51 protein-coding genes, 1 tRNA gene and 1 pseudogene (1 of these 53 cut by a window edge) are annotated in these 57,671 nt (G+C 70.6%); 32 read left to right on the plus strand and 21 right to left on the minus strand.

Annotated features, from left to right (window positions below; translation table 11 throughout):
* Positions 1–920: 920 nt before the first annotated feature.
* Positions 921–1,280: pseudogene (locus ACYVLT_RS19020) on the minus strand (SUMF1/EgtB/PvdO family nonheme iron enzyme); the annotation flags it as partial.
* 360 nt (positions 1,281–1,640) lie between these two features.
* Between ACYVLT_RS19020 and ACYVLT_RS19025 the strand changes: the two are divergent.
* Positions 1,641–1,961, plus strand: a complete 321-nt coding sequence (locus ACYVLT_RS19025; RefSeq protein ID WP_461121528.1) for a hypothetical protein — start codon at positions 1,641–1,643, stop codon at positions 1,959–1,961.
* Positions 1,962–2,090: 129 nt separating this feature from the next.
* Here the strand turns inward: ACYVLT_RS19025 and ACYVLT_RS19030 are convergent.
* Positions 2,091–2,162: transfer RNA gene (locus ACYVLT_RS19030), tRNA-Arg, on the minus strand.
* A gap of 26 nt (positions 2,163–2,188) precedes the next feature.
* Between ACYVLT_RS19030 and ACYVLT_RS19035 the strand changes: the two genes are divergently transcribed.
* Positions 2,189–3,817 (plus strand): SDR family oxidoreductase, encoded by a 1,629-nt coding sequence (locus ACYVLT_RS19035; protein ID WP_461121529.1) that lies wholly within the window; start codon positions 2,189–2,191, stop codon positions 3,815–3,817.
* A 43-nt stretch (positions 3,818–3,860) separates the two neighbouring features.
* The gene (locus ACYVLT_RS19040; protein ID WP_461121530.1) at positions 3,861–4,775 is read left to right on the plus strand and encodes a cation diffusion facilitator family transporter; all 915 of its coding nucleotides are present in this window, start codon (positions 3,861–3,863) and stop codon (positions 4,773–4,775) included.
* A 10-nt stretch (positions 4,776–4,785) separates the two neighbouring features.
* On the opposite strand, the gene ACYVLT_RS19045 is transcribed toward ACYVLT_RS19040, so the two are convergent.
* Entirely contained in the window at positions 4,786–9,051 is a 4,266-nt protein-coding gene (locus ACYVLT_RS19045; RefSeq protein ID WP_461121531.1) for a GH92 family glycosyl hydrolase, read from the minus strand.
* Between the two features lie 177 nt (positions 9,052–9,228).
* On the opposite strand from ACYVLT_RS19045, the gene ACYVLT_RS19050 reads away from it, so the two are divergent.
* Complete coding sequence (locus ACYVLT_RS19050; protein ID WP_461122249.1) at positions 9,229–10,374, plus strand: ROK family transcriptional regulator; 1,146 nt, start codon at positions 9,229–9,231, stop codon at positions 10,372–10,374.
* 286 nt (positions 10,375–10,660) lie between these two features.
* On the opposite strand, the gene ACYVLT_RS19055 is transcribed toward ACYVLT_RS19050, so the two are convergent.
* From ACYVLT_RS19055 to ACYVLT_RS19070, 4 genes are all read right to left on the minus strand, one after another.
* Positions 10,661–12,550, minus strand: coding sequence for an acyl-CoA dehydrogenase family protein (locus tag ACYVLT_RS19055; protein ID WP_461121532.1), 1,890 nt, complete (start codon positions 12,548–12,550; stop codon positions 10,661–10,663).
* A 183-nt stretch (positions 12,551–12,733) separates the two neighbouring features.
* Positions 12,734–14,665 carry a hypothetical protein gene (locus ACYVLT_RS19060; protein ID WP_461121533.1) on the minus strand — a complete coding sequence of 644 codons (1,932 nt, stop codon included), beginning with the start codon at positions 14,663–14,665 and terminating at the stop codon, positions 12,734–12,736.
* 134 nt (positions 14,666–14,799) lie between these two features.
* Entirely contained in the window at positions 14,800–15,489 is a 690-nt protein-coding gene (locus ACYVLT_RS19065) for a DUF305 domain-containing protein (RefSeq protein WP_461121534.1), read from the minus strand.
* Positions 15,490–15,492: 3 nt separating this feature from the next.
* Entirely contained in the window at positions 15,493–16,311 is an 819-nt protein-coding gene (locus ACYVLT_RS19070; RefSeq protein ID WP_461121535.1) for a DUF3105 domain-containing protein, read from the minus strand.
* Positions 16,312–16,481: 170 nt separating this feature from the next.
* On the opposite strand from ACYVLT_RS19070, the gene argS reads away from it, so the two are divergent.
* From argS to rho, 6 genes are all read left to right on the plus strand, one after another.
* The gene (gene argS, locus ACYVLT_RS19075) at positions 16,482–18,125 is read left to right on the plus strand and encodes an arginine--tRNA ligase (RefSeq protein WP_461121536.1); all 1,644 of its coding nucleotides are present in this window, start codon (positions 16,482–16,484) and stop codon (positions 18,123–18,125) included.
* Entirely contained in the window at positions 18,125–19,549 is a 1,425-nt protein-coding gene (gene lysA / locus ACYVLT_RS19080; protein ID WP_461121537.1) for a diaminopimelate decarboxylase, read from the plus strand. Before argS ends, lysA begins: the two co-directional genes overlap by 1 nt.
* Before the next feature lie 3 nt (positions 19,550–19,552).
* Positions 19,553–20,857, plus strand: a complete 1,305-nt coding sequence (locus ACYVLT_RS19085; RefSeq protein WP_461121538.1) for a homoserine dehydrogenase — start codon at positions 19,553–19,555, stop codon at positions 20,855–20,857.
* Positions 20,858–20,952: 95 nt separating this feature from the next.
* Complete coding sequence (thrC, locus tag ACYVLT_RS19090; protein WP_461121539.1) at positions 20,953–22,011, plus strand: threonine synthase; 1,059 nt, start codon at positions 20,953–20,955, stop codon at positions 22,009–22,011.
* The gene (gene thrB, locus ACYVLT_RS19095) at positions 22,008–22,898 is read left to right on the plus strand and encodes a homoserine kinase (RefSeq protein WP_461121540.1); all 891 of its coding nucleotides are present in this window, start codon (positions 22,008–22,010) and stop codon (positions 22,896–22,898) included. Before thrC ends, thrB begins: the two co-directional genes overlap by 4 nt.
* 344 nt (positions 22,899–23,242) lie before the next feature.
* A complete protein-coding gene (gene rho, locus ACYVLT_RS19100) occupies positions 23,243–25,351 on the plus strand; it encodes a transcription termination factor Rho (RefSeq protein ID WP_461121541.1) in 2,109 nt (702 codons plus the stop codon).
* Between the two features lie 113 nt (positions 25,352–25,464).
* On the opposite strand, the gene ACYVLT_RS19105 is transcribed toward rho, so the two are convergent.
* Entirely contained in the window at positions 25,465–25,872 is a 408-nt protein-coding gene (locus ACYVLT_RS19105) for a hypothetical protein (protein ID WP_461121542.1), read from the minus strand.
* Between the two features lie 248 nt (positions 25,873–26,120).
* Here ACYVLT_RS19105 and rpmE point away from each other — a divergent pair, with 248 nt between their 5' ends.
* From rpmE to prmC, 5 genes are all read left to right on the plus strand, one after another.
* Complete coding sequence (gene rpmE / locus ACYVLT_RS19110) at positions 26,121–26,333, plus strand: 50S ribosomal protein L31 (protein WP_360446753.1); 213 nt, start codon at positions 26,121–26,123, stop codon at positions 26,331–26,333.
* A 97-nt stretch (positions 26,334–26,430) separates the two neighbouring features.
* Entirely contained in the window at positions 26,431–27,486 is a 1,056-nt protein-coding gene (gene prfA / locus ACYVLT_RS19115; RefSeq protein WP_461121543.1) for a peptide chain release factor 1, read from the plus strand.
* Between the two features lie 42 nt (positions 27,487–27,528).
* Positions 27,529–28,716: an acyl-CoA thioesterase/bile acid-CoA:amino acid N-acyltransferase family protein gene (locus ACYVLT_RS19120; protein WP_461121544.1), complete on the plus strand. Its 1,188-nt coding sequence runs from the start codon at positions 27,529–27,531 to the stop codon at positions 28,714–28,716.
* A gap of 10 nt (positions 28,717–28,726) precedes the next feature.
* Positions 28,727–30,112, plus strand: a complete 1,386-nt coding sequence (gene lpdA, locus ACYVLT_RS19125) for a dihydrolipoyl dehydrogenase (protein ID WP_461121545.1) — start codon at positions 28,727–28,729, stop codon at positions 30,110–30,112.
* Positions 30,113–30,131: 19 nt separating this feature from the next.
* Complete coding sequence (gene prmC / locus ACYVLT_RS19130; RefSeq protein WP_461121546.1) at positions 30,132–31,037, plus strand: peptide chain release factor N(5)-glutamine methyltransferase; 906 nt, start codon at positions 30,132–30,134, stop codon at positions 31,035–31,037.
* Between the two features lie 23 nt (positions 31,038–31,060).
* On the opposite strand, the gene ACYVLT_RS19135 is transcribed toward prmC, so the two are convergent.
* A complete protein-coding gene (locus ACYVLT_RS19135) occupies positions 31,061–31,738 on the minus strand; it encodes a hypothetical protein (protein WP_461121547.1) in 678 nt (225 codons plus the stop codon).
* A gap of 65 nt (positions 31,739–31,803) precedes the next feature.
* On the opposite strand from ACYVLT_RS19135, the gene ACYVLT_RS19140 reads away from it, so the two are divergent.
* The 11 genes from ACYVLT_RS19140 (at position 31,804) to atpD (ending at position 41,852) form a co-directional block, all read left to right on the plus strand.
* Positions 31,804–32,448, plus strand: a complete 645-nt coding sequence (locus ACYVLT_RS19140) for a hypothetical protein (protein WP_461121548.1) — start codon at positions 31,804–31,806, stop codon at positions 32,446–32,448.
* A gap of 254 nt (positions 32,449–32,702) precedes the next feature.
* Positions 32,703–33,353, plus strand: a complete 651-nt coding sequence (locus ACYVLT_RS19145; RefSeq protein ID WP_360446768.1) for an L-threonylcarbamoyladenylate synthase — start codon at positions 32,703–32,705, stop codon at positions 33,351–33,353.
* A gap of 71 nt (positions 33,354–33,424) precedes the next feature.
* Entirely contained in the window at positions 33,425–34,585 is a 1,161-nt protein-coding gene (locus tag ACYVLT_RS19150; protein ID WP_360446770.1) for a glycosyltransferase family 4 protein, read from the plus strand.
* A 66-nt stretch (positions 34,586–34,651) separates the two neighbouring features.
* Positions 34,652–35,101 (plus strand): hypothetical protein, encoded by a 450-nt coding sequence (locus ACYVLT_RS19155; RefSeq protein ID WP_366203079.1) that lies wholly within the window; start codon positions 34,652–34,654, stop codon positions 35,099–35,101.
* Positions 35,102–35,253: 152 nt separating this feature from the next.
* Positions 35,254–36,033 carry a F0F1 ATP synthase subunit A gene (gene atpB / locus ACYVLT_RS19160; RefSeq protein ID WP_461121549.1) on the plus strand — a complete coding sequence of 260 codons (780 nt, stop codon included), beginning with the start codon at positions 35,254–35,256 and terminating at the stop codon, positions 36,031–36,033.
* Between the two features lie 61 nt (positions 36,034–36,094).
* Positions 36,095–36,349, plus strand: coding sequence for an ATP synthase subunit c family protein (locus ACYVLT_RS19165; RefSeq protein WP_123745749.1), 255 nt, complete (start codon positions 36,095–36,097; stop codon positions 36,347–36,349).
* 31 nt (positions 36,350–36,380) lie between these two features.
* The gene (locus ACYVLT_RS19170) at positions 36,381–36,929 is read left to right on the plus strand and encodes a F0F1 ATP synthase subunit B (RefSeq protein ID WP_461121550.1); all 549 of its coding nucleotides are present in this window, start codon (positions 36,381–36,383) and stop codon (positions 36,927–36,929) included.
* A gap of 10 nt (positions 36,930–36,939) precedes the next feature.
* On the plus strand, positions 36,940–37,776 hold the full coding sequence (locus ACYVLT_RS19175) for a F0F1 ATP synthase subunit delta (RefSeq protein WP_461121551.1): 837 nt from the start codon (positions 36,940–36,942) through the stop codon (positions 37,774–37,776).
* Positions 37,777–37,836: 60 nt separating this feature from the next.
* The gene (gene atpA, locus ACYVLT_RS19180) at positions 37,837–39,480 is read left to right on the plus strand and encodes a F0F1 ATP synthase subunit alpha (protein WP_461121552.1); all 1,644 of its coding nucleotides are present in this window, start codon (positions 37,837–37,839) and stop codon (positions 39,478–39,480) included.
* Positions 39,481–39,487: 7 nt separating this feature from the next.
* Positions 39,488–40,423 carry a F0F1 ATP synthase subunit gamma gene (locus ACYVLT_RS19185; protein ID WP_461121553.1) on the plus strand — a complete coding sequence of 312 codons (936 nt, stop codon included), beginning with the start codon at positions 39,488–39,490 and terminating at the stop codon, positions 40,421–40,423.
* Entirely contained in the window at positions 40,416–41,852 is a 1,437-nt protein-coding gene (gene atpD, locus ACYVLT_RS19190) for a F0F1 ATP synthase subunit beta (RefSeq protein ID WP_461121554.1), read from the plus strand. The genes ACYVLT_RS19185 and atpD overlap by 8 nt, the downstream gene beginning before the upstream one ends.
* 51 nt (positions 41,853–41,903) lie before the next feature.
* Here atpD and ACYVLT_RS19195 read toward each other — a convergent pair whose 3' ends face one another.
* Positions 41,904–42,650, minus strand: coding sequence for an IclR family transcriptional regulator (locus ACYVLT_RS19195; RefSeq protein ID WP_461121555.1), 747 nt, complete (start codon positions 42,648–42,650; stop codon positions 41,904–41,906).
* 226 nt (positions 42,651–42,876) lie between these two features.
* Between ACYVLT_RS19195 and ACYVLT_RS19200 the strand changes: the two genes are divergently transcribed.
* Both ACYVLT_RS19200 and ACYVLT_RS19205 read left to right on the plus strand, forming a co-directional pair.
* Positions 42,877–43,242: a F0F1 ATP synthase subunit epsilon gene (locus ACYVLT_RS19200; protein WP_461121556.1), complete on the plus strand. Its 366-nt coding sequence runs from the start codon at positions 42,877–42,879 to the stop codon at positions 43,240–43,242.
* Positions 43,243–43,264: 22 nt separating this feature from the next.
* Positions 43,265–43,696, plus strand: coding sequence for a DUF2550 domain-containing protein (locus tag ACYVLT_RS19205; protein WP_461121557.1), 432 nt, complete (start codon positions 43,265–43,267; stop codon positions 43,694–43,696).
* A gap of 4 nt (positions 43,697–43,700) precedes the next feature.
* Here ACYVLT_RS19205 and ACYVLT_RS19210 read toward each other — a convergent pair whose 3' ends face one another.
* The gene (locus ACYVLT_RS19210) at positions 43,701–45,134 is read right to left on the minus strand and encodes a PKD domain-containing protein (RefSeq protein WP_461121558.1); all 1,434 of its coding nucleotides are present in this window, start codon (positions 45,132–45,134) and stop codon (positions 43,701–43,703) included.
* A 166-nt stretch (positions 45,135–45,300) separates the two neighbouring features.
* Positions 45,301–46,167 (minus strand): NAD(P)-dependent oxidoreductase, encoded by an 867-nt coding sequence (locus ACYVLT_RS19215; RefSeq protein ID WP_461121559.1) that lies wholly within the window; start codon positions 46,165–46,167, stop codon positions 45,301–45,303.
* A 91-nt stretch (positions 46,168–46,258) separates the two neighbouring features.
* Between ACYVLT_RS19215 and ACYVLT_RS19220 the strand changes: the two genes are divergently transcribed.
* A complete protein-coding gene (locus tag ACYVLT_RS19220; protein WP_461121560.1) occupies positions 46,259–46,615 on the plus strand; it encodes a winged helix-turn-helix transcriptional regulator in 357 nt (118 codons plus the stop codon).
* On the opposite strand, the gene ACYVLT_RS19225 is transcribed toward ACYVLT_RS19220, so the two are convergent.
* The 3 genes from ACYVLT_RS19225 to ACYVLT_RS19235 all read right to left on the minus strand — a co-directional run bounded on the left by ACYVLT_RS19225 (position 46,603) and on the right by ACYVLT_RS19235 (position 48,624).
* The gene (locus ACYVLT_RS19225; protein ID WP_461121561.1) at positions 46,603–47,286 is read right to left on the minus strand and encodes a winged helix-turn-helix transcriptional regulator; all 684 of its coding nucleotides are present in this window, start codon (positions 47,284–47,286) and stop codon (positions 46,603–46,605) included. The genes ACYVLT_RS19220 and ACYVLT_RS19225 overlap by 13 nt on opposite strands.
* A 9-nt stretch (positions 47,287–47,295) precedes the next feature.
* Positions 47,296–47,976, minus strand: coding sequence for an alpha/beta hydrolase (locus ACYVLT_RS19230; RefSeq protein WP_461121562.1), 681 nt, complete (start codon positions 47,974–47,976; stop codon positions 47,296–47,298).
* A gap of 75 nt (positions 47,977–48,051) precedes the next feature.
* Positions 48,052–48,624: a cob(I)yrinic acid a,c-diamide adenosyltransferase gene (locus tag ACYVLT_RS19235; RefSeq protein ID WP_461121563.1), complete on the minus strand. Its 573-nt coding sequence runs from the start codon at positions 48,622–48,624 to the stop codon at positions 48,052–48,054.
* A gap of 94 nt (positions 48,625–48,718) precedes the next feature.
* Here ACYVLT_RS19235 and murA point away from each other — a divergent pair, with 94 nt between their 5' ends.
* Positions 48,719–49,975 (plus strand): UDP-N-acetylglucosamine 1-carboxyvinyltransferase, encoded by a 1,257-nt coding sequence (gene murA, locus ACYVLT_RS19240; RefSeq protein ID WP_461121564.1) that lies wholly within the window; start codon positions 48,719–48,721, stop codon positions 49,973–49,975.
* 195 nt (positions 49,976–50,170) lie between these two features.
* Here the strand turns inward: murA and ACYVLT_RS19245 are convergent, their stop codons facing one another.
* Together ACYVLT_RS19245 and ACYVLT_RS19250 are read right to left on the minus strand one after the other, a co-directional pair.
* Positions 50,171–52,084, minus strand: a complete 1,914-nt coding sequence (locus ACYVLT_RS19245; protein WP_461121565.1) for a hypothetical protein — start codon at positions 52,082–52,084, stop codon at positions 50,171–50,173.
* An 85-nt stretch (positions 52,085–52,169) separates the two neighbouring features.
* Positions 52,170–52,466: a hypothetical protein gene (locus tag ACYVLT_RS19250; protein ID WP_461121566.1), complete on the minus strand. Its 297-nt coding sequence runs from the start codon at positions 52,464–52,466 to the stop codon at positions 52,170–52,172.
* 165 nt (positions 52,467–52,631) lie between these two features.
* Between ACYVLT_RS19250 and ACYVLT_RS19255 the strand changes: the two genes are divergently transcribed.
* Complete coding sequence (locus ACYVLT_RS19255) at positions 52,632–54,623, plus strand: protein meaA (RefSeq protein WP_461121567.1); 1,992 nt, start codon at positions 52,632–52,634, stop codon at positions 54,621–54,623.
* Here ACYVLT_RS19255 and ACYVLT_RS19260 read toward each other — a convergent pair.
* Positions 54,620–55,423 carry a hypothetical protein gene (locus tag ACYVLT_RS19260; protein WP_461121568.1) on the minus strand — a complete coding sequence of 268 codons (804 nt, stop codon included), beginning with the start codon at positions 55,421–55,423 and terminating at the stop codon, positions 54,620–54,622. The genes ACYVLT_RS19255 and ACYVLT_RS19260 overlap by 4 nt on opposite strands.
* A gap of 86 nt (positions 55,424–55,509) precedes the next feature.
* Between ACYVLT_RS19260 and ACYVLT_RS19265 the strand changes: the two genes are divergently transcribed.
* A complete protein-coding gene (locus ACYVLT_RS19265) occupies positions 55,510–56,283 on the plus strand; it encodes an enoyl-CoA hydratase-related protein (RefSeq protein WP_461121569.1) in 774 nt (257 codons plus the stop codon).
* Between the two features lie 37 nt (positions 56,284–56,320).
* On the opposite strand, the gene ACYVLT_RS19270 is transcribed toward ACYVLT_RS19265, so the two are convergent.
* The 3 genes from ACYVLT_RS19270 to ACYVLT_RS19280 all read right to left on the minus strand — a co-directional run.
* Positions 56,321–56,671: a DoxX family protein gene (locus tag ACYVLT_RS19270; protein ID WP_461121570.1), complete on the minus strand. Its 351-nt coding sequence runs from the start codon at positions 56,669–56,671 to the stop codon at positions 56,321–56,323.
* A gap of 84 nt (positions 56,672–56,755) precedes the next feature.
* Positions 56,756–57,292 (minus strand): NUDIX domain-containing protein, encoded by a 537-nt coding sequence (locus ACYVLT_RS19275; protein WP_461121571.1) that lies wholly within the window; start codon positions 57,290–57,292, stop codon positions 56,756–56,758.
* Between the two features lie 2 nt (positions 57,293–57,294).
* A protein-coding gene (locus ACYVLT_RS19280; RefSeq protein ID WP_461121572.1) for an amino acid permease crosses the window boundary here: on the minus strand, positions 57,295–57,671 show its 3' end. It continues 1,054 nt past the right edge of the window; only the last 377 of its 1,431 coding nucleotides appear in the window; its start codon lies beyond the right edge, outside the window; it ends in the stop codon at positions 57,295–57,297.

Genomic DNA, 57,671 nt, shown 5'->3' on the forward strand with positions numbered 1-57,671 from the left:
GCTCAGCTCCTGTAACAAGACTTACCGCCCTCGTTCTACTAGACGCCGTAGTTGAACGTGTCACGCATATGGCTGCCGTCAGCTTGCCGGATGTTGAGGTTAATGCACGCGGCGGATTTGAGGTGCTCGTCAGTAAGGTAAAACAAAATCTAGGCAGTTCATGGCGCAGTGATGCCGGGATCGATGTTCGTCAACTACACCGGGCACGTAATGCTGCGCAGCATGAAGGAATCGCGGCTGACCCGACCGCCGTGTCGGGATGGGTTGTTGCGACCGAACGCTATGCACGCTCTGTCGTAACGCGGTCTACCACGTAGACCTTGATCATGTTCTACTGTCTGATGTCGTGCAAGACGGTCAGATAAAGGTGTTGATGGCAGAAGCTGAAAGATGCCTAGCGGAGGGCAATGCCGGTGGGTGTAGCGTGAAGTAGATTCTCCGATGCGGCGAGAGGTCGAATTGGAGCAGCAAAAGCTGGCGGAGTGGCGCTCGGATTTCGAATCGGTGAAGCTGAAGGTAGATTTCGCTGTGGCCGCGCTGCGTAGCCGCTAAGGCGATGAGACGGCGGGGCTTCGGAACAGCGCCCGTTCGGAGGGCGGGTGTCGCGGTGGGGTGGGACAGGTGTCCTGCGGGTTGTCCCACCCTGGAATCGCTGGTCGGCGGCTATGGCGGGACAGGTGAGACAGCGTCTGTCTCCGGACACCGGACAGTTGCAACGCCGAGACGTCAGGGCCTGCTCTACACTTCGGTCAAGCGCATAGCCACGGGCACATGAGTGAGAGGTCACGATGGAGCCGGCACGGTGGGCTAACCAGAACCTCGTCCGGCAGTTGGCTGGTGCTTCCGGTGAGGGTGTCCTCTACCAGGCTGGCCGTGACTTGATTGTGCAAGTCTTTTTAAAAAACCCGGCCGTATTCCACTCAACTATGGAATGACGGGTTGGGGAGTGAGGAGTTGGGTAAGTGCAATAATGCCCACCTCGTGCGGGCGTGAGTCCCTCGGAAAGTTTGCGCATTCGGTCGAACAGGGCGGGTCGTCGGCGGCCAGGAAGACGGATATGCCGCTGTGTCCATCAACCGGGTAGCAACCTCTAGAGTCTCAGCCGCAGTAGCACCGCGGAATCCTGTATCGTCATCGCACATTGTTGCCGCTGCATCATTGAAGGACGACGGTGTAGCGCGATTGAAAGGGCTGGTCCAAGCGCCGCCCTTCAGTTCGCGCCGTCCCGGTCGAGTTTCGGTCGAGCACCATTCCCAGACATTGCCGCACATGTCGTAGACGCCGTACGGGCTGACGCTACTTTAGGGGCAGTCGCCGGGCGTGGTGCTGCCGAATCCATTCTCTCGAACGTTGCACTTAGCGGGCGCCGGCTGATCTCCCCACGGATAGACGGTTCCACGTGTGCCCGTGCCGTTACCATCGGTTGGGTGGTTGACTTGACTGGTGTCAATTGGTTCCGTAAGTACGTCCGCTTTGCTCTGCGGCACCAGGGAATCACCGGTGATGTAAGCGAAGCGCGCCTTCGCGTCGGGATCACTCCTGCTAAGACAGGTGTCGAGTGCGGCCTGGTTCACTGGACGTGGATTGATGTTCTTCCCGCCAGCTTTCCACTTCGAGATGATGCGCTCGCTTACTCCAAGGTGGGCGGTCGGCTGTTGACCGGCGAGCGCAACGGAAGCGAGCTGCCGAAGCTCACCATCGTCCGGGCCTGGCAGCGAGCCCGCGTCGACGTCTTCACGCCGGGGGTGGCCGCTACGCCGCTGGCAGGCACGCCCTACGACCTGCGGCACGCGGCGGTGTCGACCTGGCTCAACGGGGGAGTGCCCGCGGTGACGGTCGCCGAGTGGGCAGGGCACTCGGTGGAGGTGCTGCTCAAGATCTACGCCAAGTGCCTCGACGGGGAGGCGGCGGCGGTCCGGCAGCGCGTCGAGGCTGCTCTGGGGCACCGACCGAGCGGCTAGGACTTTGGCACGCATTTGGCACGGACAGCCGTAGACGGCCGGACTGCACTGGACACGGCCGGACACACGAGTAAGGCCCTTGACCGCGTTCGCGCTGGTCAAGGGCCTTTTCGTGCTGGTGGAACGATGTGCCCCCGGCAGGATTCGAACCTGCGCACCCGCCTCCGGAGGGCGGTGCTCTATCCCCTGAGCTACGGGGGCCGCAGCTACGGGTGGAAGCTTAGCGCATGTCCGCCAGGGGGTTTCACGGCCTACCCTCCTTGGTTGTGGACCTGGGGCGTGAGTGGGCGGTTCGAAGTGGTGACCTGCGGATTTCGGTTCGGGAGGAGGGGGTGGACGGTGGGGTTCCCGTGGTGCTGGTGCACGGGTTCCCGGACACGTCCGACGTGTGGAGCGGGGTCGTGGAGAGGTTGGGGAGGCGGTTCCGGGTCGTTCGGTACGACGTCCGCGGCAGTGGGCGGTCGGAGGCGGCGGTGGGGGTGGAGGGGTACCGGGTCGAGCGGTTGGTCGAGGACCTGGTGGCCGTGGTGGGGGAGGTCGGTGGGCCGGTGCACCTGGTGGGGCACGACTGGGGGTCCACGCAGGGGTGGGCGGCGGTCGCGGCTCGGCCCGAGCTGTTCCTGTCGTTCACCAGTATTTCCGGGCCGGATCTGGGGCATGTCAGTGATTGGGTGAAGCGCAATCGTTTGCGTCCGGCGCGGGTGTTCGGCGTCCTGCGTCGATCGTGGTACATCGCCTGTTTCCAGGTGCCCGGAGCCGCGGAGGTGGTGTGGCGGTTGCCCTGGGTGCGGAGGAGGTTGCACGCCAACCAGCGGGAGTTGGTCAACGGGTTGGGGTTGTACCGGGCGAACGTGGGACGGGGGCTGCCGCCGGCGGCGGTGTCGGTGCGGGTGCACCAGGTCGAGCTGACCAAGGATCCGTACGTGGTGCGGCAGCACCTGGAGGCCGCCGAGCCCTGGGCGGACCACCTGACCCGCAGTCGGCTGCACGCCGGCCACTGGGCGCCGCGGACGCACCCCGAGCAGGTGGCCCGCCACATCGAGGACGCGATCGACGGCACGCGACGACGGCGGTTGGTCGTCATCACGGGTGCGGGCAGCGGGATCGGGCGGGCCACGGCGCTGGCCTTCGCGCAACAGGGCGCCGAGGTGGTCGCGCTGGACGTGGACGAGGAGAGCGCCCGGGCGACGGCGCGGCAGGTCGGTGGGCACGCGTACCGGCTCGACGTGGCGGACGCGGCGGCGACCCACGAGGTGGCCGAACGGATCAAGGCGCGGCACGGGGTGCCCGACGTCGTGATGGCCAACGCGGGCATCGGGGTGGCCGGGCCGTTCCTCAAGACCTCCGAGCAGGACTGGCGGCGGGTCGTGGACGTCAACCTCTGGGGCGTCGTGCACACGTTGAGGGCCTTCGCGCCGCAGATGGTGGACCGCGCCGAAGGCGGCCACCTGGTCGTCACGGCGTCCGCCGCGGGCTACTTCCCGACCGCCGCCCTGTCCGCGTACTCGACGACGAAGGCCGCCGTGCTCATGCTCGCCCAGTGCCTGGACGCCGAACTGCGCGAGCACGGCATCAAGGTCAGCGCCATCTGCCCCGGCATCGTGCACACCGACATCACCAAGAGCTTCACGTTCGCCGGCACCACGGGCGCCGAGCAGGACGAGCAGCGGGAGAAGGCCACCAAGGCCTACCGGCTGCGCGGCTTCGGGCCGGAGAAGGTCGCGGCCGAGGTCCTCGAAGCGGTGAACAAGGGCAAGACCGTGGTACCCGTGACGGTGGAGGCGAAAGCGGCCCACCTGGGCAACCGGATCGCGCCGGGCCTGGTCCGCGCCGTGGGACGGTTGTGGCGCCTCTGACACTGGAGTTGCACTCATGCGCATGTGACTATATGTTCCGGCCATGGGTCACGGACACGGCCACGGCGTGCCGTCGGAGAGCGGCAGCGCCAAGCACCTGGGCCGGCTGTGGACAGCCTTCGCCATCGGCGCGGCGTTCATGGCGGCGGAGTTCGTCGTCGGCATCGCCACCGGTTCGCTGGCCCTGATCTCCGACGCCGCCCACATGCTCACCGACGTCCTCGGCGTCGGCATGGCGCTGGCCGCCATCATGCTGGCCCGCCGCGCGAGAACGGGCGGCAGCCGCACGTTCGGCCTCTACCGGGCCGAGGTGCTGGCCGCCCTGGCCAACGCCGTGCTGCTGTTCGGCGTCGCCGGTTACGTCGTCTACGAGGCCGTCGGCCGGTTCGGCAACCCGCCCGAGGTGGCCGGTCTGCCCGTCGTCCTGGTCGCCGCCGGCGGTCTGGCCGCGAACGTCGTCTCGTTCCTCATGCTCCGGGACGGCGCGAAGGAGAGCATCAACGTCCGCGGCGCGTACCTGGAGGTCCTCGCCGACCTCATCGGGTCGGTCGGCGTGCTCGTCAGCGGCGCCGTCACGTTGATCTTCGGGTGGCGTTACGCCGACCCCGTCATGGGTGTCGCGATCGGCCTGTTCGTCCTCCCGCGCACCTACAAGCTGGCCGCGAGCGCGCTGCGCATCCTCTTCCAGCACGCCCCGGAACGCCTCGACGTGGCCGAGGTGCAGGCCGACCTGAACCGCGTGCCGGGCGTGGCCGAGGCGCACGACCTGCACGTCTGGACGCTGACCTCCGGCATGGAGGTCGCCTCCGCGCACCTGACGACCTGCGACGACGCCGACCCGGCCGAGGTGCTGCGCGCGGCGCAGACGCTGCTGGCCCAGCGCTACCGCATCGAGCACGCCACGCTCCAGGTCGAACCAGGAGATTCCGCGCGGAGGTGCCGCGAAATCTCCTGGTGACCCGGGATGCCTACAGCTCGGCGCACTGACCGGTCTTGGGCCCGCTCACCGAGTTCGCCCAGCCGTTGTCCACCGGCGCCGGGTCGCTGCCCGTGCACGACAGCGGCCCGCCGACCGCGTTGCCGGCGACGAGCGTGCCGCCCTTGTTGTCCACCAGCCGCACGGGCCCGCCGGCGTTCACCCGCTCCAGTGACACCTCACCGGTGGTGCCGGTGACGTTCACCGGCCCGCCGACCGACGTCCCCACCAGCACGACCGCCGCCGCGCCGGTCGCGTTCACCGGGCCCTCCACCTTCCCGCCGAAGACGTACAGCGACGCGCCCGCGGCCACCGTCACCGGACCGGTCACCGTGGCCCCGTCCACGCACGTGACGCCCGACTGGACGCGCAACGGCCCGGCGTGCTCACCGGTCACCGTGGCCGAGCACGTCACGAACGGCTTGGCCAGCAGCTCGAACTCGGCCACCGTCACCGAACCGGGGAACTCCAGCCGGTAGTGCTGGTAGTGACCGGGTCGGGCGATCTTGAACGCCCGGGTCTGCTGCCGCCACGGGAACGCCTCGCCCGACCGCTCGTCCACGGTCGACCAGGCGACACCGTCGTACGAGCCCTTCAGCACCCACGCGGCCGGGTCGCCGCCCGCCTTGCCGGAGGTCAACGTGTAGTAGGTGGCGCTCTCCTTCTTCGTCGGCAGGTCCACCTGCAACCACGACAGCGCGCCGGACGTCTGCGAGGTGTTGTCCACCAGCGCCGCCGGAGCCCCGGCCACCGTCCCGAGCAACGTCACGTCCCGCAACGGCGCGGGCACCTCGGAACCCTTGGTCAACGACGGCGGCACGGCGTCCGGACCGGTGGCCCAGCGGGACGGCGCGGACCCCATCTCGAAGTCCAGCACGCCACCGGAGGCGATCTCCGCGTGCGGCAGGTAGGACTTGTCCCACTTCTTCCCGTTGACCTTCAACGACTGCACGTAGATGTTCTCCGCCGAGTTCGCGGGCGCGTTGACCACCAGCGAACGCCCGTTCTCCAGGTGCACGGTCATCTTCTTGAACAGCGGCGACCCGATCGCGTACGAGTCGTTGCCCATCTGCAGCGGGTAGAAGCCCATCGCGCTGAACAGCCACCACGCCGACTGCTCGCCGTTGTCCTCGTCACCGGGGTAGCCCTGGCCGATCTCGCTGCCCAGGTAGAGCCGGGACAGGATCTCGCGCACCTTCTCCTGCGTCTTCCACGGCTGACCGGCGTAGTCGTACATGTACGTGATGTGGTGCGACACCTGGTTGGAGTGCCCCAGCTGCCCCATCCGCACGTCGCGCGCCTCGGTCATCTCGTGGATCACGCCGCCGTACGAGCCGGGGAACTTCGCCGTCTCCGGCGTGGCGAAGAACTCGTCCAGCTTCTTCGCCAACCCGTCGCGACCGCCGTACAGGTTGGCCAGGCCCTGCCCGTCGTGCGGCACCGAGAACGCCATGTTCCAGCCGTCGGTCTCGGTGTAGTCGTGGCCCCACTCGCGCGGGTCGTACTCGTCGGTGGGCGCCCGCCAGGTGCCGTCGGGGTTGCGGCCCTGGAAGAAGCCCGTGGAGGGGTCGAACATGTGGATGTAGTTCTGCGCGCGGTTCGAGAAGTACTCGTGCGCCGCCTGGTACTGCGCGTCCCCGGTCCGCTCGTACAGCGCCCGCGCCATGTTCGCGATGCCGTAGTCGTTGACGTAGCCCTCGATCGCCCACGACATGCCCTCGCCGGTGGCGGTGGACGTGTAGCCGGTGAAGATCGAGGTGTCCAGGCCCTTGCGGCCGACGCCCGCGTTCGGCGGCGCGACCGTCGCGTTCTTCACCGCCGCGTCGTAGGCGGCCTTGGCGTCGGGCAGCGGCACGCCCTTCACGAACGCGTCCGCGAACGCCACGTCCGAGCTCGTGCCGGTCATGAGGTTCGCGTAACCGGGTGACGACCAGCGCGAGATCCACCCCCCGTCCCGGTACTGCTGCACGAAGCCGTCCGCCAGCTCGGCCGCGCGCTTGGGCGTGAACAGGCTGTAGGCGGGCCAGGTGGTCCGGTAGGTGTCCCAGAACCCGTTGTTGACGTAGATCCTGCCGTCCACGACCTTCGCGCCGGTCCGCGTCGGCGTGGACGGCCCGGCGGCCTGCACGGGGGACGCGTACTGGTGCTTCGGCGCGTCGGCGGTGCCGGTGTTCTCGAAGCCCGAGTTCGGGTAGAGGTAGAGCCGGTAGAGGTTGGAGTACAGGGTGGTCAGCTGGTCCTCCGACGCGCCCTCCACCTCCACCATGCCCAGGACCCGGTCCCAAGCCTGCTGCGCGCGGTCGCGCACCGACTCGAAGGTGTCCGAAGTGGACACCTCCAGCTCCAGGTTGCGCTTCGCCTGGTCGACGCCCAGCAACGACGTGGCGATCTTCATCGTCACCGTCTTGTCGCCGGAGGTGTCGAACTGGAAGAAGCCCGCGACGTCGTCGCGGCCCACGCCGGTCAGCCGACCGCTCGACCGCACCGGCTTGTCCACCACGCCGTACACGAACAGCCGGGTGGCGCCGGTCGACAGGCCGCTCTTGACGTCGGAGAAGCCCGTCACCACGCCCGTGGCCGGGTCGAGGGTCAGCCCGCCGCTGTTGTTGACGTTGTCGAACACCAGGTTGGACGTGTCGTCGACGAACGTGAAGCGGAACAGCGCGGCGTGGTCGGTCGGCGCGATCTCGGTGCGCATCCCGTTCTCGAACTTCACCCCGTAGTAGTGCGCCTGCGCGGTCTCGTTCTCGTGCCTGAACGGCAGCGCGCGCACCGCCCGGTCGGCGGTGGGCGTGCCGGCGGACGGCATCACCTGGAACGTCTGCCGGTCACCCATCCACGGGCTCGGCTCGTGGCTCGCGGTGAACGCCTGCAACGTCGGCAGGTTGTCCCGGTTGTTGTTCTTCGCGTACTCGTACAGCCAGCTGATCGAGCCCGCGTTGGTCATGGGCGACCAGAAGTTGAAGCCGTGCGGCACCGCCGTGGCCGGGAAGTTGTTGCCCCGCGAGAACGAGCCGCTGGAGTTCGTGCCCCGGTTGGTCAGCACCCAGTCCGACGGCCGCGGCCGCTCGACCACCGCGGGCGCGGACTTGACCGCGATGTCGTCGATCCAGCCGTTGAACCCGGCCGGCCCGTCGGGGTTGTCGTAGGCGACCAGGATCCGCTTGATCGTCTTGCCCGCCGCGACCGCGCCGACGACCGACGCGATCCGGTTCCACTGGTTGGTGTAGAGCGACTTCGCCGCGCCCTGGCCGCGCGGTGACAGCTCGAACCCGTGCTGGTCGCGCGCGCCGAGGTCGCTGAGGTACGTGCCGTCGGAGAACGCGAGGTCGAGCGACACGAACGTCGCGGGGTAGTTCAGGTCGTCGGTGATGAACGACGGGAAGATCAGGTAGGACAGCTCGGTGGTCGGCGTGACCGGGATGTCGACCTCGAAGACCTTGTTGTACGAGTAACCGCGCTCGGCGGCCACGTGCGTTCCCTGGTACCGCAACGCCTTCAGGCCGGTGAACCCCGCGCCCGCCTTGGCGTTGTACCCGCCGTTGGCGCCCTTGCCCACCGTGGTGCGCATGTTCTGCGCGGGCGGGGTGGTCGAGCCGTCGGAGAACTGGACCTCGGCGAGCTGGACGAGGTTCACGCCGCCCGCGTTCGCCGAGATGTCGAGCTGGTAGTGCTTGAACGCCTCGGTGTTGGCGGTGTCGTAGGTCTTGGTCTGGAACCGCTCGGTGAACGCCTCGCCGGTGCGCGCGTCGACCGGCGTCCACGTCGTGCCGTCGTGGGAACCGCGCAGCGTCCAGTCCTTCGGGTCGCGCTCGGGCGCGTCGTTGGCCGAGGACATCGCGTAGCGCCGGACCGCGACCGGCTCGGCGAAGGTGAACCGCACCCAGCCGGTCGACGTGAACGTGAGCCACTTGGACGACACGTTGCCGTCGACCAGGTTCTCCTTGACCTCGCCCGACCCGGAGTTCTCCGAGTTGGCCGCCACGTCGACCACGCGGTCGGTGACGTTGCCGGGGATGCCGGTGGAGTCCGAGCCGTTGACGCCGGACGTCTTCGGCGTGCCGTCCGGGCCCGTCTCCACCGTGCTGGACCAGGTCGGCTGCGGCTGCCCGTCCTCGAACGAGGTGGCGAAGAGCGTCTCGCTCACGGCTGGCTCCCCCGGTGCGGCGGTGGCGGAGGACCAGCCTCCCACGCCTCCCATCGCCAACGCGATGGTCGAGACGACCACCAGCGATCTCCTACCCCGCATGTGCCCCATTGCGCACGCCCTTCGCCGTACCGACCCGATCTTTAGCGAAGCAAAGGGGTACCTGACATCGTTGTCAAGTGGAGCCCGGCAACTTGTCCGCAAGCCTGTCCGGACGCTGCTCCGACCGATCTACACTCACTCGCTGTGACGGCCCGGAACCCGCCCCCGGTGGGCACCCCCGCGGGGATGCGCGTGCTCAACCAGCGCGCGGTGCTCGACCGGCTGCGGGCGGGCGGTCCGGCGACCAGGCCGCAGATCGCCAAGGACACCGGGTTGTCGAAACCGACCGTGGGCCAGGCGTTGCTCGACCTGGAGCAGCACGGCCTGGTGCGACCCAGCGGCCGCACGTCGGCGGGACCGGGCCGGTCGGCGGTGGTCTACGAGCCGAACCCGGCGGCGGGGCACGTGCTCGGCGTCGACATCGGCAGGCAGCGGATCCGGGTGGCGGTCGCCGACCTCGCCGGTTCGGTGATCGCCCGGGTGGACGAGCGCAACCGGTGCCGCTCGGCGACGGCGCTGGTCCGCACGGTGCGGGAGCTGGCGGAGCGGACGGTGTCCGACGCCGGCCTGTCGATGGCCGACCCGGTGGTGAAGGTGGTCGGCACGCCCGGCGTGCCCGACCCGCGTGACCGGACCCTGCACCACGCGCCCAACCTGCCCGGCTGGGAACGCCCCGGGCTGCTGGACGACCTGGAGGCCGAACTGGGCGCGGGCCTGGTGGTGGAGAACGACGCGAACCTGGCCGCCGTCGGCGAGCAGGCGTACGGGGTGGCGCGAGGCGTGGACGTGTTCGTGTGCGTGACCGTCGGCACCGGGATCGGCATGGGGATCGTGGTGGACGGCCGGTTGTTCCGCGGCGCGCACGGCGCGGCGGGCGAGGTCGGCTACCTGCCCTACACCGGTCAGTCCGAAGAGGACGGACGGCAGCGCGGCCAGGCCGAGGCCGCGACGGCGGCGGAGTCCGTGGTGGCGCTGGCGAAGCAGCGCGGTCTGGTGGCGCGGTCGGCGCGCGAGGTGTTCGCGGCGGCGAAGTCCGGTGACGAGCGCGCGTTGCTGGCGGTGCGCGACGAGGCGGAGCGGCTGGCGTTCGTGGTGGCGTCGGTGGTCGCGGTGATCGACCCCGAGCTGGTGGTGCTCGGCGGCGGCATCGGCAGCAACACCGACCTGCTCCAGGAGCCGATGGAGGCCGCGCTGCGGCGGATGACACCGCTCGTGCCGCGGCTCGTGGCGGGTGAGCTGGGTGACGGGGCGGTGCTCAGCGGCGCCATCGCGATCGGGTTGCGGTCGGCGCGCGAGCTGGTGTTCGACCGCCGAGGTGCTGTGACTCTCTGAGAGTAGTCGAGTGACTCTCGCCTGCCGATTCACTCGAAAGTTGTAGGTCTCAACTCGCCAGTAATGACGTAGCGTCACGGTCACCTCCTCCTGGAGGGTGTGTGTCCTTCCGTTGTATAGAAGGGGAGTCGAAAGGGGAGTACGGGGGACGTGGTCCCCTTTCGACCGTGCCACGGGGCAGGTGCCGCGCCCGCAAACACCTGCCCCGTGTACAACGGTGTCCGAGTGACTTCCGAGGTCCGGCCGCCGCGACGGTCCGATCGCACGGTCCGGTGACCCCCGCCCGCTACGGCGTCTTGCGGTGGACGTCGGTCGCGGTCGAGGCCCGGTGCGTCGAGTCGGCGATCCACGGTCCCGGGCTCGACGGGTCGAGCACCCCCTCCTCCAACCAGGTGAGCCGCCCGTCCAGCACGTGCCGGGCCAGCGTCAGGTCCGAGTCGTCGGAGTTGCGCCACAGCCGGTCGAACAGCTCCTCCACCCGCACCCGCGCCTGCGCGGCGAACGCGTCGGCCAACCCCAGCGCCCGGTCACCGTCCGACACCGCCCGCACGCACACCGCGCTGATCGCGAACAGCTCCGCGCCGATGTCCACCACCCGTGCCAGGAACCGCTGCTTGCGCTCCATCCGGCCCTGCCAGCGCGACATCGCGTAGAACGTCTGCCTGGCCAGCTTGCGGCTGGACCGCTCGACGAACCGCAGGTGCCCGGCCAGCGGCCCGAACTCCGCGTACGCGCGCGGCACCTGGCCCTTGCCGACCACCAGCGTCGGCAGCCACTTCGCGTAGAACCCGCCCGCCCTGGCCAACGCCCGCCCCTTGCGCTTGGCGTCGGCCTCCGGGTCGATGATGTCCCCGGCCACGGCGAGGTGCGCGTCCACCGCCTCCCGCGCGATCAGCAGGTGCATGATCTCGGTCGAACCCTCGAAGATCCGGTTGATCCGCAGGTCGCGCAGCACCTGCTCGGCGGGCACGCCGCGCTCGCCGCGGGCCGCCATGGACGCCGCCGTCTCGTAGCCGCGCCCGCCGCGCAGCTGCACCAGCTCGTCCGCGACCAGCCAGGCCATCTCCGAGCCGTAGAGCTTGGCCAGCGCGGCCTCGATGCGGATGTCGTGCCCACCCGCGTCGGCCAGCTCGCTGGACAGGTCGAGCACGGCCTCCAGCGCGTAGGCGGTGGCCGCGATGTAGGCGATCTTGCCCGCGATGGCCTCGTGCTCGCCGATCGGCAGGCCCCACTGCACGCGTGCGGCGGACCACTCGCGGGCGATCTTCAGGCACCACTTCGCCGCGCCCGCGCACAGGGCGGGCAACGACAGCCGACCGGTGTTCAGCGTGGTGAGCGCGATCTTGAGGCCCGCGCCCTCCTTGCCGATCAGGTTCGCCCGGGGCACGTGCACCTGGTGGAACCGGGTGACGCCGTTCTCCAGGCCGCGCAGGCCCATGAACTCGTTGCGGTTCTCCACCGTGATGCCGGGCGAGTCACCCTCGACCACGAACGCGCTGATGCCCTTGCCGGGCACCTGGGCCATCACCACCAGCAGGTCGGCCACCACGCCGTTGGTCGTCCACAGCTTCACGCCGTCGAGCACGTAGCCGTCGTCCGTGGGCGTGGCCGTGGTGCCGAGGCGCGCCGGGTCGCTGCCCACGTCCGGTTCGGTGAGCAGGAACGCGCTGATCGCGCCGGTCGCGCAGCGGGGCAGGTACTGCTGCTTCTGCTCGTCGGTGCCGAACAGCGCCAGCGGCTGCGGCACGCCGATGGACTGGTGCGCGGACAGCATCGCGGCCAGCGCGGGGCTGACCGACCCGACCATCATCAACGCCCGGTTGTAGTAGACCTGGGACAGGCCGAGCCCGCCGTACTCCGGCTTGATCTTCATGCCGAACGCGCCGAGCTGCTTGAGGCCCGTCAGCACGTGGTCGGGGATGAGGGCGTCACGCTCGATGACCGCGCCGTCCACGGTGCTCTCGCAGTACTCGCGGAGCGCGGAGAGGAACAACTCGCCGCGTTCGCGGTCCTCGGCGGAGCCCGCGGGGTGCGGGTGGATCAGGTCGAGGCGGAAGTGGCCGAGGAAGAGCTCCCGGCCGAAACTGGGGTGGCGCCAACGCGTCTCGCGGGCCTGCTCGGCGACCTTGCGTGCGGTGCGCTCGTCGACGTGCCGGTCGGGATCCACTGCGGTCATCGCTGACCTCCGGGTCGGGTTGCCGCTGCTCCGGAGGCGGCGGCTGGGCCGACGCGACCTCGCGGGCGGGTGTTCCACGTTACTACCGGCGGGTAGCCCCAACCGGGTGACGTGAAACCGCAGGTGGGCCGCCCGACGCCGGACGGCCCACCCCTCAGCGGAACCTCTGGTGGTGCTCCCTGGTCAACGGCGTCGCGTCGGGACCTGCCACTCCGGCACCTGGCCCCGACCGACGTGGGTCGGTGCGAAACGGAACCGGTGGTCGGTGTGCGTCGACGGCACGCCCGCGGCGGTGCGGCTGAGCACCCGGAGGTGCTGGTCGCCGCTGTGCGCCGGGGTCCAGCGGATGGTCGCGGTGCCGTCCGGGCCGACGGGGACGGTGGTCGTCACACCGTCGACGGTGTACTCGAACGCCGTCGCGCCGGCCTGGTTGGTGGTGAACGTGAAGGACCCCTCCCGCTCCGGGCCGCTCGACCCGGCGGGGAATTCCGGCGACACGACGGTCGGGTTGTCGCTCACCGACCAGTCGGCGCTGCCCTGGGCCGACCACGTGCCGTCGGCGGTGCGGACGCGGGCACGCAGCACCAGCGCGCCGAGGCGGTCGGCGGTGTGCCGGACGGTGGTCGTGCCGTCCGGGTCGGCGGGCGCGGTGTGCTTCACCGAGGGCTCGTGGTCGAACCAGTACTCGTACTCGACCGGCGCGACCATCGTGGTGGTGAAGGTGAACGTGGCCGGCCGGTTCGGCGACGCACCGGCGATGGCGATGGACGGCGCGGCACCGTCCACCCACAGGCTGACGCCCCCCGTCACCGACACCCGGCCCGACCCGTCGGTGCTGCGCACCCGCAGCGACCGCCGGTCCAGGTCGGTGGCCAGTGGCGCCCACGTGAAGCGGGCGGTGCCGTCCGCCGCCGCGGGCACCGTCCCCTGGGCGGCGGCCGTGCCGTCGGGGCGCACGAACCAGTAGGTGTAGGACACCGCGCCGGCCTGGCGGGGCTGGAGCGCGAACTCCACCGACGACCCGACGATCGTGCTGCCCCGCTGGGTGACGACCGGCGCGTCGTTCAGCACGAACCGGTACAGGCGCTCGGGCGACGACACGCCGGTCGACGACGTGCTGCGGACCCGGAGCTCGTTGAGCCCGGTGTGGGTCGGCGCGTACATGACGCTCGCCTTGCGCTCCGCGTCGGCGGCCGCCGTCGTCTCCGGGCCGTCGTCGACGCGGAAGGTGTAGCTCACCACGTCGGTCACCCACGAGGAGAAGTCGAACCGACCGGGCACGCCGACTCCCCCGGTGGGGCTGCCCTGGACGTTGTACCGGTCGGACCACACGAACGGGCGGTCCTCCAGGACCTCGAACGAGTACCACATGTCCGCCGAGCGGTTGTCCGCACGATCGACCGTCCGCACCGCGACACCGGTGTGAGTCGGGATCGGGGGCGTGTAGGTGATCGTCACCGGCCCGGCGGGTGCGGCCGGGGCGACCCTCGACCAGTTCTCCTGGCCGAAGAACCGGTACTCGTACGCGACGACGTCGTCCGAGGTCGTGCTGAAGGTGAAGTCACCGGGCACGCCGTAGCCGCCGCCCTTCTTCCCGCTCGGGTAGACCTCGGAGTGGACGGTCGGGGACGAGGGGGCGGTCCGGTCGATGGTGAAGTAGCAGGGCGCGGTCTCCGGTGACGCCGACGTGGCGTCCAGCGCGCGGACCGTCCAGGCGTGCGTGCCGTCCTGCGGGAACAGCCAGTCGTCGGCCTGGGCGACCACCCGGCCGTTCGCGTCGGCCGGCCACCGCAGCGTCTCGCGGGCGGGAGGGTCGGCGACGGGCCAGTGCGCGAACTCGGCCGTCAGCGCGTCACCGGCGAGCGTCGCGGTGAACACCAGCCGTTGGGCGTCGTTGAGCAGCGCCGGGTTGAGGTGGGTGCCGGGCGCGGTCGGCGCGCAGCCGCGGTCCGGCCACACCTGGTGGCCGGTCGGCGTCGCGGGCGCGCGGTCCTGACCGGCGCTGTGCCCATCGGCACCGACGGGTGCGTCGCCGTGCGGGTCCTGGTAGGCCGAGGCCGGCGCCGCGGTGGTGAGGGCAATGCCCAGCAGCGCGATCGCCGCCGCCGCGCGCACGGATCTTCGCCGTGGTGTCAATGGTCTGTCCCCCTGGGAGCTCGGCACGTCCGCGTGGATCATGCCAGGTGAAACGCCAGGTGGGAGCACTGTTACCGGCGGTGCCCGGCCGGTCACGCGGCGGGCGGGGCGGGTCAGCTCGGCAGGGGGGCGGCGGCCCGTTCGGTGAGGAGTTGGCCCATGTAGGTGCCCTCGCTCGTCTGGGACTTGAGCATGTTGTCCGCGAGCGTCCGCACGACCGGCTGACCGGCGTGGGTGGTGGCGTACTCGGCCATCGGGGCGCCGCCCCGGTGGTGCCGCAGCATGAGTTGCAGGAAGTACACGTCGAAGTCGACACCGGTCAGCGAGCGCAGCTTCGCGATCTCCTCCGCGCTCGCCATGCCGGGCATCTTCCCGTCACCGTCCGCGTCGGACCCGGAGTGGCCGTGGGTGGCCGACGTCATCCACCACATGTGCCTGCCGTCGACCGACTGCTCCGGGTGACCCCAGAGGAACAGCCAGCCCTTCATCCGGCCGACCTGCTCCAGCTGCGTGGAGGCGATGTCGAACGCGAGCTGCTCGATGGCGGGGTCGGCCGTGTTGTCCCGCGCGATGTTGGCCATCTGCACACCCTGGAGGTGGTGCGCCGACATGTCCTGGCTGAACCCGACGTCGACCGAGTCGCGCGCGGGGGTGGAACTGGTGTCCGAGCCGGGGAGCTTGATCAGCAGGCCGACGGCCGCGCCGAGCAGGAGGACGGCCACGACCGCGACCGACACGACGACCGTCCTGGTCGCGGTCACCCCGCGGGCGGGGGCGGTGCCCTCCTGCTCGACGTCGGCCACAGGTCAGCTGCCCGACGTGGTGGTGGCCGCGGGCGCGTCGGTGGCCTGCGGGGCGCCGGTCTCGGCGGCGTCCGTCGTGCCGCCGTCCATCGGCACGGCGTCCGCGCCGGGGGCCTCCGCCACGAACGGCGGCGGGTTGGCCACGTCGAAGGTCGGGGACTCGCAGGACGCGCCGACCTCGGGGTAGGTGAACTGGTTGCGCCGCAGCGACTGGATGAACTGGTCGATGCGCTCGTCGTCGGCGCTCTCCAGCTTCAGCTGGTGGCCCCACGACTGCAGCGAGATCGGCTTGTCCAGGCCCGGGTACGGCGACAGCATGGTGAACGGCTGGCCCTCGGCGCGCGCCTTCAGCTTGTCCAGCGCCTCACCGGTGATCTGGTCCGGGTTGTACGCGATCCACACGGCGCCGTGCTCCAGCGGGTGGACCATGTTCTCGTTGCGGACCGCGCTCGCGTAGACCGTGCCGGTGCAGTCGGCCCACACGTTGTCGTGCGGACCGCCGAACGGCGGCGAGTGGTCGTAGGCGACCCGCTGGGTGGCGGTGACGTGCTTGCTCGGCTCGTACTCGACCTTCACCACGCCCTGGATCTGGTCCGAGGGGTCCTTGTTCTCCTCGGACGGGTTCCACTTGGCGAGCGCCGCTTCCTTCGCGTCCCGGTCGGCGATCTGCTGGTACGCGTAGCCGAACACGGTGCCGGCCAAAGCCAGTACGGCCACCACCGCGAGGATGGTCCCCCACGGCTTCGGCTTCTTCGCCACCACCGAGGAGCGCGCCGCCGCTACGCTGGAGCGCGCGGCCTTCGTCTTCTTGCCGCTGGTCATGTCCGCCTCAGTCTCGTCATACGCCCATGCCGCGGGCCAGTGTAGGGACACCGTGTCTGATCACCGTCAACTGCCCGTCACGGGCGGTGGTCGTCAACAGTTGCCATTCCCACTTCGCGGGACGCGCATCCCGGTCGAGACCAGCGGGAACGCTTCCCTAGACTTGCCGGGTGACTCCCGCTGCGCTCGCTGAACTGGTCCGTGCGACGGCCGTGGACGTGCTGTCCGCCCGCGGCCTCGACCCCGCCGCCCTGCCCACCGCGGTCACGATCGAGCGCCCCCGCAACCCCGAGCACGGCGACTACGCCACGAACGTGGCCCTCCAGACCGCCAAGAAGGTCGGCGTGACGTCCCGCGACCTGGCCGGCTGGCTCGCCGACGCGCTGACCGGCACCGATGCCATCTCCTCGGTCGAGGTCGCCGGTCCCGGCTTCCTCAACCTGCGGCTCGCCGCCGACGCCCAGGGCGCGATCGTGCGCGACGTGCTCGAAGCGGGCGAGGCCTACGGCCGCGGCGACCAGTTCGCCGGCACCCGGATCAACCTGGAGTTCGTCTCGGCGAACCCGACCGGCCCCATCCACCTGGGCGGCACCCGCTGGGCCGCGGTCGGCGACGCGCTGGGCCGAATCCTCGCGGCCAACGGCGGCGAGGTCACCCGCGAGTACTACTTCAACGACGCGGGCGCGCAGATCGACCGGTTCGTCCGGTCCCTGATCGCCGCCGCGAAGGGCGAGCCCGCGCCGGAGGACGGCTACGCGGGCGGGTACATCGGCGACATCGCCGCCGAGGTGCTGCGGCAGGAGCCGAGCGCGCTCACCGGGGAGGACTCGCACGAGGTGTTCCGCCGCATCGGCGTGAACCTCATGTTCGAGGAGATCAAGAAGGACCTGCACGACTTCGGCACGGACTTCGACGTCTACTTCCACGAGGACTCGCTGCACCGCTCCGGCGCCGTGACCAAGGCCGTCGACCAGCTCAAGAACTCCGGCGCGCTGTACTTCGACCAGGGCGCGTGGTGGCTGCGGTCCACCGAGTTCGGCGACGACAAGGACCGCGTGGTCATCAAGAGCGACGGTGACCCGGCGTACATCGCCGGTGACATCGCGTACCTGGCGGACAAGCGGGCGCGCGGCTTCGACCTGTGCATCTACATGCTCGGCGCGGACCACCACGGCTACATCGGCAGGCTCAAGGCCGCCGCCTCGGCGCTGGGCGACGACCCGGCGACGGTCGAGGTGCTGATCGGGCAGATGGTGAACCTGGTCAGCGAGGGCAAGCCGGTGCGGATGAGCAAGCGCGCGGGCACCGTGATCACCATGCAGGACCTGGTGGACGCGGTCGGCGTGGACGCCGCCCGGTACGCCATGAGCCGGTCGTCGGTCGACTCGTCCCTGGACGTCGACCTCGACCTGCTGCGCAAGCGCAGCAACGACAACCCGGTGTTCTACGTGCAGTACGCGCACGCGCGGCTGTGCTCGGTGCAGCGCAACGCCGCCGACCTCGGCGTCACGCCCGGTGACGCGGTCGACCTGCTCACCCACGACCGCGAGGGCGACCTCATCCGCACCGTCGGCGAGTTCCCGCGCGTCGTCGCCACCGCCGGTGAGCTGCGCGAACCGCACCGCGTCGCGCGGTACCTGGAGGAGCTCGCGGGCACCTACCACCGGTTCTACGAGGCGTGCCGGGTGCTGCCGCGCGGCGACGAGGAGACGACCGAGCTGCACCGGGCCCGGCTGAGCCTGTGCGCCGCCACCCGCCAGGTGTTCGCCAACGGCCTCGCGCTGCTGGGCGTGACCGCGCCGGAGCGCATGTGATGCGCGCGCACCCGGCCGGTCCGCGGCACGCCGACGTCCTGATCCCCTCCAACACTGCGGGCAACCGCCCGGCCACGGCCGCCGACCTGGACCCGCTGCACCCGCAGGTGTGGCCGCGCAACGCCGAACGCGGCGACGACGGCGCGGTGCGCCTGGCGGGCGTCGACGTGCGGCAGCTCGCCCAGGAGCACGGCACCCCGCTGTTCGTGATGGACGAGGCCGACTTCCGCGCCCGCTGCCGCGAGCACGCCGAGGCGTTCGGCGACCCCGCCGGGGTCCACTACGCGTCCAAGGCGTTCCTGTCCGTCGCGGTGGCCCGGTGGGTCGCCGAGGAGGGCCTGAGCATCGACGTGGCCAGCGGCGGCGAGCTGGCCGTCGCGCTGCGCGCGGAGTTCCCGCCGGAGCGGATCGCGCTGCACGGCAACAACAAGTCCGTCGCCGAGCTGACCGCCGCGGTCGAGGCGGGTGTCGGCGCGGTCGTGCTGGACTCGTTCTTCGAGATCGCCCGGCTGGACCAGGTCGCCCGTGAGCGCGGCCGGGTGCAGCCGGTGATGATCCGGGTCACGGTGGGCGTCGAGGCGCACACGCACGAGTTCATCGCCACCGCGCACGAGGACCAGAAGTTCGGCTTCTCGCTGTCCTCCGGCGACGCGGCCGAGGCGGCGCGGCGGGTGCTGAAGTCCGAGGGGCTGCGGCTGATCGGCCTGCACAGCCACATCGGCTCGCAGATCTTCGACGCCAGCGGCTTCGAGGTCGCCGCGCGCCGGGTCATCGGGCTGCTCGCGGACCTGCGCGACGAGCACGGCGCCGGGATCCTCGACCACGTCACGACCGTCGACCTCGGCGGCGGTCTCGGCATCGCCTACACCCCGGACGACGACCCGCCGCCGCCCGCCGAGCTGGCCAGGCAGCTGCGCAACATCGTCGGCAAGGAGTGCGAGCACGCCGGGCTGCCCACGCCGAAGATCGCGGTCGAGCCGGGCCGGGCCATCGTCGGCCCCGGCACGGTGACGCTGTACGAGGTGGGCACCATCAAGGACGTCCAGCTCGACGCGGGCGTGGTCCGCCGGTACGTGAGCGTGGACGGCGGCATGAGCGACAACATCCGCACCGCGCTCTACGACGCGGTCTACGACTGCAAGCTGGTCTCACGCGCCGCGGGCGAGGACGCCCGGGCCGTGCTGTGCCGCGTCGTCGGCAAGCACTGCGAGTCGGGTGACGTGGTCGTGCGCGACTGCTGGCTGCCCGACGACCTCGCCCCCGGCGACCTGATCGCGGTCGCCGCCACCGGCGCGTACTGCTACTCCATGGCCAGCGGCTACAACCGACTGCCCCGGCCGGCGCTCGCCGCGGTCGCGGACGGCCGGGCCCGGTTGCTGCTGCGCCGGGAGACCGAGGAAGACCTGTTCCGCCTGGAGGTATGAGAAGTGGCAAGCCACGAGGGCAAACCGATCAGGGTCGCGCTGCTGGGTTGCGGCACCGTCGGCACCGAGGTGGTCCGGCTGCTCACCGACCAGGCGGCCGACCTCACCGCGCGGGTCGGCGCGCCGGTCGAGCTGGCCGGCATCGCCGTGCGCAGGCCCAACAAGCACCGCGAGGTGCCCGCGCACCTGCTGACCACCGACGCCGAGGCGCTGGTCACCTCCGACGACGTGGACGTGGTCGTGGAGGTCATCGGCGGCATCGAGCCCGCCCGCACGCTGCTGCTCGGCGCGTTGCGCGCGGGCAAGTCCGTGGTGACGGCCAACAAGGCGCTGCTGGCCGAGTGCTCGGCGGAGCTGTTCGAGGCGTCCGACCACTCCGGCGCCGACCTGTACTTCGAGGCGGCGGTGGCGGGCGCGATCCCGCTGCTGCGCCCGCTGCGCGAGTCCCTGGCCGGCGACCGCATCACCAGGGTGATGGGCATCGTCAACGGCACCACGAACTTCATCCTCTCGGGCATGGACTCCACCGGGGCGAGTTACGGCGAGACCCTGGAGGAGGCGACCCGGCTCGGGTACGCCGAGGCGGACCCGACGGCCGACGTGGACGGCTTCGACGCCGCGTCCAAGGCCGCCATCCTGGCGTCCCTGGCCTTCCACAGCCGGGTCACGGCCGCCGACGTGCACCGCGAGGGCATCGCGCAGGTCAGTGCCGCCGACATCGCCGCCGCCAAGGCCCTGGGCCGCACGGTGAAGCTGCTCGCCATCTGCGAGCGGGTCACGCAGGAGGACGGCGAGAGCATCTCGGTGCGCGTGCACCCGGCGATGATCCCGACCTCCCACCCCCTGGCCGGCGTGCACGGCGCGTTCAACGCGGTGTTCGTGGAGGCCGACGCGGCCGGCGAGATGATGTTCTACGGCCAGGGCGCGGGTGGCGCCCCGACCGCCAGCGCGGTCCTCGGCGACCTCGTCGCGGTGGCCCGCAACCGGGTGCACCGCGGCCGCGGCCCGCGTGAGTCGGCCTACGCGGCGCTGCCCGTGCGGCCGATGGGCCAGACGCCCACGCGTTATCACATCAGCCTCGACGTCGCCGACCGGGCGGGCGTGTTGTCGCAGGTGGCGGCGGTGTTCGCGGAGCACGACGTGAGCATCGCCGCCGTGCGGCAGGAGGGTCGGGTCGACGACGCCAGCCTGGTGATCGTCACCCACGCCGCTACCGACGCGGCACTGCGGTCGACCGTGGACAAAATCGGCGGGCTGCCCGTGGTTCGGGAAGTGGTCAGCGTGATGCGGGTGGAAGGCGAAGAATGATGGCGGCCCAAGCAGCCCTCGGCGGAGTCGACGATCGGACGTCGAGCGGAGCCGACACTCGGACGGCCGTCGGCGGAGCCGGGGGCGAGAACGCGGTGCGGGCGGGGTGGCCCGGCATCATCCGCGCCTACGCGGACCGGATCCAGCTCCCCGAGGGTGCCAGGGTCGTCACCCTCCACGAAGGCGGCACGCCGCTGGTGTTCGCCGAGCACCTGTCCGAGGTGACCGGGTGCGAGGTGCACATCAAGGTCGAGGGCGCGAACCCGACCGGCTCGTTCAAGGACCGCGGCATGACCGTGGCCATGACGCACGCCCTGGCCAGCGGCATCCGCGCGGTGATCTGCGCGTCGACCGGCAACACCTCCGCCAGCGCGGCGGCGTACGCGGCCAAGGCTGGCCTGACCGCGGCGGTGCTCGTGCCGCGCGGCAAGATCGCGCTGGGCAAGCTCGCCCAGGCGGTCGCGCACGGCGCGAAGATCCTCCAGATCGACGGCAACTTCGACGACTGCCTGGAGCTCGCCTCCAAGACGTCGACCGAGTACCCGATCACGCTGGTCAACTCGGTCAACCCGGTGCGGCTGATCGGCCAGAAGACCGCCGCGTGGGAGATCTGCGACGTGCTCGGCCGCGCGCCCGACATCCACTGCCTGCCGGTCGGCAACGCGGGCAACATCACCGCGTACTGGCGCGGTTACTCCGACTACGCCGCCGACGGGGTGGTCTCCTCGACGCCCCGCATGTTCGGCTTCCAGGCCGCGGGCTCCGCGCCGCTGGTGCACGGCGCGCCGGTGGCGAACCCGGAGACGATCGCGACCGCCATCCGGGTGGGCAGCCCGGCGTCGTGGACCGGCGCGGTGGCGGCCAAGGAGGAGTCCGGCGGCCTGTTCGAGGCGGTGACCGACGAGAAGATCCTGGAGGCCTACCGGCTGCTGGCGTCGACCGAGGGCATCTTCGTCGAGCCCGCGTCCGCGACCAGCGTGGCCGGCCTGCTGGCCACCGCCGCCGACGGCCGGCTGCCGAAGGGCTCGACGGTCGTCTGCACGGTCACCGGCCACGGCCTCAAGGACCCCGACACCGCCCTGCTGGGCATGAGCGAGGTCGAGCCGGTGCCGGTGGACCCCGGCGCCGTGGCGCACGCGCTGGAGCTGGCGTGACGGGCTTGGCCGCCCCTGGTGTGCGCGTCACCGTGCCGGCGTCCACGGCGAACCTCGGCTCGGGCTTCGACGCGCTGGGCATGGCGCTGGGCCTGCACGACGAGCTGGAGTTCGCGGTGACCGGCGGCGGCCTGGTCGTGGAGGTCGCCGGCGAGGGCGCCGGCGGCGTGCCCACCGACGAGCGACACCTCGTCGTGCGGGCGTTCCGGGCGGCCTGCGAGCTGGTCGGCGTCGACGTGCCCGGGCTGCGGCTGACGTGCCGCAACGCCATCCCGCACGCGCGGGGTCTGGGCTCCTCGGCGGCGGCCGTCGTGGCGGGCGTGGCGGCCGCGTTCGGCCTGGCCGGTCGCGAGTCGGACACGAGCGCGTTGCAACTCGCCTCGGAGTTCGAGGGCCACGCCGACAACGCGGCGGCGGCGATGTTCGGCGGCGTGGCGATCGCGTGGACGCAGGGTGACCGCTACCGAGCGGTCCGTGTGGACCCGCACCCGGGTGTGACGCCGGTCGTGCTGGTGCCCGAGGTGGAGTCGTCCACCAAGACGACCAGGGGGCTGCTGCCCTCGAAGGTGCCGCACGAGGACGCGGCGTTCGCCGCGGGCCGGTCCGCGCTGGCCGTGCACGCGCTCGCCGCGGACCCCTCGCTGCTGCTGGAGGCGTTGGACGACCGCCTGCACGAGCCGTACCGGGAACCCGCCTGGCCTGCGACGACAGCCCTGGTGCGGTCGCTGCGGGAGGCCGGCGTGGCGGCCGCGGTGTCCGGTGCCGGTCCCACGGTGCTGGCACTCCCGGCGGACGGCGTGCTGCCGTCCGGGGTGGACCTGACCGGGTTCGAGGCGCGTCGGGTGCCGGTCGACCTGGCCGGTGTCCGGGTTGCGCCACTCGGCTGAGTGATGCGACGCGCCGTGCCCCGGTTGTTGCACCCGGCCGGACCGGCGTCTACCCTCGGGGCCATCAGTCACCGCGCGCACGGGCGCCGGTGTGGTGCCCGGACGTTCGTTCCGGATCGCATTCCTCCAGTGACTTGGCTCTGTGCCGTATGGACGGGGCCGACGCTGGAAGGCACCCGCTCGCCGTGTGACCGAAGTCCCGCACCGGTGGACTCCGCTTTCGTGCGCGTTCCGCGCCGTCGCCAAGTCCGCCCGAACCGGGACGAAACTGCCGCACCGCATTCCGTCGGACGGCAGGTCCGCTGGAACGCGTAGGAGGCGCGCTCCGGTCAGGAAGGACATGTGTGACCAACACCGATGTACTGAGCAGCCAAGCTCCTGCTGCTCCCAACCCCGCTGCCAGTTCCGGAGCCGAGGAGAACGCTCTGACCACCCCTTCGAACGGCAGCGCCACGCCGCGCAAGCGCGCGGGCCTCTCTGGAATGGTGCTGGCCGAACTCCGTGAACTCGCAGGTCAGCTGGGCATCACCGGCACGGCCGGCCTCCGCAAGGGCGACCTGATCGCCGCCATCAAGGAGCGGCAGGGCGGCACCTCCGGTCGGGGCAGTGCCGCGACGCCGCCCAAGGCCGAGAAGAAGGCCGAGGCGCCCAAGGCGTCCGCCGGGAAGGCTCCGGCGGTGGAGAAGGCCGTCGAGGCGCCCGCCGCGGCTCCCGCGTCCGCCCCGGCCTCGGCTCCGGTGGACCGGCCGACCCAGCAGCAGCTCGACGTGTCCGACCGGCCCGCGGAGGAGGAGGGCGGCCGCCGCGGCAACCGCCGTCGCCGTTCCGCCAACCGGCCCGCGGGCAGCCCCGAGGCACCGGCCGCGGACGGGCAGCTGGCCCAGCCGCAGGCCGACCGCGTCCAGAGCGACCGGGGTGACCGCCAGCCGGGCGAGCGTCAGCAGGGCGAGCGTGCCCAGGGTGACGGCCGTCAGGGTGACGGCCGCCAGGGCGACACCCGGCAGGGTGAGCGCGCCGAGCGGCAGGACCGGGGTGACCGGCAGGACCGCTCCGAGCAGCGCCAGGACCGGGGCGAGCGCCAGGACCGGGGCGAGCGCGGCAACCGCGGCGACCGGCAGGACCGGGGTGGGCGCGACGACCGCGGTGACCGGGGTGGCCGCGACCGCGACCAGAACCGCAACCGCCAGCAGAGCGGTCCGAGCGACGACGACGAAGAGGGCGGCCGTCGCGGTCGCCGCTTCCGCGACCGCCGCCGTCGCGGTGGTCGTGGCGACGAGGCCGGTCCCGCCACCGACACCGAGGTGCGCGACGACGACGTCCTGCTGCCCGTCGCGGGCATCCTCGACGTGCTGGAGAACTACGCGTTCGTCCGCACCTCGGGCTACCTGGCCGGGCCGAACGACGTGTACGTGTCGTTGTCGCTGGTCCGCAAGTACGGGCTGCGCCGCGGCGACGCCCTGATCGGCGCCGTGCGGCAGCCGCGCGACGGCGAGCAGCAGCGCCAGAAGTTCAACCCCCTGGTGCGGGTGGACAAGATCAACGGCCTCGACCCGGAGGAGTCCCGCAACCGGCCGGACTTCACCAAGCTGACGCCGCTGTACCCGAACGAGCGCCTGCGCCTCGAGACGGAACCGCACATCCTCACCACGCGCGTCATCGACCTGGTGATGCCGATCGGCAAGGGCCAGCGAGCCCTGGTCGTGTCGCCGCCGAAGGCGGGCAAGACCTCGGTGCTCCAGTCGATCGCGAACGCGATCACGAAGAACAACCCCGAGTGCCACCTGATGGTGGTGCTGGTGGACGAGCGGCCCGAAGAGGTCACCGACATGCAGCGGTCGGTGAAGGGCGAGGTCATCGCCTCCACCTTCGACCGCCCGCCGTCGGACCACACCACGATCTCGGAGCTGGCCATCGAGCGGGCGAAGCGCCTGGTCGAGATGGGTCACGACGTGGTCGTGCTGCTGGACTCGATCACCCGGCTGGGTCGTGCCTACAACCTCGCGGCCCCCGCGAGCGGCCGGATCCTGTCCGGTGGTGTCGACTCGACCGCGCTGTACCCGCCGAAGCGGTTCCTGGGTGCGGCCCGGAACATCGAGGGCGGCGGCTCGCTGACCGTCATCGCGACGGCCCTGGTCGAGACCGGGTCCGCGGGTGACAGCGTGATCTTCGAGGAGTTCAAGGGCACCGGCAACGCCGAGCTCAAGCTCGACCGGAAGATCGCGGACAAGCGGACCTTCCCGGCGGTGGACGTGGACTCGTCCGGCACCCGCAAGGAAGACCTGCTGCTCTCGCCGGACGAGCTGGCGGTCATGCACAAGCTGCGCCGGGTGCTGCACGCCCTGGACAGCCAGCAGGCCATCGACCTGCTGCTGGACCGCCTGCGCAAGAGCCGCACGAACATCGAGTTCCTGATGCAGGTGGCCAAGACCACCCCGGGTGCGGACAACGACTGACCGCGCCGACCCACCTCGGGTCGGACCCCGGAAGAGTCACCGAAGGAATGACCGAAGGCCCGTCCGGCGAGCAAGCCGGGCGGGCCTTCGGCCGTGGGTGGGGAGAGGCAGGGTCAGCAGGGCGGGGTGGGTGCGGCGCCTGTCGCGGTCAGCGCGGCGGTGCGGCGGCGTTCGAGGAAGTACTGCGCCACCAGCAGCGCGGTCACCGGCAAGCCGAGGCCCACGACGGTCGCCACGGGCACGCGCACACCGCCCAGGAGCACGCCGATCGCCAGCACGGACGCGAGGTAGGGCCAGCGCAGCCACACGCGCTGCCACCGGGCGGTCCACCGGACCGTGCCCGAGGTCGCGACGCCCACGGCGACACCGGCGCCGAACACCGGGCTCGACAGGGTCAGGTGGGCCGGAGCGCCGACCAGCAGGCCACCCAACCCGGTGAGACCCAGGACGGCGATGCTGAACAGGAACGGCACGGCCAACCACGCGGTTAACGGCAGCGGACGCCCATCGGTGCACAACACGCGGCCAGTGTGGCGTCCGCGCAACGCCGGATGCTGCTCTCTGTAGTCCAGCGGTTACGTCGTGCGCCAAATGGTCGACCACCATCGGCGAGCGGTTGTGACGCCGGCCACCGGGAACAAGGCCGTCCGACCTCGCGTTGCAGTCGAAGACAGCCGATCTGGCACACTGTCGGGTCGAGTCCGGCTCCGGTTCACCTCGAAGAATCCCCAACGAGGACCCGGCGGCCACTTAGGAAAGGGACAAGACGTTGAAGACCGGCATTCACCCCGAGTACGTGACGACCGAGGTCACCTGCGGTTGCGGCAACACCTTCACCACCCGCAGCACCCAGACGTCCGGCGCCATCCACGTCGAGATCTGCTCCAACTGCCACCCGTTCTACACGGGCAAGCAGAAGATCATGGACACCGGTGGTCGGGTCGCGCGCTTCGAGGCCCGCTACGGCAAGCGCGCCAAGTAGCTGCCAGAACGGCGTCCACCCCGAATCCGCGGGTGGGCGCCGTTGTCGTCTCCGCACCTAGAAGACACTCGTCAACACCCAGGACCGGAGCAAGATCGTGACGCTGGACGCCCTGCTGGCCGAGCACGCCGAGCTGGAAGCCAAGCTCGCCGACCCCTCGGTGCACGCCGACCAGGCGGGCGCGCGCAAGCTCGGCAAGCGCTACGCCGAGCTGACCCCGATCGTGAAGACCGCCCGTGAGCTGGAGCAGGCGAAGTCCGACCTGGAGACGGCCCGTGAGCTGGCCGCCGAGGACTCGGTGTTCGCCGAGGAGGCCGAGGAGCTGTCCAAGGCCGTGCCGGCGCTGGAGTCGAAGCTGACCGAGCTCCTCCTGCCGCGCGACCCCCACGACAGCGCGGACGTGGTGCTGGAGATCAAGTCCGGTGAGGGCGGCGAGGAGTCGGCCCTGTTCGCGGGCGACCTGCTGCGGATGTACCTGCGGTACGCCGAACGCCACGGGTGGAAAGCCGAGGTGCTCGACGGCACGGACTCCGACCTGGGCGGGTTCAAGGACGTGACGGTGGCCATCAAGAGCCGCGCCGACACCCCGGACGGCGTGTGGTCGCGGCTGAAGTACGAGGGTGGTGTGCACCGCGTCCAGCGGGTGCCGGTGACCGAGTCACAGGGCCGCATCCACACCTCCGCCGCCGGTGTCCTGGTGTTCCCGGAGGTCGACGAGGTCGAGGTCGAGATCGACGAGAACGACCTGCGGGTGGACGTGTTCCGCTCGTCGGGCAAGGGCGGGCAGAGCGTCAACACGACCGACTCGGCCGTCCGCATCACGCACCTGCCCACCGGCATCGTGGTGTCCTGCCAGAACGAGCGCAGCCAGCTGCAGAACAAGGCACGGGCCATGCAGGTGCTCCAGGCCCGGCTGACCGCGTTGGCCGAGGAGAAGCAGCAGCAGGAGGCGTCGGACGCCCGGCGCGTGCAGATCCGCACGGTCGACCGCTCCGAGCGGGTGCGCACCTACAACTTCCCGGAATCACGCATCTCCGATCACCGGGTCGGGTACAAAGCGCATAACCTGGATCAAGTGCTCGACGGCGATCTGGACGCGGTGCTGGACGCGTTGGCGTCGGCCGACCGCGCGGAGCGACTCGCCGGCGGGTGAGGCGACGGCGACGAGAGGGGCGCTGCGGTGGCGGAGATCTCGGTGAGCCCGCGGAGCGCCCCGGCGGACGCCGTGGTCGACATCAGGGTGGTCGACCTGCCGCCGGACGAGCGGGTCGAGGTGCGCGCGTCGACGGGCGACTGGTCGTCGGCCGCGGTGTTCCTGGCCGATGAACGCGGTGTGGTCGACCTGATCCGGCACGCCCCGGTGGAGGGCGCCTACTCGGGTGTCGACCCGATGGGGTTGTTCTGGTCGATGAGCCGGACGGGTGAGCCGAGCGGCCCTACGTTGATCGAGGTCGTCGGGGTCGGCAAGGTGGAGCTGGACCGGCTGACCGTGCCCGAGGGCGTCCGGCGGACCGAGGTGCGCGAGAACGGCCTGGTCGGGGTGCTGTTCGAGCCGGATGACGATCAGGTCCACCCCGGCGTGGTCGTGCTGGGCGGGTCCGAGGGCGGGTTGCACGAGCTGGACGCGGCGCTGCTCGCCGGGCACGGGTTCGCGGCGCTGGCGCTGGCGTACTTCGGGGTGCCGGGCGTGCCGGAGGACCTCGTGGAGATCCCGTTGGAGTACTTCGGGACCGCGCTGGAGTGGCTCGGCGCCCGGGCGGGTGCGGTGGGTGTCGTCGGCGGGTCGCGCGGCGGTGAGGCGGCGTTGCTGCTCGGGGTGACGTTCCCCCAAGTCAAGGCCGTGGTGAGCGTGGTCGGCAGCGGCGTGGTCACGCAGTGCATCGGGCCCGGGTCGAGGTTGTTGCAGAAGCTGGAGCACGAGGCCGCGTCGTGGACGTGGCAGGGCAGGCCGCTGCCGTACCTGCCGTACTCGATCCCCGACGAGCTGCGCGGTCGGGTGGTCTCGGGCAAGCCGGTGCGGCTGAGCGTGGCGTACGACTTCTCCGACGGCATCCCGGAGGACGCCGAGATCCCGGTCGAGCGGATCGGGGGCGGTGTGTTGCTGCTCTCATCCGGGCGTGACGAGTCGTGGCCGTCGGTGGGGCTGAGCGAGGTCGCCTGGCGCCGGCTGACCGAGCGCGGGCACGCGCACCGGCACGAACGGGTGGTGTACCCCGAGGCAGGACACCTGATCGCGGGGCCACCCCACCGGCCGGTGGAACTGGTGGTGCCCGGTCCCGGGGTCCACTTCTCGATGGGCGGCACGCCCGCCGCCACGGCCGCCGCACGAGCCGACGCGTGGCGTCGGACCGTTGAGTTCTTGTCGGACCAACTGGGCACCTAATGTGTCGCTCATGAGCGCACACTTTGACGTCGTGGTCCTCGGTGCGGGGCCAGGCGGGTACGTCGCCGCGATCCGGGCGGCCCAGCTGGGGCTGAAGACGGCGGTCATCGAGGAGCGTTACTGGGGCGGGGTGTGCCTGAACGTGGGCTGCATCCCGTCGAAGGCGCTCCTGCGCAACGCGGAGCTCGCACACCTGTTCACCCACGAGCAGAAGACCTTCGGCATCCAGGTCGACGGCACGGTGAAGTTCGACTACGGCGTCGCCCACGAGCGCAGCCGGAAGGTCGCGGACGGGCGCGTCAAGGGCGTGCACTTCCTGATGAAGAAGAACGGCATCACCGAGTACAACGGCTTCGGCACGTTCCGCGACGCCAACACCATCGAGGTCAACGGCGAGACCGTCACGTTCGACCACGCCATCATCGCCGCGGGCGCGAAGACCCGGCTGCTGCCGAACACGCAGCTCTCCGAGCGGGTGGTGACCTACGAGGAGCAGATCCTGTCCGCGGAGCTGCCCGAGAGCATCGTCATCGCCGGCGCGGGCGCCATCGGCGTCGAGTTCGGGTACGTGCTGCACAACTACGGCGTGAAGGTCACCATCGTCGAGTTCCTCGACCGGGTGGTGCCGCTGGAGGACGCGGAGGTGTCCGCCGAGCTGGCCAAGCGCTACAAGCGCATGGGCATCGACGTGCGCACGTCCACCCGCGTGGAGTCCATCGACGACAGCGGCGAGAAGGTCCGCGTCACCGTGTCGAAGGACGGCAAGGAAGAGGTCCTGGAGGCCGACAAGGTCATGCAGGCGATCGGCTTCCAGCCGCGGGTGGAGGGCTACGGCCTGGAGAACACCGGCGTCGGGCTGACCGAGCGCGGCGCGATCGCGGTCGACGGGCGTGGTCGCACCACCGTCCCGCACATCTTCGCCATCGGCGACGTGACCGCGAAGCTGATGCTCGCGCACGCGGCCGAGTCCATGGGCATCGTCGCGGCCGAGACCATCGCGGGCGCGGAGACCATGGAGCTGGACTTCCCGATGATCCCGCGCGCGACGTTCTGCCAGCCGCAGATCGCCTCGTTCGGGTGGACCGAGGCGCAGGCCCGGGAACGCGGGTTCGACGTGCGGGTGGCGAAGTTCCCGTTCACCGCGAACGGCAAGGCGCACGGCCTCGCGGACCCGAACGGCTTCGTCAAGCTGATCAGCGACGCCAAGTACGGCGAGCTGCTCGGCGCGCACATGATCGGTCCGGACGTGACCGAGCTGCTGCCGGAGCTGACGCTGGCGCAGCAGTGGGACCTGACCGTGCACGAGGTGGCGCGCAACGTGCACGCGCACCCGACGCTGAGCGAGGCGGTCAAGGAGGCGGTCCACGGCCTGGCCGGGCACATGATCAACTTCTGATCCGCCTACCCTGGAGCGCATGACCCGACACCCGCTGCGGCTGGCCATCATCGAAGCCGAGCGCATGCTCGCCGCGGCGGGTGTCGACAGTCCGCGCGTGGACGCCGAGCTGCTCGCGGCCCACGTGCTGGGGGTGGAGCGGTCGCGGTTGCCGCTGATCCCGTTGGTCGACCCGTCGGTGGTGGACGCGCTGCACAAGGTCGTGCGGCAGCGCACGACGCGGCTCCCGTTGCAGCACATCACGGGGCGTGCGCACCTTGGTGGGGTGGATCTGGAGGTCGGTCCGGGGGTGTTCATCCCGCGGCCGGAGACCGAGTTGATGTTGGAGTGGGGGCTTTCGACGCTGTCCGGCTCGGACACGTCGGTGGTGACTCCGGTGGCGGCTCCGGTGGTGGTCGACTTGTGCACCGGGTCGGGTGCGTTGGCGTTGGCGGTGGCGCATCGGGTGCCGTCGGCGGTGGTGCACGCCGTTGAGCGGGATTTGGGTGCGCTGGCCTGGGCGCGTCGCAACGCGGAGGCGCGGATCGCGGCGGGTGATACCCCGATCAGGTTGCACGCGGGGGACGTGACGGCGGCGGACCTGCTGTCCGAGTCGTCCGGGCTGTCCGATGTGGAGGGTCGGGTCGACCTGGTGCTGTGCAACCCGCCGTACGTGCCGGACGGGACGGAGGTCCAGCCGGAGGTGGCCGATCACGACCCGAGGCACGCGGTGTTCGGGGGTGCGGACGGGTTGGAGGTGATCCGGCACGTGGTGGGGTTGGCCGCGAGGTTGTTGAAGCCCGGGGGGTACGTGGGGATCGAGCACGACGACACGCAGGGGGATGCGGTGCCCGCTCTGCTCGCGGCGCGGCGGGTGCTCACGGATGTGGCTGATCACCGTGATCTGGCTGGGCGGCCGCGGTTTGCCACTGCTCGTCGGGTGTGAGGGGTGGGGGCGGGAGAAGTCGGTTAGGGGGTTGCGGCCTCGACCATCCGGGTGAGGCGTGACTTGGTTTGTTCCCACTCCTCGGGTGGGCCCGAGGAGTAGAGGACGTACTCGACGCCCTTCGATTCCCAGAACGCGGTGGCCACCCGTTTGGGGCCGGAGGTGGCGTTCTCGGCGAATTCCCAGATGACCGCCGGGTGATTCCGGATCGTCGTCGCGGTGAGGGTCACCCGTTGGTGGCCTGCCTCGCGTTCGCGGTCGGTGGCGGCGGCGGTGATGCGGTCCAGCAGGGGTTTGGACGGGTCGGTGACCGGTGCTCCGCCCAGTCTCACCTCGCGGTGGGGTGAGGTCGGGTCGGTGGCGACCAGGGTGGTGGCGACCGTGCCGGTGGTGATCGTCCACTGGGCGGGGATGGTGGTGGTCAGGCCGCCTGGTGCTTCGACTCGTTGCTGGTCGGGGGGTGGGGCGGTGCTGGAGTTGATGGTGGTGCCGGAGGTGGGTGGGGTGGTGGTTGGTGGGGGTGTGGTGGGTGGAGGGGTGGTGGTGGTTGTGGTGATGACGGGGAGGGTGGCGGCTGCGGCGGTGGTCGGGGTGGTGGGGGTGGGGTGGGCGAGGTAGCCCGCGGTGCCGGCGATGAGGACGTACAGCGCGGCGGCGGACAGTGCCAGCGGGAGGGCGCCGATCGGGTTTCTCGCACTCACCGGACGCCTCGCCATCGGGATATTCTGGACGTCAACGCTCCGCCGAGTAAATCGGAGAACCAGCGATGGTTGTCAATGGGCCGAACGAGTGGAGTGAACTGCGAGAATGGCTCGCGGCCCGCATCATCCGCGTCGACCTCACCGAATTCACGGATCGCGACCGCGTTCGCTTGGCCCGCGCCCTGACCGCGCTGACGTCCGCGCTGGGGGATGGGCACGACGATGAGAGCCACCTCGCGGTGGCGGTGGTGCGTGGTGAACTGGCCCGCGGGGGTGAGCCGAGGGCGGACGACGTGCTGCGCACGCACCTGGCTATCGCGCTCGCGGCTCGGAGCGCCGAGGTGAGGCGGGTTGCGGCGGAGGGCGCGCTGGTGGTGACCGGCGGTAGGCAGTTGGCGGAGTGCCGGGGGTTGGCGGACGAGATCCTCGCGTTGAGCCCCCATCCGGAGTTGATCGGGTTCGCGAACGACCTGCGTCAGCGCTTGGAGCGTGCTGAGCGGTGGAGGTGGGTGGAGCCGGATGTGTGGACCGCGGCGGTGGTCGGGCTCGCGGTGCTGGTGTTGCCGTTCGTTGGTGGGGCGGTGGGGAGTGTTGCGGTGACGGTGGGTGGGGTGGTGGTGGGGGCGGCGCTGGTGTTCGGGTTTGTGATGGCGCATCGGAAGCGGCAGTGGGCGGTGGATGCGGTGGCGGTCGGGTCCGGCTCGATTTGACATGGGGCCCTTACGGGCACCCCAGGCAGGCCAAAGCCGGGCAGGCCTGGCGGATAAAGCGCCCGCCAAGCCTGCCCGGCTTCGTCCAGCCTATGGCACCCGAACCCATGTCAAATCGAGCCTCGGTGCGGGTGCGCCGGGTCCGTTGTAGGCGGGTTGGTCGGGGGCGTTGCGCGTCCGAGGAGTGTGTTGGGTGGGTTGCCTTTCGTGACCTCGGAGGCTGGGCTCGGTGGTGCTGTGCTTGGATCAGCAGGGTGAGCACGGTCTACGATTGCAGCGTCCAGGCTGACCGGGCGGCGGGTCTTGCTGCTGCTGCGGGCGCGGTGCGCTCCGGGCGTCTCGTGGTCCTTCCCACGGACACGGTGTACGGCATCGGGTGTGATGCGTTCGATGCGTCCGCGGTTCGCGCGCTGTTGGAGGCGAAGGGCCGTGGGCCGGACATGCCGGTGCCGGTGTTGGTCGGGTCCTGGACGACCATCGACGGGTTGGTCCTCGGGGTTCCCCGGCAGGCGCGTGCCTTGATCGAGGCGTTCTGGCCTGGTGGGTTGTCGCTGGTGCTGCCGCACGCGCCGTCGTTGGCGTGGGACCTCGGTCACACCCGTGGCACGGTGATGTTGCGGATGCCGTTGCACCCCGTCGCGCTGGAGCTGTTGCGGGATGTCGGGCCGATGGCCGTTTCGAGCGCGAACAAGTCGGGCTTCCCGCCCGCGGGCACGGCTCAGGAGGCTTGGGACCAGCTCGGGGAGGAGGTCGGCGTCTACCTGGACGGCGGGCCGGCGGCGGAGAACGTCGCGTCCACCATCGTCGACCTGACCGGGCCGGAGCCCGTGGTCCTGCGGGAGGGCGCGGTGGCGGTGGCCGAGGTGTCCAAGGCGCTGGGCGTCGAAGTCGAGGTCGCCCGCTAGTGGATCTTCCCGTTCGGAGTAGCGTGGTGGTTCCATCGCCCGATACCCCATTGCCGAGGGGCTAGCCTGCTGTGGGCCAGTTGCCTGCCGTGTCCAACGTCCTCCCCGTCCGGGAGTACCTGCTCGTCGCCCTGACCGCCGCGATCGTGACGTTCCTGCTCGTCGGTCTCGTGCGCGTGCTGGCGTTCCGGATCGGCGCCGTCGCCTACCCGCGCCAACGGGACGTGCACGTCCAGCCGATGCCGAGGATGGGCGGGCTGGCCATGTACGGCGGCGTGCTGGGCGGCATGTTGTTGGCGCACCAGCTGCCGGTGCTGCGCTCGGCGTTCGACTTCTCCTACGACCCGTACGCGGTCATCGTGGGTGGTGGTGTGATCGTCCTGGTGGGTGTGCTGGACGACCGGTTCGAGCTGGACTCCCTGACGAAACTCGCCGGCCAGGTGACGGCGGCGGGCATCCTGGTGCTGTTCGGGTTGCAGTGGCTGCTGTTCTGGGTGCCCTGGGGCGACGACGGCGAGGGCACCGGGTCGCTGCTGTCGTTGGACCAGAACCAGGGCGCGATCCTGAGCGTGCTGCTGGCCGTGACCATGGTCAACGCGATGAACTTCGTGGACGGGCTGGACGGGCTGGCGGCGGGCATCGGGCTGATCGCGGCGACCGCGACGTGCGTGTTCTCGATCGGGTTGCTGGCCAACAACGGCGGTGACGTCGGCGCGTACCCGCCCGCCCTGATCGCGGCCACGTTGGCGGGCGCGTGCCTGGGGTTCCTGCCGCACAACTTCAACCCCGCGCGGATCTTCATGGGTGACTCCGGGTCGATGCTGATCGGGCTGATGCTGGCCGCGGCGACGATCTCGGCGTCGGGGAAGATCAACTACGAGTCGGTGCGCGCCACCGACGTGCTGGGCCTGCTGTCGCCGCTGGTGGTGGTCGCGGCGGTGCTGTTCGTGCCGCTGCTGGACCTGCTGATGGCGGTGGTGCGGCGGACGCGGCGGGGTGAGAGCCCGTTCTCGGCGGACAAGATGCACCTGCACCACCGGCTGCTGGAGATCGGCCACTCGCAGCGCCGCGCGGTGCTGTTGATCTACCTGTGGGCGGGTGTGCTGGCGTTCGGCGCGGTGGCGTTGACCCTGTTCGACGTGGTGGTGGTGGTCTGGTGCCTGGGCATCGGGCTTGTTCTCGCGTTGTTGGTCTCCGCGATACCCAGACTTCGTGAAGTGCGCCGCACCTGACCCCCGATGGTGGGGCGAGTACCAAGGCCTCTTTACACTCGGTTCCGATGGGTGGGAAGAGGTGACATGAGCTCTCCGGAGAAGACGGAGTGGACGCACGAGGCCGTCGTGCGGCGACTCGCGGGTGAGATGTACCGCAGCGCGCTGTGGGCGGCGCTCGGGACCGTGGTCGCGGGCGCGATCCTGTGGACCGTGCTGGCCGGTGTCCCCGGCCTGGTCGCCGCGCTGATCGGCGGCGCCATCGCGTGCCTGTCGTCGGCCGCGACGCTGCTGCTCATGCACCGCACCGCCGCGATGCCCCTCCAGGTGATCATGGTGGCGGCGTTCGCCGGGTTCATGGGCAAGCTGATCCTGCTGTTCGCGGTGATGCTGCTGCTGCGCCAGTTCCCGGTCCTGCACACCAACGCCCTGGCGTTGACCATGGCCGCGACGATCCTGGTCGCCACCGCCATGGAGGTGCGCGCCTCCAAGCGCAGTCGCAGTCAGATCGTCATCCCGACCCCTGGAAACACCTGATCTACCGGCTGGTACGGTGCGCGCAAGACGGGACACCCAGGTAGGTGGGGTGCCTCTCGCGGGCGCTTGCGGTCCGTAAGGTACGTTAAGTCCCGATCGTGACGATTCCCCCGGCGGAGTGAACGCCGGCCGGGAGAACCGGAAGGAACACAGTGACCACGATGGTGCTGGCTGCGGGTGATGAGTTCGTCGCACCCGGCGTGAAGGACTTCTTCCTCCCACCGATCTTCGGTGAGGTCACCAAGCCCATGGTGCTTCTGGTGCTCTCGATCTTGATCATCGGTGCGTTCTTCATCGCGGCGACCCGCAACCTGAAGCTCGTTCCCGGCAAGTTCCAGTTCGCCGCCGAGTCGCTCTACGACGTCGGCCGCAACACGATCGCGCGCGAGCAGATCGGCGGCAAGGACTTCAAGCCGTTCGTCCCGCTGATCCTCACGGTCTTCACCTTCATCCTGGTGAACAACCTGTTCGGGCTCATCCCGTTCGTGCAGTTCCCGACGATGTCGCACATCGGTTTCCCGTTGGCCGTCTCGGTGCTCGTGATCTACCCCGTGTACCACTTCGTCGGATTCAAGCGCCACGGATTCCTCGGTTACCTGAAGCACCAGACCATGCCGCCCGGCGCGCCGTGGTTCGTGCTCATCCTGCTGATTCCGATCGAGTTCTTCCAGAAGTTCTTCCTGAACCCGCTCACGCTCGCGATCCGAGTTTTCGCGGCCATGTTCGCGGGTCACCTGCTCTTGCTGGTGTTCACCCTGGCCGGTGAGTACCTGCTCTTCGCCGGCGGCATCACCGTCGTGGTCGCGCCCATCGCGTTCGCCTTCGCCATCGCGTTGACGTTCCTGGAAGCGCTGATCATGGTCCTTCAGGCCTACATCTTCGCGCTGCTGTCCGCCAACTACATCGGCGCGGCGCTGGCCGAAGAGCACTGAGAAATCACAAGCCTCCGATCCGCGAGCGTTCGCGGACCGAGTTGGAAAGGGAACAGCACAAGTGAGCGCTATCGTTCTTGCTCAGGAAGCCGCGAACGTCAACCTGAACCAGGGTCTCGCTGCCATCGGCTACGGCCTCGCGGCCATCGGCCCCGGCATCGGCGTGGGTCTGATCTTCTCCTCGGTCATCAACGGCACCGCCCGTCAGCCCGAGGCTCGCGGCGTGCTGCTGAGCCTGGCCTGGACCACGTTCGCCATCGTCGAGGTGCTCGCGCTGCTCGGCTTCGTCGTGTACTTCCTCGCGACCGCGGCCTGAGTACCGGTTCATCGCATCAGAGAGGTTTGTGATGAATACCCTCATCTTGGCGGCGGAGGAAGGGGCCATCAACCCCGTCCTGCCGCACACGTCGGAGATCATCCTCGGCCTGATCTCGTTCCTGCTGCTGTTCTTCGTCATCAAGAAGTTCGTGTCGCCGCGCTTCGAGACGTTGTACGCGGAACGTGCCGCCAAGATCGAGGGCGGGATCGAGAAGGCCGAGCAGGCGCAGGCGCAGGCCCAGCAGGCGCTGGAGCAGTACAAGGCGCAGCTCGCCGAGGCCCGCGCCGAGGCGGCCCGCATCCGCGACGACGCCCGCATCGAAGGCGAGCAGATCATCAGTGAGCTGCGCGCCAAGGCGCAGGAGGAGTCCGCGCGGATCGTCGCGCAGGGGCAGACCCAGCTCGAGACGCAGCGCGCGCAGATCGTCGCCGAGCTGCGTGGCGAGTTGGGCAGGCTGGCCATCGACCTGGCGGACCGGGTCGTCGGCGAGTCGCTGGAGGACGAGGTGCGCCGTCGGGGCACCGTCGACCGGTTCCTCTCCGAGCTCGACGGCACGTCGGCTCCGGCCGCCAAGTGAGGGAACGCCGATGACGCTGCACGCCGCCAGCCGTGACGCCCTGGCCGCCGCCGAACTGCGGCTGCTGGAGGTCGTCGACGGCACGACCGGGCCCACCGCCAGCGAGTCGCTGGCGAAGCTGGGCAGCGAGCTGTTCGCGGTCGTCGGCCTGATGTCGGCGCAGCCCTCGCTGCGCCGCGCCCTGGCCGACAACTCCTCGGACCCCGCGTCCCGGGAACAGCTGCTGCACGGCTTGCTCGACGGCAAGGTCGCGGACGCGACCCTGCAGGTGCTGGGCACGGTCGTCACCGCACGCTGGTCCAGCCCGCGCGAGTTGGTCGACGGCATCGAGTCGCTGGCCCGCACGACGCTGCTGGTGCGGGCGGAGCGGGACGGCAAGCTCGACTCCGTCGAGGACGAGCTGTTCCGCCTCGGTCGCATCATCGCGGGCAACCACGAGCTGGAGCTGGCGCTGTCCGACCCGGCGGCGGCGCCCGCCGGCAAGGTCGCGCTGGTCGACGGCCTCGTGGCGGGCAAGGTCGACGAGACCACCAAGACCCTGGTGGACCAGCTCGTGCGCGAGCCGCGCGGCCAGGGGATCGTCAACGGCCTGGGCGACCTCGCGTCGCTCGCGGCCAAGCGCCGGGAACGTTCCGTCGCCTACGTCCGTTCCGCCGTCGAGCTCGACGCGGCGCAGCAGGACCGCCTCGAAGCCACGCTCACCCGGATCTACTCCAGGCCGATCGCGCTGCACGTCGAGGTCGACCCCACGCTGCGCGGCGGTCTGCTGATCAAGATCGGCGACGAGGTCATCGACGGAAGCGTGGCCGGTCGGCTGGCGTCACTGCGCCGCGACCTCGCCGGCTGACCGAATTGGAACCGCGGCCCACAAGCCCCTTTCCCAGAACGAAGTGAGAGCAGGAACGACATGGCGGAGCTGACGATCTCGTCGGACGAGATCCGCAGTGCGATCGAGAAGTACGTCTCGGCCTACTCCCCGGAAGTCAGCCGGGAAGAGGTCGGCGTCGTCGCGGAGACCTACGACGGCATCGCCATCGTCGAGGGTCTGCCCGGCACCATGACCAACGAGCTGCTGGAGTTCCCCGGCGGCGTGCTCGGCGTGGCCCTGAGCCTGGAGGTCCGCACGATCGGCGCGGTCATCCTCGGTGACTTCGACAAGATCGAAGAGGGCCAGGAGGTCAAGCGGACCGGCCAGGTGCTCTCCGTGCCGGTCGGCGACGGCTTCCTCGGCCGCGTGGTGAACCCGCTCGGCCAGCCGATCGACGGCCTCGGCGACATCGTGGCCGACGACAACCGCGCCCTGGAGCTGCAGGCCGCGTCCGTGCTGCAGCGGCAGCCGGTGAGCGAGCCGATGCAGACCGGCATCAAGGCCATCGACTCGATGACCCCGATCGGCCGCGGCCAGCGCCAGCTGATCATCGGCGACCGCAAGACCGGCAAGACCGCGGTCTGCATCGACACGATCATCAACCAGAAGAAGGCCTGGGACTCGGGCGACCCGCAGCAGCAGGTCCGCTGCGTGTACGTGGCCATCGGCCAGAAGGGCTCCACCATCGCGGGCGTCAAGACCGCGCTGGAGGAGGCGGGCGCGCTGGAGTACACCACCATCGTCGCCGCCCCCGCGTCCGACTCGGCCGGCTTCAAGTGGCTCGCGCCCTACACCGGCTCGGCCATCGGCCAGCACTGGATGTACCAGGGCAAGCACGTCCTGATCATCTTCGACGACCTGACCAAGCAGGCGGAGGCGTACCGCGCCATCTCGCTGCTGCTGCGTCGCCCGCCGGGCCGCGAGGCCTACCCCGGCGACGTCTTCTACTTGCACTCGCGCCTGCTCGAGCGCTGCGCGAAGCTGTCCGACGACATGGGCGGCGGCTCGATGACCGGTCTGCCGATCATCGAGACCAAGGCCAACGACGTGTCGGCGTACATCCCGACCAACGTCATCTCGATCACCGACGGCCAGTGCTTCCTAGAGTCCGACCTGTTCAACGCCGGTGTGCGCCCGGCCGTCAACGTGGGTATCTCGGTCTCCCGCGTCGGTGGCGCCGCGCAGACCAAGGCGATGAAGACGGTCTCCGGCTCGCTGCGCCTGGACCTGTCGCAGTTCCGCGAGCTGGAGGCGTTCTCCGCCTTCGCCTCGGACCTCGACGCGGCCTCCCGCGCCCAGCTGGACCGCGGCGCCCGCCTGGTCGAGCTGCTCAAGCAGGGCCAGTACTCGCCGGTCCCGGTCGAGGAGCAGGTCGTCTCGATCTACCTCGGCACCAAGGGCCACTACGACGACATCCCGGTGGGCGACGTCCGCCGCTTCGAGTCGGAGTTCCTGGACCACGTGCGGCGCGGCCACGAGGTGATCCTGTCCGACATCCGTGAGTCCAAGAAGCTGTCGGACGACACGGAGCGCGGCATCGTGGACGCCGTCACCGCGTTCAAGCAGCAGTTCAGCGCGTCGGGCGGTGCGTCGGTCGTCGACGTGCCCGCCGAGGCGATGGACGCCGACAAGGTCGGGCAGGAGTCGGTGAAGGTCAACCGGCCCGCTCCGACCGAGAAGTGACGTAGGCATGGCGGCACAGATCCGAGAGCTGCGCCAGCGGATCCGCTCGGTCAACTCGACCAAGAAGATCACCAAGGCGTACGAGCTCATCGCCACGTCCCGTCTGGCCAAGGCGCAGACGAGGGTCGCGGCGTCGAAGCCCTACTCGGAGGAGATCACCAACGTGCTCTCTTCCCTGGCGACGGCGTCCGCGAACCTCGACCACCCGCTGCTGACCGAGCGCAAGAACCCGCGCCGTGCCGGTGTGCTGGTGGTGACCAGCGACAAGGGCATGTGCGGCGGCTACAACGCCAACGTGCTGCGTGCCGCGGAGGAGCTGCTGTCCCTGCTGCGGTCCGAGGGCAAGGAGCCCGTGCTCTACGTCGTCGGCCGCAAGGGCGTCGGCTACTACAAGTTCCGCAGGCGCGCGATCGCGGGCGAGTGGACCGGCTTCTCGCAGCTGCCGCACTACGTCAACGCCGCCGAGGCCGGTGACGCGCTGGTCCAGGCGTTCGTCGCGGGCAGCGACGACGAGGGCGACCAGCCCGGCCCGGACGGCGTGCTGGGCGTGGACGAGCTGCACGTGGTCTACACCGAGTTCAAGTCGATGCTGAGCCAGACGCCGGTCGCCAAGCGGATCGCGCCGATGGTCGTCGACTTCGACCCGGAGCCGCAGAAGCTGCAGTCGGTGTACTCGTTCGAACCGAGCGCGGAGACGTTGCTGGGCGCGTTGCTGCCCAAGTACGTCAAGACCAGGCTCTTCTCGGCACTGCTGGACGCGGCGGCCTCGGAGTCGGCGGCGCGACGGACCGCGATGAAGGCGGCGACGGACAACGCCACCGAGCTGGTCCGCAACCTCAGCCGCCAGGCGAACCAGGCCCGCCAGGCCCAGATCACCCAGGAGATCAGCGAGATCGTCGGTGGCGCCTCCGCGCTAACCGGGGGCGCAGGAAGTGATGAGTGACATGAGTGCTACTGCCACCACCACCCGCACCGGCCGTGTGGTCCGGGTGATCGGTGCCGTCGTCGACGTGGAGTTCCCGCGTGACTCGGTGCCGGAGCTGTTCAACGCACTGCACGTGGAGATCACCTACGAGGCGGTCGCCAAGACGCTGACCCTGGAGGTCGCCCAGCACCTGGGTGACAACCTGGTCCGCACGATCTCGATGCAGCCGACCGACGGCCTGGTCCGCGGCGCGGCGGTGACCGACACCGGCAAGGCGATCAGCGTGCCCGTCGGCGACGTCGTCAAGGGCCACGTCTTCAACGCGCTGGGCGACTGCCTGGACGAGCCCGGCCTCGGCCGCGACGGCGAGCAGTGGGGCATCCACCGCAAGGCGCCGTCGTTCGACCAGCTGGAGGGCAAGACCGAGATCCTGGAAACGGGCATCAAGGTCATCGACCTGCTGACCCCGTACGTCAAGGGCGGCAAGATCGGCCTGTTCGGCGGCGCGGGCGTGGGCAAGACGGTGCTCATCCAGGAGATGATCACCCGTATCGCCCGCGAGTTCTCCGGCACGTCGGTGTTCGCCGGCGTCGGCGAGCGCACCCGTGAGGGCACCGACCTCCTCCTCGAAATGGAGGAGATGGGCGTGCTCAACGACACCGCCCTGGTGTTCGGTCAGATGGACGAGCCGCCCGGCACGCGCATGCGCGTCGCGCTGTCCGCGCTGACGATGGCGGAGTACTTCCGCGACGTGCAGGGCCAGGACGTGCTGCTGTTCATCGACAACATCTTCCGCTTCACCCAGGCCGGCTCGGAGGTGTCGACCCTGCTGGGCCGCATGCCGTCCGCCGTGGGTTACCAGCCGACGCTGGCGGACGAGATGGGTGAGCTCCAGGAGCGCATCACCTCGACGCGCGGCAAGTCGATCACCTCGCTGCAGGCCATCTACGTGCCCGCGGACGACTACACCGACCCCGCGCCGGCCACCACGTTCGCCCACCTGGACGCGACGACGGAGCTCTCCCGTCCGATCTCCCAGAAGGGCATCTACCCGGCGGTGGACCCGCTGTCCTCGTCGTCCCGGATCCTGGAGCCGTCGATCGTCGGCGAGGAGCACTACCGGGTCGCGCAGGAGGTCAAGCGGATCCTGCAGAAGTACAAGGAGCTGCAGGACATCATCGCGATCCTCGGCATGGACGAGCTGTCCGAGGAGGACAAGGTCCTCGTCGGTCGCGCCCGTCGCCTGGAGCGCTTCCTCGGCCAGAACTTCATCGTGGCCGAGAAGTTCACCGGCCAGCCGGGTTCCTTCGTGCCGATCAAGGACACGATCGAGGCGTTCGACCGCGTCTGCAAGGGCGAGTTCGACCACTACCCGGAGCAGGCGTTCTTCTCCTGCGGCGGGTTGGACGACGTCGAGGCCAACGCCAAGAAGCTCGCCGGCAACTAGGTCGGGCTTTGCCGAAGGGCCGTCCCCCGCGGGGTACGGCCCTTCGGGCTTTCAGTGGGACACCCAGCCCAGGGCGCGGGAGATGGCCAGCCCGCACGTGCGCACGGCGGGCACGATGGTGTCCGTGCGCGTGCCCGTGGGCACCACGACGGACACCGCTGCCACGACGTCGCCGTCCTGCCCGCGCACGGGCGCGGCGACCGAGTACGTGATCATCTCGATCTGCCGGTCGCTGATCGCGTAACCGTCGCGGCGCGCCCTGGCCAGGGTCTCGCGCAGCTCCTGCGGCGTGCCGATGGTCTTCGGCGTGAACCGCTTGAGCGGCGCGGCCAGCACGGCCTCCTGCACGGCGACGGGCGCGGCGGCCAGCAGCACCAGGCCGACACCCGTGCAGTGCAGCGGCATCCGGCTGCCGACGCGGGTGACCACGTTGACCGCGTCCCGCGCCGAGATCCGCTCCACGTACACGACCTCCGTGCCGTCGCGCACGGCCAGCTGCACGTTGTGCCGCGTCACCTCGTAGAGGTCCTCCAGGAACGGCAGCGCGCGGTCCCGCAGGTCCAGGCTGCCCGGCGACAACGCGCCCAGCTCCAGCAGCCTCAGGCCCACGCGGTAGCGGCCCTCGGGGGTGCGGTCCAGGGCGCGCAGGTCGACCAGGGACGCCACCAGCCGGTGCGTCGTGCTCAGCGGCAGCCCCGAGTGGCGGCTCAGCTCGGACAGCGTCACCGCGGGCCGGTCCACGGTGAACACGGACAGCAACGAGAACGCGCGTTCCAGCAGCGACTTCGGAGTCGGCACGGTGTCCAGTCTCCCAACGTCGCCCGGTCCCTCGACAGGAGCGGTCTTCCACCCGTCGGAAACGCCACTGCCCGGTCGGCCGGGCGCGGTCGCGGTGACGGCCGTCGGGGTGGCCTCCGGACGGGCGCCGGCCCGGGGTCGGCGCGTCTGGGGGTGGCTGGTGCGGCGGGCGGTTCCGGTCACCGTTTAGACTGCGGTGGACTCCAGTCGACTCAGGGAGATGCGCGTGGCCGAGATGACCGTCCAGTTGGTCGCGGTGGAACGCCGCCTGTGGTCCGGCACGGCCACCTCGGTGGTCGCGCAGACCCTCGAAGGCGAGATCGGCATCCTGCCCGGCCACGAACCCGTGCTCGGGCAGTTGGTCGAGGGCGGTGTGGTCCGGATCCGCACCACGGACAACGAGCTGGTGACGGCGGCCGTGCACGGCGGGTTCCTCTCCGTGACCGGTGAGGGCGTGAGCATCCTCGCCGAGGACGCGGAGCTCTCGCACGAGATCGACGTCGAACAGGCCCGCGCCGACGCGCAGAACGCGGACGACGTACACCGGGCCCGGGCCATCGCGCGGCTGCGCGCCGCGGGTCACTCGGCCTGACGCGGACGAGCGGACGAACGCCGTGGGGATCGCCGAACTGGTCGGGGTGGTCCTGTTCGGCGCGGTGGTCGTCCTCGCGTACCTCACGTGGCGCCGCGTCCGGCTGCTGCGCGCCGGCGGTGTGCACGTCGCGCTGAGGGCCAGGCTGGAGGACTCCGGCCGGGGCTGGCACCTGGGCGTGGGGCACTACCGGGGTGACGAGTTCACCTGGTTCCGCGTGCTGAGCCTGCGGTCCGGCCCGGACATGGTCATCTCCCGCGAGGGTTTCGAGATCGACGACCGCCGCGAGCCCACCGCGCCCGAGGCGTACGCCATGCCCGCGGGCGCGGTGGTGCTCCGCTGCCGGGGCAACCGGGGCGAGGTCGAGATCGCGATGGGCCCGGACGCGCTGACCGGATTCCTGTCCTGGTTGGAGTCAGCGCCTCCGGGCCGATCCATTCCCTGGGCCTCCTAGCGGCTCAGGCGGCGTCGCGGCCGGTGGTGGCCGACTGCACCGTCGTGGTCGTGCTGATCACCTCGTTGTCCAGCGGCAGCGCGTCCGTCGCGCCGACCAGGGTCGCCACCACCCTGAAGTTGATCTTCCCCAGGGCGGCGTCCCCCGGGCGGAACGTGTAGTTGAACGGGAAGTTCACCGCGCCCGTCGCGCTCGCCGGCACCCACTGGGTGGAGTGGCCGATCTCCTCCCAACCCGACGGCGTGCCGCGGTACAGCCTGACCGTCACGTCCTCGGCGTACCGCGTGTTCCCGATCCGGGCGGTGAGGGTCTTCGTCGCGCCGACCACCGCCGTGCCGGGGGTGGTGAAGCGGGTGATGGCGATGTCGTGCGTGCGGATCCGGACCACGTTGGTCACCGAACCCGTGCGCCCGTCCGAGGTGGTGACGGTGAGCGTCACCGGGTAGTCGCCGTCGGCCGCGTAGCGGTGCTGCGGGTAGTCGCCCTCGGCCGTCGCCCCGTCCCCGAAGTCCCACGCCTTCGTGACCGAGGCGGGTGCGCCGGGAACCGAGGACTGGTCGTGGAAGCTGACGTCGCTGAACACGGACGAGTTGTGGGAGTAGTGGTAGAAGGCGGCCACGACCGGTTGGGCCACGCCGATGGTGAAGGTCAGGGTCGGCGCGGTGTCGTAGGCGTTGCCGAGGCGGATGTAGTAGGTCGTGCCGGGGTTCGCCCTGAAGGTCATGATGTTGTCGTACGGGCTGCAGCCGACCTCGGTGAGGTTCGCCAGCGCCGACCCCGTGTAGACCGCGAACCTCGTGTTGTACGTCGACGAGGTGAGGGTGACCGGCGTGGTCTCGGGCAGCGTCACGGCGTACCAGAGGGACCTGGTGACCGACCCGCACCCGCTGTTCGGCTCACCCGGCTCCACGGTCGCCGTCGCCAGGTCGGGCGATGAGGTGTGCGGCAGCGCGGTGACCGGTTCGGCGTTGGCGAAGGCGTCGTGCCCCGGCGGCGCGAACGCGGTCACGGAGAACGTCAACGGCCCGGCCGACCCGCTGCTGAACGCGGCGGCCATGAAGTGGTACTGGGTGCCGGCGACGACCGCGAGGTCGAGGCGCGAGTGGTGGCCGCCGCTCGCGTCGTCGTTGCAGCCGAGCGGGGTCAGCGCGCCGCGGGTGCCGGTGAACGCCGACAGGACCGTGTCGTAGCCGCTGCCCGCCGTGGTGGCGGTGATCGAGCCGCTCGTGGTCGCGGTGTAGGTGAACCACACCGACCGAGACGAGTTGCACGAGGACGGGTCGTCGGAGGCTTGGGTGGCCTCGTCCGCCGTCTGGGTGGTGGTGAAGGGCAGGGTGGTGATCGCGGTCGCCTGGTCGAAGTCGTCGTTCGGGGGTGGCGCGGCGTGCGCCACCCCCGGGACGAGCAGACCGAGCAGGCCGAGCAGGGCGACCACCACGAGTAATCCGGATCTTCGGCTTTTGCGCACGACAAGTACCCCCTGGATCGGTGGACGCCCTCCCCGGCGTCCGAACTCGACCGAGTGAACACAAGAACGCGCGGCGGGGTGGGTCGCCGGATCGGCAGGACACTCGATCAGCCCAGCGACGTCACTCGAACGGACGTCAGGCCGGCTGCCTGATGCTCTCGAAGATCCGGGCGAAGCCCTCCTTGCCGTGCCCGGCGTCGACCTGCCGCCGGATCAGGCCCTGCACCACGCCGACCACCTCGGTGGAGATGCCCTGCGCGGCACTGGCGTCGACCATGTCGCCCAGGTCGGAGAACTCCAGGCTCTGCTGCCCCGGCCCGGTGTAGTCGCCGCCGTCGACCACGGCGGCGAACCCGGCGAACGCGCCGGTCATCGCGGACAGCCAGGGCGCGGCCCGCTCGGCGAACTCCGCGGCCGACACGCCCGCGCCCCCGACCATCGCCGCGCCGTGCAGGAACCCGGCGAACATCACGTACATGCCGGCGAGCAGCGCCAGGTCGTACAGCGACGCCACGCCCGCGTCCTCGCCGAAGTACGCGCTCTCGCCCCAGAGGTCGAGCAGGGGCCGGTACCGGTCGAACGCGGCCCGCGAGCCGCTGTAGAGGACGGACGAGCCGGGCTGCCCGATCATCTGCGGCACGGCCATGATGCCGCCGTCGAGGTACGCCACGCCGTGCGCCGCCGCCCAGCCGGCGATCTCCCTGGACTGGTCCGGCGTGGTCGTGGTGACGTTGACCAGGGTCCGGCCGGTGAGCAGGTCGGCCACCGGGTCGAGCACCTCGTGGACCGAGTCGGCGTCGAAGAGGCACGCGATCACCACGTCGGCCGCCGACACGGCGTCACGCGCGGTGGGTGCGGCGGTGGCTCCCAGGCCGACGAGGGCGTCGGCCTTGCCGGGCGAGCGGTTCCAGACCGCGGTGGGGTGCCCGGCCCGCACCAGGGCCGTGGCGAGGGCGGCGCCCATCGCGCCCAACCCGAGAACGGTCACCTTCGTGTTCGTCATGCCTTGATCGTCACGCGTACCGTCGAGGTGCACCAGTACGGACTATTTTGTGCAGTACCCACTTTTCGGTAAGTACCCCGCAGGAGGACCGATGGCGACGAAGGCACGACGTGGTCCCTACTTCTGCGGCATCGACGCCGCGATGGACGTGGTGTCCGGGAAGTGGAAGTCGCTGATCCTGTGGGAGCTGGCCGCGCACGGCGTGCGGCGGTTCGCCCAGCTGCGCCGCGGCCTGCCGGGCGTGAGCGAGAAGATGCTGGTGCAGCAGCTGCGGGAGATGGAGGAGGACGGCCTGGTGCACCGCGAGGTGTTCCCCGAGGTGCCGCCGAGGGTCGAGTACGCGCTGACCGAGCACGGGGTGTCGCTCAACGAGGCGCTGGACGCGCTCGGCGCGTGGGGCACCGAGCGGATGCGGCGCATCGGCGCGGAGCGGGTCTACGCGTCCTGACCCGGCACCCGCTCGGCGGGGCTCGGCCGGCGGAACAGGGTGCCCAGTCGGCGCAGCGCGTCCCGGTCGCCGGACGCCGTCGCGGCGCCGGAGGCGATCTTGTCGGCCAGGCTCGACCGGCCGTCGGCCAGGTCGGCGAACACGTCCTCGTCGGTCTCGACGACCGCGTCGGGGTGCTGGGCGGGGCCGTGGCCCGCGTCGACCGTGCCGTCGTCCACGCGCACGTGGAAGACCTCGTCGCCGACGCGGAACTCGTAGACCGCCCGCACGCCCGCCGCGGCGTCGGCGTCGAAGAAGGCCTCCATCGCCAGCACCGCCCAGCCCGGGTGGAACGCCTCCTCCGCCCGCCGCTCGCCCATCGCCCACTTCGTGCCCCACCGGGCGAGCGCGAGCACCGCGGGCCCGAGTTCGCGGCCCGCCTCGGTGAGGGCGTAGGCGGGCGTGCGGGCCGGCGGGGGCAGCGTGACCTTGTGCGCGAGGCCTTCCCGTTCGAGGTGCTTCATCCGGGCCGCGAGCAGCCCGGTGCCCATGCCGCGCAGGCTCTTCTGGAGGTCGCCGAACCGCTTGGGGCCGGTCAGCAGCTCGCGGACGAGCAGCAGGGTCCAGCGCTCGCCGACGAGGTCGAGCGTGCGCGCGGTGGCGCAGTACTGGTTGTACGTCCGCTGGTCCACCGGCCCATCCTAGGGATGGCGCGCCTCCGGGCTCGCGACGGCGAGCAGGACGTCGGCCACGCCGCGCGGGTCGGTCAGCACCACGTCGTGCGGCCCGTCGACGGGCACCGCCCGGTAGCCGAGGTCGGCGGCGAACCGGGCGAACGGGAACGTCTCCGGCACGCAGTGGACGCCGGTGCCGGGGATGCGGTCGACCGCGCCGGTGAGGCGGGTCGGCTCGGTGAAGGTCCGCAGGGCGTGCGTGCGCAGCCGTTGGCCGAGCCAGTGGGCGTCGTCCGGGTCGGTGATGCCGAACGACGCCGGCGCGGGTGGGGCGATCAGGCCGTCGGCGCCCGCGGCGGCGGTGGCCCTGGCGGTGAACCAGTCCGGGGCCAGGTCCGCCAGGCCGACGCCGTCCGGGCCCGCCCAGCCGTCGACCAGCACGACGTGGGCCACCCGGTCCGGCCGCCGGTCGGCGGCTTGGCGGACCACCAGGCCCGCGTAGCTGTGGCCGACCAGCACGAGGTCGGGGTCGGCGACCGCGTCGATCGCGGCCACCACCTCCTCCGCGTGGTCGGACAGGCCGACGTCGCGGTCGTGCGTGAGGTCGGGGGTGACGACGTGCGCGCCGGCGGCGGTGAGCAGCGGCGTGACCCGCTCCCAGGCCCAGCCGCCGTGCCACGCGCCGTGGACGAGGACGTATGTGGTCATGGTCGACCTCCGCGTTGACCTGCTTCTTGTTTTTGAAGTCTATGCTTCAAAAACAAGAAGTTCAACCATGCGGGGTCAGGCGTTGGCGCCGGGTCGCCAGAGCACGTCACCGTCCGGGTTGGCCACCCTGGCCAGGATGAACAGCAGGTCGGAGAGTCGGTTCAGGTACTTCGCGGTCAGCACGTTCGTCTGCTCGGCCTCGGCCTCGATCAGCGCCCACGCGCCCCGCTCGGCCCGCCGCGCGATGGTGCGGGCCTGGTGCAGCAGCGCCGCGCCGGGTGTGCCACCGTTGAGGATGAACGACTCCAGCTTGCCCAACCGGGAGTTGAACGCATCGCACCACGACTCCAGCCGGTCCACGTAGGCCTGCGTGACCCGCAACGGCGGGTACTTCGGGTCGGGGACCACGGGCGTGCACAGGTCCGCGCCGACGTCGAACAGGTCGTTCTGGACCTGCCGCACCACCTCGACGACGTCCGGTTCCAGCGCGCCGAGCGCCAGGGCGACGCCGAGCGCGGCGTTGGTCTCGTCCACGTCGGCGTACGCCGTGATGCGCGGCGAGGTCTTGGGCACCCGGGAGAAGTCGCCGAGGCCGGTGGTCCCGTCGTCGCCGACGCGGGTGTAGATCTTCGTCAGGTGCACGGCCATGCCGAGCACTGTAGACACCGCGGTGGCCCACCACGGACGGGCACGATTCAGACCGTACGTAGGATTGCGGCACAACGAGCAAGGAGTTCCTTACGTGAGTGAGCACTTCCGGGTTCAGGGCGGTGCGCGGCTCGTCGGCGAGGTCGCCGTCGTAGGCGCGAAGAACAGCGTGCTCAAGCTGATGGCGGCGGCGCTGCTGGCCGAGGGCACGACCACCATCACCAACTGCCCGGAGATCCTGGACGTGCCGCTGATGGCGGACGTCCTGCGCAGCCTGGGCTGCGAGGTGACCCTCGACGGCCGGGTCGTCACGATCACCACCCCCAAGGAGCTCAACCACCGGGCCGACTCCGAGGCGATGGGCAAGCTGCGCGCGTCGGTCTGCGTGCTGGGGCCACTGGTGGGTCGGTGCAAGCGCGCGGTGGTCGCGCTGCCCGGCGGTGACGCGATCGGCAACCGGCCGCTGGACATGCACCAGAACGGCCTGCGCAAGCTCGGCGCGCACAGCGAGATCGAGCACGGCTGCGTGATCGCCGAGGCCGAGGGCCTGCACGGCGCCCAGATCTGGCTCGACTTCCCCAGCGTGGGCGCGACGGAGAACATCCTGATGGCGGCGGTGCTGGCCAACGGCACCACGGTCATCGACAACGCCGCCCGCGAGCCGGAGATCGTGGACATCTGCGTGATGCTCCAGCAGATGGGCGCCAAGATCGAGGGCGCGGGCACGTCCACGCTCACCGTGCACGGGGTGGAGTCGCTCCAGCCGACCGAGCACCGGGTGATCGGCGACCGGATCGTCGGCGCCACCTGGGCGTTCGCCGCCGTGATGACCCGCGGTGACATCACCGTGCGCGGCGTGGACCCCCACCACCTCGACCTGGTGCTGGAGAAGCTGCGGATGGCGGGCGCGGAGGTGACCACGCTCGACGACGGCTTCCGCGTGGTCCAGGTCGACCGGCCGCGGTCGGTCGACTTCGTGACGCTGCCCTACCCCGGCTTCGCCACCGACAACCAGCCGTTCGCGATCGCGTTGTCCAGCGTGTCGGACGGCACGTCGATGATCACCGAGAACCTGTTCGAGGCCCGGTTCCGGTTCATCGAGGAGATGGTGCGGCTGGGTGCGGACGCGCGCACCGACGGCCACCACGCCGTGGTGCGCGGCGTGGAGCAGCTGTCCAGCGCGCCGGTGTGGGCCTCGGACATCCGTGCGGGCGCGGGGCTGGTGCTGGCCGGGTTGTGCGCGGACGGCGTGACCGAGGTCTACGAGATCTTCCACATCGAGCGCGGCTACCCGGGCTTCGTGGAGAACCTCCGCAAGCTCGGTGCCACGGTGGAGCGGGTCAGCGCCTGAGGTTGAGGGCGAAGCTGCGAGAGCTTCCTCGGTGCACGGGCAGATCAGCAGGATTACGGGGCTGGTGCGGGATCTCTCGTACCAGCCCCGAACAGCGCCCCCGTGACATGCGTGGTCGGGCGGAGCGACACGATCCCCTTGTTCGGGAGGCAGAGGTCGCAGTGATTGCCGAGTCAGATCGTGAATGGTTCGGCTTTACACCGGGGCCGCCATTTTCTCCTGCACCTGAGCGGCCACGCGGAATGCCCGACGGAGTGTGTTGCGGGCCTCCGGGCTCGTCACTGAGAGTTCCAGCACCGCTTTTCGACGACCCATCCAGCTGAACGTCGTGGCCAACAGTCGTGCCAGGTGCACCAGCCGCTTCGCGGACGTTTCCTTCAGATGTGCCTCGTCCGAGAGCGTCGTCAAGCACTCCAGCGCCGCATGGCGGCTCTCAGGGTCGGTCAGCACGCGGTTCGCCAGCACCTTCATCTGATCCGGGTGCGACGTGGCGAGGTCCGTTGCCAGTGGGTACGGGAAGTAGCCGGTGATCCACATGGCCAGTGGCAGGGCGACCTGGGCCAGGCGACGGTTCGAGGTCCACGACACCACCGCGTCCAGCACCTGGGTCCGATGACCCTGGTCTTGGATCAGCCCCAGGACCGCGGCCACGACCGCGTTCCGCGGGGTCCACTTCGTCGATCGGGCGATCAGTTCCAAGCGCCGCAGCGACTCGCGCAGTGGTCGGGCGTCCGACAGGTTGAGGCTGAACCACACCGCGGTCGCCTGCTCGTACGCCGTGCCGTCGGTCCACGCGTCGACCGTGCTCGACACGAGGTCGCGATACCGCTCGTCCAACCGCGCCACCACGGACGCCGCCAAGTGCTGGTGCGCCACTGCGCCGCGGCGGGCCAGGTCGTCCACCAGCTGGAGCGGTTCGTGGGCCGGGATCTCGGTCACGATTGTGATCACGGCGCGCTGCACCGCGTCGGTGAACCGGGCGATCATGTCGCGGTCGCTCATCCACCGCCACAACGCGTCGTGCGCGAGCGGGTACTCGCGCCACAACCTTCGCAGCACCGCACCGGCCCAGCCTTGGCGGGTGAAGTGGATCGTCTCCTCCCGCAGGCCCGGGTAGTCGGGGTGGTCGCGCACGGTCGTGCTCGCGGTGACCGCAGCCAGCAGGTCCTTCTTCGACAGGGCGAACGCCTTGTGGCGCAGCGGCTCGCCGCCCTCGTGACCGGCCGCGCGCAGAGCTTCGTCCAGCGACAACGCCAGGGCCATCACCTCGTCGTACGGTTGGTTCTCCAGCAGTGCCACGGCGAACGACAGGGCGAACTCCAAGTCGGTGCGTTCGGCCAGGTGCCGCTCCACGGCCTGTTCGACGTGCTCGCGCAGCTTCGCCAGCGCCTCGTGCGGGTCGAGGCCCTCGTGCACACGGATGGCTAGCTCCGCCGCACGGACCGCCTTCTCGGGTGAGGCTTTTTCCTCCAGTTCGAGATCGGTGGTGAGAACGCGCAGCGGGCCGTCGAGACCGGCCGGGCACCGGCGCCGCAGCTCCGCGCGTGCCACGTCGTAAGCCCGTGGCGCGGTCAGCTGCACCACGTGGTCGGTTGCCTCAAGCGGGGCCTGCGCGACTGAGTCCAGCACGATCACGAGGTGGCAGCCCACGGACTTGACCAGTCGGGTCACCCGTTCGAACTCGGCCCGGTCGAACGGACCGCGCGACTCGCGCACGTCCCACACGTAACCCGTGTCGGCGACGAGGTTGTCGAACGTGCCCAGTGCTCGCTCCCGGTTCGCCTCCACGACATCGACGGCGCCGACGTCGACCAGCAGTCGCCGCGCGGTGTACGAGCGCCCGGAGCCCGGGCCGGTGAGGACGACCACGCCGCGGGCATCGAGCGCCCTTCGGGCGGCGGTGTACCCGTCGGGCGGCTCGAAGTACCGCCGCACATCGTCCATCTCGGCCTGCGTGGCTCGAAGCACGACGAGCTTGGACGCGCGGTCGACCCCGAACTGCACCCCGCCGTGGATCACGCCCGCCTGGATACCCGTGAAGGTGCCGTCGGCGGAGTTGGTGACAGGAATGAGTCGCAGTTCGTCGGGGACCTTGTCGTCGTCACTCATGGAAGCAGATTGTGCGGGAAATCCGCCGAAGGTATTCCGTACTAATACGGGTCCCTGTGCATTGGTCCGCTCGATACTCGTGCGGTTAGTCGTGGTCGTGCAGGAGGAGTTTGGCGTCGGGGGCGTCGGCAGGGAATACCAGTAGGCGGTGGAGGCCGCCGCGGCGGACGATGGTGACTTTGATGCGGGCCGCGCGCAAGCGCTTGGCGAGCACGTCGGCGGCTTCGGGGGTGGGGACGGCGCTGACTTCCGTCAGCAACCCGAAGTCGTCGCCGGTGTAGTCGGGCACGGCCCGTCGGTCGATGCCGAACGCCCAGAAGAGCACGAGGGCGAGCAGTCCGAACACGATGACCAGCAGCAGGAACGTGGTGAGCGCGGTCACGCCGTACATGCTCCCGCAGCTTCGATTCAGTGAGCAACGGCACGCGCGGGCTGGGTTACTCGTCAGTACGCTACGGGGACGACGACGAGGTCGTGAGCGGCCGACTTTCCAGGCGACCTCGCCCGCCGTCTGCGGAGCAGCGGCAATGAGACACAGGAGGTTGCCGTGCCGTACCCGGCCGACCGAGAGCGCGACCGTCCGTGGGTGATGCGGACCTACGCGGGTCACTCCAGCGCCACCGCCTCCAACGCGCTGTACCGCCGCAACCTGGCCAAGGGCCAGACGGGCCTGTCCGTGGCGTTCGACCTGCCCACGCAGACCGGCTACGACCCGGACGACGAGCTGGCCAGGGGCGAGGTCGGCAAGGTCGGCGTGCCGATCAGCCACATCGGTGACATGCGTCAGCTGTTCGACGGCATCCCGATGGGCGAGGCGAACACGTCCATGACCATCAACGCGACGGCCATGTGGCTGCTCGCGCTGTACGTGAGCGTGGCCGAGGAGCACGGCGCGGACCGCGCGACCCTCGCCGGCACCACGCAGAACGACATCATCAAGGAGTACCTGTCCCGCGGCACGTACGTGTTCCCGCCCGGGCCGAGCCTGCGGCTGATCACCGACATGGTCGCGTGGACCGTGTCGAACGTGCCGAAGTGGAACCCGATCAACATCTGCTCGTACCACCTCCAGGAGGCGGGCGCGTCGCCCGTGCAGGAGATCGCCTACTCGCTGTCCACCGCGATCGCGGTGCTGGACTCGGTGTTCGACTCCGGCCAGGTGCCCGAGGAACGGCGCGGCGAGGTCGTCGCCCGCATGTCCTTCTTCGTCAACGCCGGCGTGCGGTTCGTCGAGGAGATGTGCAAGATGCGGGCGTTCGTCCGGCTGTGGGACGAGATCACCCGCGACCGGTACGGCATCGTCGACGCCAAGCACCGCCGGTTCCGCTACGGCGTGCAGGTGAACTCGCTCGGGCTGACCGAGGCGCAGCCGGAGAACAACGTGCAGCGGATCGTGCTGGAGATGCTGGCCGTGACGCTGTCCCGGGACGCCCGGGCCCGCGCGATCCAGCTGCCGGCGTGGAACGAGGCGCTCGGCCTGCCCCGGCCGTGGGACCAGCAGTGGGCGCTGCGGATGCAGCAGGTGCTGGCCTACGAGACGGACCTGTTGGAGTACCAGGACATCTTCGAGGGCTCGCACGTCGTGCAGGCCAAGGTGGACGAGCTCGTCGAGGGCGCGCGGGCCGAGATCGACCGCGTGCAGGCGATGGGTGGTGCGGTCGCGGCCGTGGAGTCCGGGTACATGAAGTCGGCGCTGGTGTCGTCGCTGGCGGATCGGCGTCGCCGGGTCGAGTCCGGTGAGGACGTCGTGGTGGGCGTGAACAAGTTCGCCACCACCGAGCCGTCGCCGTTGCAGGCCGAGGGCGCGAACGCGATCGAGCAGATCGACCCGATCGTCGAGCAGCACGCGGTCGAGGCGATCCGGGCGTGGAAGGCCTCGCGGGACGACGCGTCGGTGAAGACCGCCCTGGACGACCTGCGTGCGGCGGCGAAGACGGACCAGAACCTGGTGGAGGTGACCATCGCGTGCGCCCGCGCGGGCGTCACGACGGGTGAGTGGTCGCAGGCGTTGCGCGAGACGTTCGGCGAGTACCGCGCGCCTACGGGGGTTTCCGCCGCGTCGGCGTCCGGCGAGGCGGGCGCGGAGATCGCCCGCGTGCGCGAGCGCGTGCGGGCGACCGGCGAGGAGTTGGGGGAGCGGCTGCGGATCCTGGTCGGCAAGCCGGGCCTCGACGGCCACTCCAACGGCGCCGAGCAGGTCGCCGTGCGGGCCCGCGACGTCGGTTTCGAGGTGGTGTACCAGGGCATCCGGCTGACGCCCGCGCAGATCGTCGCCGCCGCCGTGCAGGAGGACGTGCACGTGGTGGGCCTGTCGATCCTGTCCGGCTCGCACCTGGAGGTCGTGCCCGCCGTGGTCGACGGGTTGCGCGCGGCCGGGGCGGGCGACGTGCCGGTCATCGTCGGCGGGATCGTCCCGCCCGACGACGCCGCCGAACTGCGCAAGCGCGGCGTGGCCCGCGTGTTCACGCCCAAGGACTACGAGCTGACCCAGATCATGGACGAGATCGTGACCGTGGTGCGCGAGGGGAACGGGCTCTAGCGGCGGATCGTCACGTCGAAGACGCGCTCCTCCTCGTCCACCAACACCCGCGTGCCCAGGGGTTCCTTCAGCTTCACGGTGTAGGTCTCGGTCGGCTGCAGCAGGGCGCGCATGCAGTTGCCGAGGCCACCACCGACCCTCCGCAGCCCGACCACCACCGACGTCATGCCCTCGGTGACCACCGGTTCCATCACGACCGGCTCCTCGCCGGGGCACGCTGGGGACGCGTGGAACGGCACCTCCAGCTCCACCCAGTCCGAGGTGGTGGCCTGCCGCGCGTAGTCGACCTCGCCGAGCCGCCAGAACGCGCTCGGTGGGAGGGCGGGCCACGCCCACGTGCTGCCGAACACCGTCCGGAACCGCCACACGGGCAGCTCCACCGGGCCCCGGTCGGTCAGGTACTCCGCCGTGCCCGGCTCCGCGCTCACCAGCTCCAGCGGCGCGCCCTCACGGCCGCCCGCCGACATGGCGGCCACCACCTCGCGGACACCGACCAGGGGCAGCGTCGCCGGACCGTCGGGCAGCGGCACCGACGTCGGTCCCGGTGTGGGCGGCTCGACGCCGGTGAACGCGTACCGGCCGCTGTTCGCCCCGATCGCGAGCATCTTCTCCTTCTCACCGGGCGCGTTCTCGATGGGCTTGCGCGGCGAGCCGATCAGCACGACGGGCCGGGGGCCGTCCGCCACCAGCGGGAAGTCGACCGGTCCGGTGGGGGTGGCCGCGGTGGCCGGCGCGGGCGACGGGTCGGGCCCGGCCTGCGGCGGCGCGGCGTCCACCGCGCACCCCGCCAGCAGTGCCACCAGGACGAGCGTTGCGGGAAGAGGTCTCATACCCACTTGACGGTGGCGGACCGGCAAGCGGTTGTCCGGCCGGTTACGGTCGCACCATGGCCGATTACCAGCACATCCGCGTCGACCGCACGGATGACGTCGTGCGGATCACCATGGACCGCGCCGCACGGCGCAACTCGCTGTCCGCCGAGCACCTGGCGGAGTTGTTGACCGCGTTCCACGAGGTCGCCGCGTCCGACGCGGTGGGTGTGGTGCTCGCGGGCGAGGGGCCGGTGTTCTCCGCCGGGCACGACCTCGCCGACGTGGCCGCCCGCGACCTGGAGGGCGTGCGCGAACTGCTGACGCTGTGCACGGACCTGATGCGCACCATCGAGTCCGTGCCGCAGGTGGTCATCGCGCGCGTGCACGGCCTGGCCACGGCGGCGGGCTGCCAGCTGGTCGCCTCGTGCGACCTGGCGGTGGCGGCCGAGGAGGCCGGGTTCGCCCTGCCCGGCGGCAAGGGCGGCTGGTTCTGCCACACGCCGGCGGTGCCGGTGGCCCGTGCGGTGGGGCGCAAGCGGTTGATGGAGCTGGCGCTGACCGGCGACCCGGTGGACGCGCGCACGGCCGAGCAGTGGGGCCTGGTGAACCGCGTCGTGCCGCTGGCCGAGCTGGACGACGCGGTGGACGACCTGATGCGCCGGGCTACCCGCGGCAGCCGGGCGAGCAAGGCGTTGGGCAAGCAGACGATCTACGCCCAGCTCGACCGGCCGGAGGCCGACGCCTACGCCATCGCGGTGGAGGTGATGGCGGCGGCGTCGCAGACCCCGGCGGCCAAGGAGGGCATGTCGGCGTTCCTGGAGAAGCGCGCGGCCGTCTGGACCGACTGACGGTGGCCGACTGACGGTGGTCGACTGACCGTCCCGGCTAGCGGGCCAGGTCCAGCACCAGGGAGCCGACGGCGAGGGCGAGGAACGCGCCGGGGAACGTGACGGTGCGCCAAGCCCCTGCCCGCGCGTGGGCGACGATCGCGCCCACGAAGAACGCCACCAGCCCGATCGCCGCCGCGATCCCGATGACGTGCGCCCCGAACAGACCGAGGAGCAGACCGACCGCGCCGGCGCCTTTCACCGCGCCCAGCGCGGGCACCCACGACGGCGGCACGTCGACCGCGGCCGAGTTCGCCATGACGAAGTCCGCCCGCAGGAGGTCGGCGACGGCGAAACCGCCGTTGGCCAGGATCGCGAGGACGGTGACGAGGACGTGCGCGGTGGACATCGACCCCTCCGAACGGACGTGCGGTGAGCAGGCGGACGCCTACTCACCCGACGTGCGGACCGCGCGGGAGGTGACCGCCGCGCTCTAGGGCTGCGCGTGCTCGTGCAGCAGCAGGAGCGTGTACGCGGCGATCGACTGGGCGTCGGTGATCTCGCCGCGCGCGACCATCGCCTCGAACTCGGCTCGTGGGAACCACGCCGAGCGCATGTCCTGCTCCTCGTGCTCGCGCTCGTGGAAACCCTCGCTGAGCTCGGTGGCCAGGAACACCCGGCCGCGTTGGCTCGACATGCCCGGCGCGACGTCCAGCACGCCCAGCTGCACCAGCCGACCCGCCCGCAGCCCGGTCTCCTCCCGCAACTCGCGCTCGGCCAGCGCCACCGGGTCCGCGTCGGCGCGTTCCGGCGCGGTGCCCTGCGGGAACTCCCAGCGCCGCATCCCCAACGGGTAGCGGTACTGCTCGACGAGCCGCAGCCGTTCGCCGTCCATGGGGATCACCAGCGCGAAGTCGGGCTTGTCGACCACGCCGTAGATCCCGGTGGTCCCGTCCGCCCGCCCGATGGCGTCCTCCCGGACCACCATCCACTGGTTCGCGTACACCTCACGCGATCCGAGGGTTTCCACGATCACTCTTCTCCCTGTGCCGGTTGTCCCTGCGCCGACGATCCCGGGCCGGATCGCGACCGGGCCAGTTCCGATCGACGCCGCCCGTAGGCGAAGTACACCACCAAACCCGCGGCCGACCAGATGCCGAAGGCCGACCACGTGGCGGGCGCCAGGCCCGCCACCAACAGCGCGCACATGCCCAGGCCGAGCAGCGGCACCACCGGCACCCACGGCGTGCGGAAACCGCGCGGCAGGTCCGGCCGGGTGCGCCGCAACACCAGCACACCCACGTTGACCAGGCTGAACGCCACGAGCGTGCCGATGCTCGTGGCCTCGGCCAACTGCCCGAGCGGCACCAGCGCGGCCAGCGCCGCGACCACCACGCCGACCAGCACCG

It is taken from the genome of Saccharothrix stipae, assembly GCF_054781895.1.

Bases quoted from the DNA above. Each gene is read 5' to 3' on its own strand.
- ACYVLT_RS19035 (WP_461121529.1), top strand. From the start codon at position 2,189: ATGTCCGCCAGGGGGTTTCACGGCCTACCCTCCTTGGTTGTGGACCTG.
- ACYVLT_RS19040 (WP_461121530.1), top strand. From the start codon at position 3,861: ATGGGTCACGGACACGGCCACGGCGTGCCGTCGGAGAGCGGCAGCGCC.
- ACYVLT_RS19045 (WP_461121531.1), bottom strand. From the start codon at position 9,051: ATGGGGCACATGCGGGGTAGGAGATCGCTGGTGGTCGTCTCGACCATC.
- ACYVLT_RS19050 (WP_461122249.1), top strand. From the start codon at position 9,229: ATGCGCGTGCTCAACCAGCGCGCGGTGCTCGACCGGCTGCGGGCGGGC.
- ACYVLT_RS19055 (WP_461121532.1), bottom strand. From the start codon at position 12,550: ATGACCGCAGTGGATCCCGACCGGCACGTCGACGAGCGCACCGCACGC.
- ACYVLT_RS19070 (WP_461121535.1), bottom strand. From the start codon at position 16,311: ATGACCAGCGGCAAGAAGACGAAGGCCGCGCGCTCCAGCGTAGCGGCG.
- lysA (WP_461121537.1), top strand. From the start codon at position 18,125: ATGCGCGCGCACCCGGCCGGTCCGCGGCACGCCGACGTCCTGATCCCC.
- lpdA (WP_461121545.1), top strand. From the start codon at position 28,727: ATGAGCGCACACTTTGACGTCGTGGTCCTCGGTGCGGGGCCAGGCGGG.
- prmC (WP_461121546.1), top strand. From the start codon at position 30,132: ATGACCCGACACCCGCTGCGGCTGGCCATCATCGAAGCCGAGCGCATG.
- ACYVLT_RS19140 (WP_461121548.1), top strand. From the start codon at position 31,804: ATGGTTGTCAATGGGCCGAACGAGTGGAGTGAACTGCGAGAATGGCTC.
- ACYVLT_RS19155 (WP_366203079.1), top strand. From the start codon at position 34,652: ATGAGCTCTCCGGAGAAGACGGAGTGGACGCACGAGGCCGTCGTGCGG.
- ACYVLT_RS19170 (WP_461121550.1), top strand. From the start codon at position 36,381: ATGAATACCCTCATCTTGGCGGCGGAGGAAGGGGCCATCAACCCCGTC.
- ACYVLT_RS19175 (WP_461121551.1), top strand. From the start codon at position 36,940: ATGACGCTGCACGCCGCCAGCCGTGACGCCCTGGCCGCCGCCGAACTG.
- atpA (WP_461121552.1), top strand. From the start codon at position 37,837: ATGGCGGAGCTGACGATCTCGTCGGACGAGATCCGCAGTGCGATCGAG.
- ACYVLT_RS19185 (WP_461121553.1), top strand. From the start codon at position 39,488: ATGGCGGCACAGATCCGAGAGCTGCGCCAGCGGATCCGCTCGGTCAAC.
- atpD (WP_461121554.1), top strand. From the start codon at position 40,416: ATGAGTGACATGAGTGCTACTGCCACCACCACCCGCACCGGCCGTGTG.
- ACYVLT_RS19215 (WP_461121559.1), bottom strand. From the start codon at position 46,167: ATGACGAACACGAAGGTGACCGTTCTCGGGTTGGGCGCGATGGGCGCC.
- ACYVLT_RS19220 (WP_461121560.1), top strand. From the start codon at position 46,259: ATGGCGACGAAGGCACGACGTGGTCCCTACTTCTGCGGCATCGACGCC.
- ACYVLT_RS19230 (WP_461121562.1), bottom strand. From the start codon at position 47,976: ATGACCACATACGTCCTCGTCCACGGCGCGTGGCACGGCGGCTGGGCC.
- ACYVLT_RS19235 (WP_461121563.1), bottom strand. From the start codon at position 48,624: ATGGCCGTGCACCTGACGAAGATCTACACCCGCGTCGGCGACGACGGG.
- ACYVLT_RS19245 (WP_461121565.1), bottom strand. From the start codon at position 52,084: ATGAGTGACGACGACAAGGTCCCCGACGAACTGCGACTCATTCCTGTC.
- ACYVLT_RS19265 (WP_461121569.1), top strand. From the start codon at position 55,510: ATGGCCGATTACCAGCACATCCGCGTCGACCGCACGGATGACGTCGTG.
- ACYVLT_RS19270 (WP_461121570.1), bottom strand. From the start codon at position 56,671: ATGTCCACCGCGCACGTCCTCGTCACCGTCCTCGCGATCCTGGCCAAC.